The 57671-nt window shown below is 59.2% G+C and carries 50 protein-coding genes and 4 pseudogenes (1 of these 54 only partly in view); 29 read left to right on the top strand and 25 right to left on the bottom strand.

The features are described from left to right. Nucleotides 1–279 precede the first annotated feature (279 nt). From EFD55_RS18090 to speB, 3 genes are all read right to left on the bottom strand, one after another. Complete coding sequence (locus EFD55_RS18090; protein WP_205909795.1) at nucleotides 280–1227, bottom strand: LysR family transcriptional regulator; 948 nt, start codon at nucleotides 1225–1227, stop codon at nucleotides 280–282. Between the two features lie 159 nt (nucleotides 1228–1386). Beyond that, complete coding sequence (locus EFD55_RS18095; protein WP_165504869.1) at nucleotides 1387–2286, bottom strand: LysR family transcriptional regulator; 900 nt, start codon at nucleotides 2284–2286, stop codon at nucleotides 1387–1389. A 77-nt stretch (nucleotides 2287–2363) separates the two neighbouring features. Continuing rightward, nucleotides 2364–3410, bottom strand: a complete 1047-nt coding sequence (speB, locus tag EFD55_RS18100) for an agmatinase (RefSeq protein ID WP_125846431.1) — start codon at nucleotides 3408–3410, stop codon at nucleotides 2364–2366. A gap of 156 nt (nucleotides 3411–3566) precedes the next feature. On the opposite strand from speB, the gene EFD55_RS18105 reads away from it, so the two are divergent. The 15 genes from EFD55_RS18105 (at nucleotide 3567) to EFD55_RS18175 (ending at nucleotide 19819) form a co-directional block, all read left to right on the top strand. Beyond that, a complete protein-coding gene (locus tag EFD55_RS18105) occupies nucleotides 3567–4673 on the top strand; it encodes an ABC transporter substrate-binding protein (RefSeq protein ID WP_125846432.1) in 1107 nt (368 codons plus the stop codon). Nucleotides 4674–4747: 74 nt separating this feature from the next. Continuing rightward, the gene (locus EFD55_RS18110; RefSeq protein ID WP_125846433.1) at nucleotides 4748–5788 is read left to right on the top strand and encodes an ABC transporter ATP-binding protein; all 1041 of its coding nucleotides are present in this window, start codon (nucleotides 4748–4750) and stop codon (nucleotides 5786–5788) included. A 3-nt stretch (nucleotides 5789–5791) separates the two neighbouring features. Further along, entirely contained in the window at nucleotides 5792–6643 is an 852-nt protein-coding gene (locus tag EFD55_RS18115) for an ABC transporter permease (RefSeq protein ID WP_125846434.1), read from the top strand. Then, nucleotides 6640–7437: an ABC transporter permease gene (locus tag EFD55_RS18120; protein WP_125846435.1), complete on the top strand. Its 798-nt coding sequence runs from the start codon at nucleotides 6640–6642 to the stop codon at nucleotides 7435–7437. Before EFD55_RS18115 ends, EFD55_RS18120 begins: the two co-directional genes overlap by 4 nt. A gap of 2 nt (nucleotides 7438–7439) precedes the next feature. Beyond that, nucleotides 7440–8996: an aldehyde dehydrogenase family protein gene (locus tag EFD55_RS18125; RefSeq protein WP_205909794.1), complete on the top strand. Its 1557-nt coding sequence runs from the start codon at nucleotides 7440–7442 to the stop codon at nucleotides 8994–8996. Between the two features lie 56 nt (nucleotides 8997–9052). Continuing rightward, nucleotides 9053–10765 carry an amidohydrolase gene (locus tag EFD55_RS18130; RefSeq protein WP_125846436.1) on the top strand — a complete coding sequence of 571 codons (1713 nt, stop codon included), beginning with the start codon at nucleotides 9053–9055 and terminating at the stop codon, nucleotides 10763–10765. A gap of 15 nt (nucleotides 10766–10780) precedes the next feature. After that, nucleotides 10781–11494, top strand: coding sequence for a GntR family transcriptional regulator (locus EFD55_RS18135; protein ID WP_245438488.1), 714 nt, complete (start codon nucleotides 10781–10783; stop codon nucleotides 11492–11494). 93 nt (nucleotides 11495–11587) lie between these two features. Continuing rightward, complete coding sequence (locus EFD55_RS18140; RefSeq protein ID WP_125846437.1) at nucleotides 11588–12439, top strand: transporter substrate-binding domain-containing protein; 852 nt, start codon at nucleotides 11588–11590, stop codon at nucleotides 12437–12439. A 74-nt stretch (nucleotides 12440–12513) separates the two neighbouring features. Next, entirely contained in the window at nucleotides 12514–13227 is a 714-nt protein-coding gene (locus EFD55_RS18145) for an ABC transporter permease (RefSeq protein WP_125846438.1), read from the top strand. Then, complete coding sequence (locus tag EFD55_RS18150; RefSeq protein ID WP_125846439.1) at nucleotides 13224–13916, top strand: ABC transporter permease; 693 nt, start codon at nucleotides 13224–13226, stop codon at nucleotides 13914–13916. The genes EFD55_RS18145 and EFD55_RS18150 overlap by 4 nt, the downstream gene beginning before the upstream one ends. A 38-nt stretch (nucleotides 13917–13954) precedes the next feature. After that, entirely contained in the window at nucleotides 13955–15547 is a 1593-nt protein-coding gene (ggt, locus tag EFD55_RS18155) for a gamma-glutamyltransferase (RefSeq protein ID WP_125846440.1), read from the top strand. 50 nt (nucleotides 15548–15597) lie between these two features. After that, nucleotides 15598–16182 carry a cysteine hydrolase family protein gene (locus tag EFD55_RS18160; RefSeq protein ID WP_125846441.1) on the top strand — a complete coding sequence of 195 codons (585 nt, stop codon included), beginning with the start codon at nucleotides 15598–15600 and terminating at the stop codon, nucleotides 16180–16182. Nucleotides 16183–16247: 65 nt separating this feature from the next. Further along, the gene (locus EFD55_RS18165) at nucleotides 16248–17189 is read left to right on the top strand and encodes an aldo/keto reductase (protein ID WP_125846442.1); all 942 of its coding nucleotides are present in this window, start codon (nucleotides 16248–16250) and stop codon (nucleotides 17187–17189) included. A gap of 240 nt (nucleotides 17190–17429) precedes the next feature. After that, nucleotides 17430–18857 carry an amidase gene (locus EFD55_RS18170; RefSeq protein WP_125846443.1) on the top strand — a complete coding sequence of 476 codons (1428 nt, stop codon included), beginning with the start codon at nucleotides 17430–17432 and terminating at the stop codon, nucleotides 18855–18857. A gap of 200 nt (nucleotides 18858–19057) precedes the next feature. After that, nucleotides 19058–19819, top strand: a complete 762-nt coding sequence (locus EFD55_RS18175) for a helix-turn-helix domain-containing protein (RefSeq protein ID WP_210276253.1) — start codon at nucleotides 19058–19060, stop codon at nucleotides 19817–19819. A gap of 115 nt (nucleotides 19820–19934) precedes the next feature. Here EFD55_RS18175 and EFD55_RS18180 read toward each other — a convergent pair whose 3' ends face one another. The 7 genes from EFD55_RS18180 to EFD55_RS18210 form a co-directional block, all read right to left on the bottom strand. Then, on the bottom strand, nucleotides 19935–21368 hold the full coding sequence (locus tag EFD55_RS18180; RefSeq protein ID WP_125846445.1) for an aldehyde dehydrogenase family protein: 1434 nt from the start codon (nucleotides 21366–21368) through the stop codon (nucleotides 19935–19937). 40 nt (nucleotides 21369–21408) lie between these two features. Then, nucleotides 21409–22449 carry a histone deacetylase family protein gene (locus EFD55_RS18185; RefSeq protein ID WP_125846446.1) on the bottom strand — a complete coding sequence of 347 codons (1041 nt, stop codon included), beginning with the start codon at nucleotides 22447–22449 and terminating at the stop codon, nucleotides 21409–21411. A 49-nt stretch (nucleotides 22450–22498) separates the two neighbouring features. Beyond that, entirely contained in the window at nucleotides 22499–23305 is an 807-nt protein-coding gene (locus EFD55_RS18190) for an ABC transporter permease (RefSeq protein WP_165504868.1), read from the bottom strand. After that, nucleotides 23298–24209: an ABC transporter permease gene (locus tag EFD55_RS18195; RefSeq protein ID WP_125846448.1), complete on the bottom strand. Its 912-nt coding sequence runs from the start codon at nucleotides 24207–24209 to the stop codon at nucleotides 23298–23300. The genes EFD55_RS18190 and EFD55_RS18195 overlap by 8 nt, the downstream gene beginning before the upstream one ends. Nucleotides 24210–24221: 12 nt before the next feature. Next, a complete protein-coding gene (locus tag EFD55_RS18200; protein ID WP_125846449.1) occupies nucleotides 24222–25334 on the bottom strand; it encodes an ABC transporter ATP-binding protein in 1113 nt (370 codons plus the stop codon). Nucleotides 25335–25442: 108 nt separating this feature from the next. Beyond that, a complete protein-coding gene (locus tag EFD55_RS18205; RefSeq protein ID WP_125846576.1) occupies nucleotides 25443–26471 on the bottom strand; it encodes an ABC transporter substrate-binding protein in 1029 nt (342 codons plus the stop codon). Nucleotides 26472–26628: 157 nt separating this feature from the next. Then, the gene (locus EFD55_RS18210) at nucleotides 26629–28029 is read right to left on the bottom strand and encodes an aminotransferase (RefSeq protein WP_125846450.1); all 1401 of its coding nucleotides are present in this window, start codon (nucleotides 28027–28029) and stop codon (nucleotides 26629–26631) included. A 96-nt stretch (nucleotides 28030–28125) separates the two neighbouring features. Here EFD55_RS18210 and EFD55_RS18215 point away from each other — a divergent pair, with 96 nt between their 5' ends. Then, nucleotides 28126–28350, top strand: a complete 225-nt coding sequence (locus tag EFD55_RS18215) for a hypothetical protein (RefSeq protein WP_125846451.1) — start codon at nucleotides 28126–28128, stop codon at nucleotides 28348–28350. Here EFD55_RS18215 and EFD55_RS18220 read toward each other — a convergent pair. The 5 genes from EFD55_RS18220 to EFD55_RS18240 all read right to left on the bottom strand — a co-directional run bounded on the left by EFD55_RS18220 (nucleotide 28321) and on the right by EFD55_RS18240 (nucleotide 35714). Beyond that, nucleotides 28321–29400: a quaternary amine ABC transporter ATP-binding protein gene (locus EFD55_RS18220; protein WP_125846452.1), complete on the bottom strand. Its 1080-nt coding sequence runs from the start codon at nucleotides 29398–29400 to the stop codon at nucleotides 28321–28323. The two genes, EFD55_RS18215 and EFD55_RS18220, sit on opposite strands and share 30 nt — an antisense overlap. After that, a complete protein-coding gene (locus EFD55_RS18225) occupies nucleotides 29393–30280 on the bottom strand; it encodes an ABC transporter permease (RefSeq protein WP_125846453.1) in 888 nt (295 codons plus the stop codon). Before EFD55_RS18225 ends, EFD55_RS18220 begins: the two co-directional genes overlap by 8 nt. Nucleotides 30281–30368: 88 nt before the next feature. Beyond that, a complete protein-coding gene (locus EFD55_RS18230; RefSeq protein ID WP_125846454.1) occupies nucleotides 30369–31370 on the bottom strand; it encodes an ABC transporter substrate-binding protein in 1002 nt (333 codons plus the stop codon). A 117-nt stretch (nucleotides 31371–31487) separates the two neighbouring features. Next, nucleotides 31488–34001 carry a CoA transferase gene (locus tag EFD55_RS18235; RefSeq protein WP_125846455.1) on the bottom strand — a complete coding sequence of 838 codons (2514 nt, stop codon included), beginning with the start codon at nucleotides 33999–34001 and terminating at the stop codon, nucleotides 31488–31490. A 24-nt stretch (nucleotides 34002–34025) separates the two neighbouring features. Continuing rightward, nucleotides 34026–35714, bottom strand: a complete 1689-nt coding sequence (locus tag EFD55_RS18240) for a GMC family oxidoreductase (RefSeq protein WP_125846456.1) — start codon at nucleotides 35712–35714, stop codon at nucleotides 34026–34028. 130 nt (nucleotides 35715–35844) lie between these two features. On the opposite strand from EFD55_RS18240, the gene EFD55_RS18245 reads away from it, so the two are divergent. The 6 genes and pseudogenes from EFD55_RS18245 (at nucleotide 35845) to EFD55_RS18275 (ending at nucleotide 42223) form a co-directional block, all read left to right on the top strand. After that, the gene (locus EFD55_RS18245; protein ID WP_245438490.1) at nucleotides 35845–36801 is read left to right on the top strand and encodes a LysR family transcriptional regulator; all 957 of its coding nucleotides are present in this window, start codon (nucleotides 35845–35847) and stop codon (nucleotides 36799–36801) included. A 603-nt stretch (nucleotides 36802–37404) separates the two neighbouring features. Further along, nucleotides 37405–37842 (top strand): Rossmann-fold NAD(P)-binding domain-containing protein, encoded by a 438-nt coding sequence (locus EFD55_RS18255; protein ID WP_245438492.1) that lies wholly within the window; start codon nucleotides 37405–37407, stop codon nucleotides 37840–37842. Nucleotides 37843–38439: 597 nt separating this feature from the next. Beyond that, nucleotides 38440–39909, top strand: a complete 1470-nt coding sequence (gene zwf / locus EFD55_RS18260) for a glucose-6-phosphate dehydrogenase (RefSeq protein WP_125846578.1) — start codon at nucleotides 38440–38442, stop codon at nucleotides 39907–39909. A 114-nt stretch (nucleotides 39910–40023) separates the two neighbouring features. Then, a complete protein-coding gene (locus tag EFD55_RS18265; RefSeq protein ID WP_125846458.1) occupies nucleotides 40024–40695 on the top strand; it encodes a DUF938 domain-containing protein in 672 nt (223 codons plus the stop codon). A gap of 182 nt (nucleotides 40696–40877) precedes the next feature. Next, nucleotides 40878–41386: pseudogene (locus EFD55_RS18270) on the top strand (ATP dependent DNA ligase); the annotation flags it as partial. A gap of 63 nt (nucleotides 41387–41449) precedes the next feature. Continuing rightward, nucleotides 41450–42223 (top strand): SOS response-associated peptidase family protein, encoded by a 774-nt coding sequence (locus EFD55_RS18275; protein WP_125846459.1) that lies wholly within the window; start codon nucleotides 41450–41452, stop codon nucleotides 42221–42223. Nucleotides 42224–42517: 294 nt separating this feature from the next. On the opposite strand, the gene EFD55_RS18280 is transcribed toward EFD55_RS18275, so the two are convergent. Then, nucleotides 42518–42844 (bottom strand): hypothetical protein, encoded by a 327-nt coding sequence (locus EFD55_RS18280; protein WP_125846460.1) that lies wholly within the window; start codon nucleotides 42842–42844, stop codon nucleotides 42518–42520. A 537-nt stretch (nucleotides 42845–43381) separates the two neighbouring features. Between EFD55_RS18280 and EFD55_RS18285 the strand changes: the two genes are divergently transcribed. Next, on the top strand, nucleotides 43382–43708 hold the full coding sequence (locus EFD55_RS18285; RefSeq protein ID WP_125846461.1) for an NIPSNAP family protein: 327 nt from the start codon (nucleotides 43382–43384) through the stop codon (nucleotides 43706–43708). Between the two features lie 214 nt (nucleotides 43709–43922). Here the strand turns inward: EFD55_RS18285 and EFD55_RS18290 are convergent. The 3 genes and pseudogenes from EFD55_RS18290 to EFD55_RS34330 all read right to left on the bottom strand — a co-directional run. Then, nucleotides 43923–44183: pseudogene (locus EFD55_RS18290) on the bottom strand (NADP-dependent oxidoreductase); the annotation flags it as partial. After that, nucleotides 44165–44638: a peptidylprolyl isomerase gene (locus EFD55_RS18295; RefSeq protein ID WP_125846462.1), complete on the bottom strand. Its 474-nt coding sequence runs from the start codon at nucleotides 44636–44638 to the stop codon at nucleotides 44165–44167. The pseudogene EFD55_RS18290 and the gene EFD55_RS18295, both read right to left, overlap by 19 nt. A 362-nt stretch (nucleotides 44639–45000) precedes the next feature. Beyond that, nucleotides 45001–45237, bottom strand: coding sequence for a hypothetical protein (locus EFD55_RS34330; protein ID WP_125846463.1), 237 nt, complete (start codon nucleotides 45235–45237; stop codon nucleotides 45001–45003). A 731-nt stretch (nucleotides 45238–45968) separates the two neighbouring features. On the opposite strand from EFD55_RS34330, the gene EFD55_RS33210 reads away from it, so the two are divergent. The 6 genes and pseudogenes from EFD55_RS33210 (at nucleotide 45969) to EFD55_RS18325 (ending at nucleotide 50574) form a co-directional block, all read left to right on the top strand. Continuing rightward, nucleotides 45969–46145 (top strand): hypothetical protein, encoded by a 177-nt coding sequence (locus EFD55_RS33210; RefSeq protein ID WP_165504867.1) that lies wholly within the window; start codon nucleotides 45969–45971, stop codon nucleotides 46143–46145. Nucleotides 46146–46600: 455 nt separating this feature from the next. After that, entirely contained in the window at nucleotides 46601–46912 is a 312-nt protein-coding gene (locus EFD55_RS18305; RefSeq protein ID WP_245438493.1) for a hypothetical protein, read from the top strand. 291 nt (nucleotides 46913–47203) lie between these two features. Beyond that, nucleotides 47204–47641, top strand: a pseudogene (locus tag EFD55_RS18310) (ArdC-like ssDNA-binding domain-containing protein); the annotation flags it as partial. A gap of 149 nt (nucleotides 47642–47790) precedes the next feature. Further along, the gene (locus tag EFD55_RS33470) at nucleotides 47791–47976 is read left to right on the top strand and encodes a zinc-binding dehydrogenase (RefSeq protein WP_205909793.1); all 186 of its coding nucleotides are present in this window, start codon (nucleotides 47791–47793) and stop codon (nucleotides 47974–47976) included. A 445-nt stretch (nucleotides 47977–48421) separates the two neighbouring features. Then, entirely contained in the window at nucleotides 48422–48694 is a 273-nt protein-coding gene (locus tag EFD55_RS18320) for a hypothetical protein (protein WP_125846466.1), read from the top strand. A 107-nt stretch (nucleotides 48695–48801) separates the two neighbouring features. Further along, nucleotides 48802–50574 (top strand): adenylate/guanylate cyclase domain-containing protein, encoded by a 1773-nt coding sequence (locus EFD55_RS18325; protein WP_125846467.1) that lies wholly within the window; start codon nucleotides 48802–48804, stop codon nucleotides 50572–50574. A 511-nt stretch (nucleotides 50575–51085) separates the two neighbouring features. On the opposite strand, the pseudogene EFD55_RS33795 reads toward EFD55_RS18325, so the two are convergent. The 6 genes and pseudogenes from EFD55_RS33795 to EFD55_RS18350 all read right to left on the bottom strand — a co-directional run. Next, a pseudogene (locus tag EFD55_RS33795) lies at nucleotides 51086–51181 on the bottom strand (ATPase); the annotation flags it as partial. A gap of 142 nt (nucleotides 51182–51323) precedes the next feature. Continuing rightward, nucleotides 51324–51803, bottom strand: a complete 480-nt coding sequence (locus tag EFD55_RS34335) for an RDD family protein (protein WP_376774099.1) — start codon at nucleotides 51801–51803, stop codon at nucleotides 51324–51326. A 5-nt stretch (nucleotides 51804–51808) separates the two neighbouring features. Beyond that, nucleotides 51809–52150 (bottom strand): hypothetical protein, encoded by a 342-nt coding sequence (locus EFD55_RS18335; protein ID WP_125846468.1) that lies wholly within the window; start codon nucleotides 52148–52150, stop codon nucleotides 51809–51811. Nucleotides 52151–52342: 192 nt separating this feature from the next. Then, nucleotides 52343–53818: an HlyD family type I secretion periplasmic adaptor subunit gene (locus EFD55_RS18340; protein ID WP_125846469.1), complete on the bottom strand. Its 1476-nt coding sequence runs from the start codon at nucleotides 53816–53818 to the stop codon at nucleotides 52343–52345. Then, a complete protein-coding gene (locus EFD55_RS18345; RefSeq protein WP_125846470.1) occupies nucleotides 53815–56019 on the bottom strand; it encodes a type I secretion system permease/ATPase in 2205 nt (734 codons plus the stop codon). Before EFD55_RS18345 ends, EFD55_RS18340 begins: the two co-directional genes overlap by 4 nt. 66 nt (nucleotides 56020–56085) lie before the next feature. Then, on the bottom strand, nucleotides 56086–57671 hold the 3' portion of the coding sequence (locus tag EFD55_RS18350) for a beta strand repeat-containing protein (protein ID WP_125846471.1). Its footprint extends 4846 nt past the window's final position; the window shows 1586 of its 6432 coding nt (coding positions 4847–6432); its start codon lies beyond the right edge, outside the window; its stop codon occupies nucleotides 56086–56088.

Below are 57671 nucleotides of genomic sequence, written 5' to 3' on the forward strand. Positions count from 1 at the left end.
CTGAAGTTATCTACGGTAACAGCCCGGGGATTTTGTTCGTGATTTCCCGAAGTGAAGGGCTACACCTCATCAACCAAACTCCCCTGCCCCGCGGCCTTTATTTGTCATCGCTCCGCTCCTACGCGTATCTAGCTTGTCGGCAGACTTCGCGCCCGTCCGGTGTCAGACTCGTCCTCAAAGCGGTGCCGCCTAGGCACTGCGGGCCCAGCCGCTCGATCGGTCTCATGTCGTCAAGAATTTCCCGCCAGAAACCGCCTTTGCCATCGTTTGAAACTGGCGCTAAGCGGCTCGGATCGCTGCGGCATTCACCGTGGTCTTGATAACATCGACAAAGGCCCGAAGAGTTGGACGGCTTTTCCAGTCCTCCAGCGTCGCAACCTGGAACTTCGCCTTGTAGGAAAACAGGTTCGGCCGGATCAGTCTCATCCGTCCGGCGCGCACGAATTGCGCGGCATAATGTTCGGGAAGATAGCCGAGATAGCAGCCAGAGAGGATCAGGAGAGCTTCAGCCTCCATGCTGGATACTGTCGCGTGCGGACTGCTGATTGCGAAGATTTTGATGTCGCGGGCACCCCAATAGTTGCGCCCGATGATCCGGTGCGTCCGCGCCTCGTCGATGCCAATTTTCTCATCAGGCATGGAAAACAGCGGGTGACCCTCCCCGCAGTAAAAATTCTGCGTCTCGTCATAGAGGTCAATGTAGGCCAGGCCCAGCGCCATACGCGGAAAACTGCCGACGACGAGATCGAGCTTTCGCGATACGGCGTCGCGCAACAATTCACCCGGCGATTTCATCTCAATGAAGAGGTGGAGGGCCGGCGCGATTTCGGCGAGCTTTGCGATGGTCCGCACGAGGGGCGATACCGGATCGGTGATCGTGTTGTCGACCAGGCCGATGGCAAGATTACCACTGAGATTGGAGCGCAATCCGGACACCTTCCGGCTGAATTGGTCGAGCGAACCGAAGAGCCGCTGGCATTCGTCGAAGATCAAACGGCCGCTTTCGGTGAGTTCGAAACCGCCGCGACCCCGCTTGCAGAGAGTGACGCCGAGCCTCTCCTCCAACGCCGTTATCTTTCCCGATATGGTGGAAAGGGAGAGGTTGAGATCGGCCTGTGCCGCCGATAGGCCTCCGGCTTCCACGACCCGGATGAATATTCGGATAAGACGGATGTCGGCATTGTCGACCGAAATCAGATTGCGGGTGTTACCTTCGCACTTTTGCATCTGCCGTCCCCACTCGTCGTCGGCGCGCCCCACCGGTGAGCAGAGCAGAGTATCCGGGGAAGACTTCGTCTCGCCCAGAGCCTCCATCCGCCCGGGCGCCAGACTAGATCGGCGGCAGCGCCGCTAAAAATATCGTTCAATGAACCGATACATTGACTTTTACAAATGTAAGCCGTGCGCCCGGACGATTGCCTCGGCGACAAAGCTGACATTTGCAGCCTGCTCGCTCGTTCGTATGGCAAGGTCGATGTCGGCGAAATAGTCCTCATCTGCTATGGGCAGCCGGCGCAGGCGCCCCTGCCCTTCGAAGAGGCTCGCATAGTGGACCGGCAGAACGCCCAGATAGGCGCCTGACAACACCATCAACATCTCCGCTTCGATGTCGAAGGCCATGCGGTTCAGGATGGAATTGTGGAGGCGTTGGTTCGCGACGCCGTTCCAGTAACCGCGGTGGACCCAAGGATATTTGTAGCAATCCGCACTCGTGATCGCGTCGTCCGTCGCATCGAACAGCGGATGGCCAGATCCGCAGAAAACCGCGTGCTCCTCGCGATACAGGGTCCGGTAAGAAAGGCCTGACACCTTAATGTCGGAACCGCCGATGCCCACGTCCAGCTCGTTTGCGGCGACCGCTCTTGTGATGTGGTTCGGCTGCATGATTTTGAGGTTCAGTTCGATTTCAGGCGCAGCTCTCGAGAGTTCGGCGATCGCGCCGGAAAGACGCAGACGCGGGTCCGTCGCCAGGCAGTCCACAATGCCGAGGCTCACCTTTCCTGCAAGAGCGCTTCGCAGGCATGACAAACGCGCCGAACTCGCGTCCAGCATCTCTCCCATTTCCACGCTGATGTCATAAACCCGCCGTCCCTCGTCCGTCAGGGAGAACCCGCGGCGTCCCCGCTCGCATAACTTCACTCCCAGGCGCTGCTCAAGCGCAGTCAGATGATTGGAGATTGTCGGCTGACTGAGCGAGAGCTCCATCTGGGCCGCAGAGATACCGCCATTGCGCACGACACTTTCGAACACACGAAACAAGTGAAGGTCGGAACCAGATATCTTCATGACAACAGATTGCACCAAACGCACGGAAGCGCAAACCCCCGACCTGCCCTGATGCGTGTGCATCCGTGTCGCTAAGCTCAATCGACCTGACCGCTGTTGACCATCAGACAGAGGATCGTGTGCAGAACCTGCGCGGCGATCTGCGCCGTGTTGGTCGTCGCATCATATTGTGGGGCGACTTCGACCACGTCGCCACCGATGATGTTCAGGCCGTTCAGCCCGCGCAGGATCTGAAGGACTTCCCTCGGATGGAGGCCGCCCACTTCCGGCGTTCCCGTGCCCGGTGCAAAGCCCGGGTCAACGCTATCGATGTCGAAGGAGACATAAGTTGGGCCGTCGCCGACGACCTCGCGCGCCCGTTCGATCAGACGGGGCAGATTGGCCTGGCCGACCTCTTCGGCGTGCACCACCGTCATGCCGCTCTCGTAAGAAAATTCCCACAGATATTCGGCGGGGCCGCGGATCCCGATCTGAATCGTGCGGCGCGGGTCAAGGACTCCATCAAGCACCGCCAGGCGGAACGGCCCACCGTGCTGGAACTTCGTTCCTTCGTAAGGACCTGCCGTATCGCAATGTGCGTCGATGTGAATGAGACCCACAGGTTCCTGTTCACCAAGCGCTTTGAGGATCGACGACGTGATGGAATGGTCGCCGCCTACGCTAAGAGGCCGCACGCCTGCTCCGGCTAGCCTGCGGTAGAATGTCTCGATTTCTCTGTGGCACTGGGCAAGATCGAAGCGACTGAGCATCGGGACATCGCCGATATCAGCGATCTTCGCGTTGCTCATCGGCGACGTCCGCAGGACATGGTCGTAAGGACCGATACGTTCGATGGTGCGCAAGGCGCGCGGGCCGAAACGGCTGCCATTGCGATTGGTCACTCCGAGATCCATGGGCACGCCGACCAGTGCGATATCCAGTCCGCCGAAATGCTCGTCGTCTTGAGCCTCCGGCAAACTGGGCGCGTCGAGGAGCGTCGGAACGCCGGCGAATGGCCACTTGCGCTTGTCGCCGCCCTTGAATTGCGATTGTGCCACCTCCCGAAAATGCGGTTCGAAAATATCGCCGCCAGAGGCGTTGCCATATTTGGCTCGAAGTGCGTCGAGATGCGCCTGGTCCACCATTGAAAAAAATCTCCTCATGACACGACCGACCATAGTGGACCTCCGCCTCGAAATAGTTCGGGTTTTCCCGAAGTGTCCGCGCGGAAATTGTCATGTATTTGCGCAAGTCGATCGGTGACATTCCCTCGATAAATCCAAGAAATGCAGGGGAACGTCATGCCGATTGAAAGCACATCAAACACATCCGTGAGACGTCGCAGCATGCTGAAGGGTCTGTCGGGGCTCGCTCTGGCACCCATTGTCAGCGGGTTTCCGAGTATCGCACGGGCGCAGGAAAAAAAGCTGCGCGTGGGTCTTTATGGCGGCTACTTCAAGGACACGTTTGACGCCGAAATTTTTCCGGACTTCACTGCCGCCACCGGCATCGCGGTCGAGAGTGTGGGCGAGCCGACGGGCGAGGTCTGGCTGATCCAGCTTGAGCAGGCGGCCAAGGCCGGCAAGTCGCCGGTCGACATCTCGATGATGGCGGGCGTTCCCGTCATCCGCGGTTCGAATTCCGGACTCTGGGCGCCGCTTGACCCGAAGAAGATCCCCAACATCAAATACATCAAGCCGGAACTGGTGCGCGAGAATGCCAACGGCGAGATCGTCGCGATCGGCGCCACGAGCTGGTATGTCACGCTGGTTTCCAACACAGATGTCTATCCGGAAGCCCCAAAGTCCTGGAAGGACATTTGGGACCCGAAATATAAGGATAGCCTTGGTCTTCTCGCCAATGTCGGCAACTCATATCTCCTGGAAGTCACGGCCAAAGTCTATTTCGGCGGCATCAAGCATCTCGACACCGACGACGGCATCCGCGAGGTGGCAGCCAAGGTCGGCGAGCTGAAGCCGAATGTGCGCCTCTGGTACCGGGACGAAGCGCAGTTCGAACAGGCGCTGAAATCAGGTGAAATCCCCATGGGCCAGTATTTCCACGACGTGACGAGATTGGCGGTGCGGGACGGCTTCCACGTTCGGTCCACCATGCCCATCGAAGGCGGCATCTATGACTACGGCACGTGGGCGGTGACGAAGGCTGCTGCTTCGTCGCTCGATCTCGCCTATGTCTACATGGACTACATGTCGCAGCCCTCGACCCAGGCGAAGCTTGCCCGTAAACTCGGCTGCGCGCCGGTCGTCGAGCGGTCAACGATGGATCTAACGGACGAGGAATTCGATTCCGTCTCCTCCGATATCGATCCGATAAGGCCGCATTACGAGATGCAGGCGCTGAAGACAGAATTCATCAATCAGGTCTGGACAGAGATGCAGCAGGGCTGACCGCCGCGCTGCGTTTTGGCCGCGAGCAATCGTAAAGCAGGTGGCGCTTTCAGCGTGCCCTGCCGGAGGAAGATATGTCCGGACTGGCTATCCGCGAAATCAACAAGGCCTATGGCCCCATCAACGCCTTAAGCAACATTTCCCTCGATGTGGAGAACGGGAAATTTCTATGCCTTCTGGGGCCGTCCGGTTGCGGCAAATCCACGTTGCTGCGGATAATCGCGGGCCTCGAGGATGCCTCGCGGGGACAGATCCTTCTCGACGGGCGCGACATTACCAACGAGCCTGCCCATATGCGCAATTTCGGCATGGTGTTTCAGTCGCTTGCACTTTTCCCGCATCTCTCCGTCAGTGAGAACATAGCCTTCGCCCTGCGCATCCGCGGCGCGTCGAAGCACGTGCAGAAAATGGAGGTGGAAAGGCTTCTCTCACTCGTTCACCTGCCGGGCGTCGCCGACCGGTCCATCACGCAGCTTTCGGGTGGCCAGCGCCAGCGTGTAGCAATCGCCCGCGCCCTGGCACTCAAACCGAAACTGTTCCTCCTCGACGAGCCAATGTCGGCGCTGGATGCCAAGCTGCGCGAGGCGATGCAGGTCGAGCTCAAGCGCCTGCAGCAGGAGCTCGGCATCACAACCTTTCTGGTCACGCATGACCAGAAGGAGGCGATGACGACCGCCGACCTGGTGGTGCTGATGTCCGGCGGCATAATCCAGCAGGTTGCCCCGCCGCTGGAGATCTACCGCAACCCGGCCAACGCCTTCGTTGCCGATTTCATCGGTGCGGCGAACCTGATGGAGGGCCGTGTCGTCTCGCCCGGGCGCGTCGGCGTTCCCGGGGGCACAGTCGCGATTAACGAGGCGCCGACATCGGGCGCCTTCACCTTCTCCGTCCGCCCCGAAGATCTCGAGCTTCATGACGAGGCCAGCCACAGCAGCTTCTTCGGTCACATTGCCTTCACCCGCCATCTGGGGTCCGGCATCGAGGTCAACGTTACCGTCGAGGGCATGGAAAAGGACGTGGTCGTCGCCCTCCCCTCTCGGCACGAGAGCGGCCTGACGGTGGGTCGGCCCGTGCACGTTCATGTCAACGGCGCGACCTGCGTCGTCCTGAGGTGATCGATGAACGCCTCAAGCCCACGGTCCATCCCAGGATATCTCCCGATCATTGTACCAGCAACGCTTCTGGTCGTGTTCTTCGTCGTGCCTTTCGGCACGATGGTCCTGACCTCGTTCCATGAGAATTCAAGCTTTGGCGCCTCTGCATCAGCGTTCACGCTTGCGAACTACAAGCGCCTGCTCAGCCCCTTCTTCATGGGGTTGCTCGTTGCGACCTTCGGCTTGGCCTTCGGCGTTGCCGCCATCGCGATCGTGATCGCCTTTCCCTTCTCCTACCTGTTGGTCAATGCGCCGCGGGCGACGCAGATCTGCTGGCTGATCTTCCTGCTTTCCATCCTGTCGCTGTCGGAATCGATTATTGGTTTTGCGTGGTCGACACTTTTGTCACGCACTGCGGGGATCAGCAATTTTCTGGTCTTCATCGGATTCATCGATAAGCCGGCTTCCTATACACCAGGCCTTCCGGCGCTCGTGGCTGGTGTCGTCTACACCGCTTTCCCCTATGCCGTTATCGTGCTCTATCCGATCCTGTCGCGAGTCGATCCGCATATCGAGGAAGCCGCACGAACGCTCGGCATGTCGCCACTCGGGACCTTTTTCGGCGTCGTGCTGCCCATGCAACGCAACACCATCGTCACGACCTTTCTCATGCTGCTCGTCTTCACGCTCGGCACCTATCTAATGCCCCAGATCCTGGGCCGTCCCCAGCACTGGACCTTGTCGGTCGCCATCAGCGACCAGGCGCTTGTGCAGTCGAATATCCCCTTCGCCGCAGCGCTTGCGGTGTTCCTGGTGATCGTGACGTTTCTGATCGTGATCACCGTCGTGCAATTCGGTCGCAAGGAGCGCGCATGATAAGCCAGGTCTCCCTTCGCCGCATTGCCTTCAGCCTGCTCGGCATCATAATGGCAGCGCCACTGCTCGTCGTGTTTGGCGTCTCCGTCAACGAGAAGAAGTCGCTCACCTTTCCGCCGCAGGGGTTCAATCTGGGCTGGTATGGAGATCTCTTCCATTCGGCCGACTGGTCAGGCGCCGTACTTAACAGCGCGATCATCGCGCTATTCTCCGCAGCCTTCGCGGTCGCGATCGCCTTTCCGATCGCCTGGTTCCACTGGCGCTACCGGCTGGGCTGGGTAAAGGTCGTCACCACGATCGGCCTCGCTCCCTTTCTTCTGCCGCCGGTGATCACGGCGCTTGGCTTCCTGTCCTTCTGGACCCAAACCGGCTTCTATGGGCAATATTTTACCGTCATCGTCAGTCACGGCATCTTTCTCGTGTCCCTGCCGCTCGTGTCCCTGACGCTCGGTTTCAGCACCCTGGACGCAAGCCTGCCGGAAGCCGCCGCGACCATGGGTGCCGACAACCGCGTAATTCTGCGCACCATCGTCTTGCCCTTGATCCGACCCTACCTGATCTCCGGCTTCGCCTTCGCCTTTGTCGTCTCCCTGAACGAATATCTGATCGCCTACATGACGGTCGGTGCCGTTCTGGAGACATTGCCGATGCGGATCTTCAACTCGCTCCGCTACGGCTACACGCCCGTTATGGCTTCCGCCTCGATCTTCTTCGTCATCCTGACCATCGTCATTTTCTCGCTGGTCGCGCGTTTTGGAGACTTGCCGAAATTTCTGGGCGCCTATCGCAATTGAGGGTGGACGAACAGCAAACTATTGCCGGCACACACCAATTTAGACTCATTGAAATGGAGACCAGAGCCGTGACCACGACATTTTCCCGCCCGCAGCACCTGAACGTGCCGGCTGATTTGCTGGACCGGCCGAAGGCCGTGTTCGTCAATGGCCGCTGGCAGGTCGGCCGGGCTGCTGCGCCGATGATATCCATCGACCCCTCCACCGCCAAGGCCTTTTCAAGTTTCCTTCCGGCCTCTCCCGATCAAGTGGGCGAGGCGACGGAAGCGGCGGAAAGGGCCTTTGCCGACTGGAGACGGACGAGCGGCGGCGAGCGATCCCGCTTCCTGTCGGCCATTGCGGCGGGACTTAGGGACCGGAAGGCGGACTTGGTCGCCCTACAGATGCTCAACAACGGAAAGCCCCGCTACGAGGCCGAAATCGATGTCGACGATGCTGCGGCAACATTCGACTATTATGCAGGTGTTGCCAAAGACCTCGACGCGGAGCAGGGTCGGTCGGTGGCGCTTGGCGATGACACGCTGGCGGGCGCTACCCATTTCGAACCGCTTGGGCCAGTCGGCCTGATCGTCGCCTGGAATTTCCCGATGGTGACGACCGCCTGGAAGCTGGCGCCGGCGCTTGCGGCAGGTTGCACCGCTGTTATCAAACCTTCCGAATTCACGACGCTTGCCGAATTGGTCTACGCCGATCTCGCCGGACAGATTGGCCTTCCTGCAGGGGTGCTGAACATCATCCCTGGCGGCGGGGAGATCGGCGCGGCGCTTTGCGCCGATCGGCGCATCCGCAAGATCTCGTTCACAGGATCGAACGCGACCGGCAGTCGGGTCATGGCCGCGGCCGCCAGCCGCATCGTTCCGGTGTCGCTGGAGCTTGGCGGAAAGTCCCCGATCATCATTCTCGAAGATGCAGACATTGCCCAGGCGGTGGAGATTGCAGCTGCCGGCATTTTCTTCAATTGCGGACAAATGTGCTCGGCAACCTCAAGGCTGCTGGTGGCCGAAGGGATCGCCGAGGACTTCACGACAGCGCTTCTTGGCAAAGCAGACCAGCTTATAGTAGCGGGTCACGAAGATCCGGGCGCGCAAATTGGACCGCTGACGACCCCTGAACAGTTTGCCAAGGTGAAGGCCGTTCTGGAGAAGGCGCGCGCCGACGGGCTGGACTGCATCGCGGGCGGCAGCGCCGTCCCTGGCCGGCAGGGCTTCTTCATCGAACCCTCCATCTACCGCAACGTACCTACTGATCATCCGTTGTGGAGAGAAGAGATTTTCGGGCCTGTCCTCGCGATTCGTAGTTTCACCAGCACCGACGAGGCAGTCGCCCTGGCGAATGACACCGATTTCGGACTGGCCGCCACCGTCGTCGGAACCGACGGCGACGCGGCGGCTGCAGTGGCACGCAACCTCGACGCCGGCCATGTCTGGGTAAACACATCCCAGATGATCTTCCCCAACACTGCCTGGGGTGGCTTTAAAGCGAGCGGTATCGGTCGTGAACTGGGTCCCTGGGGGTTATCGGCCTATCGGGGCGTCAAACACATTACCCGCGCCGCGTGAGCGCGGTTGGGGATCAGAAAGCGCCGATCCTTTGCGCACCCTTTAGAGGAAACATCATGACCGCGTCAGCAGAGATGATTATCACCAATGGCCGCGTTCTCTCCATGAACCCGGACCAACCCGAGGCAGAAGCGATTGCGATCGCCGGCGGCCGCATTCTGGCCGTGGGCAATGCCAGCGAGATCGAGGCCTATCGCACCTCAGCAACGCTAATGATCGATGCAGGTGGCACAACGGTCACGCCCGGCATGAACGAAAGCCATATCCACTTGTTCGGAGGATCGAGCGAACTCGACCAGCTCACGCTGTTCAACGTCAAGGGATATGACGCCATGAAGGCTTCGATATTGGCTTACGCAGCATCGAAGCCGGCCGAGCCCCTGCTTCTCGCCAACGGGTGCGACTACACTATTCTCGCCGACAACCGCGGTGTGGACCGCCACGTTCTCGACTCGATTCTGGCGGACCGGCCGCTGGCCGTCATGTCGCCGGACCATCACACCATCTGGGCGAACACGATCGCGCTGACAAAGGCAGGCATTCTGGAGGGCCGCACCCTCCCGCCGGGCAACGAGATCGTGATGGGCGAGGACGGTCTCGCGACCGGCGAACTGCGGGAGCACTACGCCTTCGACGATGTCATCGCTCTTGGGGCAAACGGGGGCCGCGATCTTCTTGGCCTCAGTACCGGCGACGAACCGGATCCGGCACCCAGCGCTGCCGACCGCGCCTACGACCGTGCCCTCATGAAGCGCGGCCTTCAGCATCTCGTCGCCCACGGCATCACGAGCTTCCAGAACATGGACGGCAATCGTTACCAACTGGAGCTCCTGTCGGAAATCCAGGCCGAGGGCGGGCTGATCTGCCGTGGACGTGTTCCCTTTCATTATACCGGCGGCGACATCGTTACGCAGATGGACAAGGCCGCACAGATGCAGGGCGACTTCAATGGCGAATGGCTAAATTCCGGCACCGTCAAGATGTTCATGGACGGCGTTCTCGATTCCCACACGGCCGTCATGTACGACGATTATGCCGACCGGCCCGGCTGGAAAGGTGAGCCGCGTTTCGACCAAGTGACTTTCGACCGTGTCTGCATGGAGGCGGACAAGCGCGGGCTGCAGATTGCCGTCCACGCCATCGGTGACGGCGCCGTCGCCAACGTGATCGACGGATACGCGGCGGCCGAAGCCAGCAACGGCCAACGCGACAGCCGCCACCGGATCGAGCACATCGAAGTGGTGCGCGCCGACGATCTTACCCGCATGGCGAAGATGAAGATCGTCGCCTCCATGCAACCCACCGTCCCACCTGGCCAGGTGGGCCTGCCACTCGAACCGACGCTGTCGCGGATAGGCCGCGAGAACTGGGCGCGCTCGTACGCTTGGCGCGCCATTCGCGACGCCGGCATCGACCTGATCTTCTCGACCGACTGGCCGGTTTCTCCAGTGTCGCCGATGCTGTCAATTCATTCCGCCATGACGCGTAAGCCCTGGACCGACGATCAGCCGGACAATCGGCAGACTCTTATGGAGGCGCTGGACGCCTATACTGTCCGGGGTGCCTATGCCGAATTCGCCGAATCCTGGAAGGGCCAGCTGAAGCCTGGCTTCGTCGCCGACCTTGTCGTCTGGGATCACGATCTTCAAGCCATTGAGCCCGACGAAATGGCCAATGTCGCGCCGCGCTACACGATCTGTGGGGGGCGGCTCACCTACGGGCCTGAACCAAAGATGCAGGTCGAGACCGAACTCGGTCAGGAAGCTTGACGAAGGGGAAGGCTCATGATTGTATCATTGGATACAAAAATCCGGAGCGATCCTTCGATGTCTTCCTCTATTGCCTCATTTGGACAGCATAGCTCAACTGCAGAGGAAGAAGCGTATCGACATATTCAGCAGGCCCTTCGGATCGGCCGCTACAAACCGGGTGAACGCTTGATTCCTGAGGACATCGCAGCCGAGATCGGCATGAGCCGCATGCCGGTGCGGGAGGCGTTCCGGCGCCTTGCGTCCGACGGGTTGGTGGTTCTGCGTCCCAACCGCGGCTGCATCGTCGCCGGGCTCACGGTTGATGAACTCTACGAGATTTTTGAAATGCGGTCCGTGCTGGAGGGGCTTGCCGTCAGATTGGCAATGCCGCGGATCGACGAGGACGGACTCGATGACTTAGAGCGCCTGCTTGACCGCATGGAGCGCGCTGGCCAGAGCGGAAGCAATGATTGGGTGGTCCGGCACCAGGAATTTCATGGCAGGATATGTGCGCTGAGCCAGAGGCCTAAGCTCATCCACCAGATCTCGGCGCTGCACGCGGTGATCGAACCCTATATGCGCATCTGGTTCGACTATATCGAGAAGCCGCTTTCCGCCCGGGAAGAGCATGCCGCACTGATTGCGGCTTTGCGGTCCGGCGACGCGGGCCACGCCGAACAGGTGATGCGGGATCATATTCTCGGCACGGCACCAATGCTGGCCGAGTTCGTAACTCCAAGCCGGTGATGAACGCCGACCGGAGAGAATGCCCTAGACCGGCATCAGATCGGGCGTGGGCGACGGGAACAGCTAGATAAGAGTTTAAAAAGGGGAACTGACATGAAAATTCATCGACTGGCCGCGGTCGCGGCTGTACTTGGTATGCTCGGATTTGGCCAGAGTGCCCTCGCACAGGACGCTCCAAAGGCCATAACCATCGCGACCGAGGGTGCCTATGCGCCCTGGAACTTTACCAATTCCGACGGCAAACTGGACGGGCTCGAAATCGAACTGGCCAATGATCTCTGCGCGCGCATGAAGATCACATGCACGATCATCGCGCAGAACTGGGACGGGCTTATTCCGTCGCTCAAGGTCGGCAAGTTCGATGTGATCATGGCGGGCATGTTCATCACGCCAAAGCGGCTCGAGACCATAGACTTCACCCAACCCTACGCAGTCGACCCGGGTGGGTTCGCGGTCGCCAAGGACAGCGAGCTCGGCAAGCTCGGCGTTTCCGCGGAAAAGTTCAATCTGGACGACGAGGCCGCATCCATGGCCGCGATCGAGAAGCTGAAGCCGCTGCTGAAGGGTAAGGTGGTCGGCGTACAGTCGGCTACTATGATGCGGGAGTTCGTAAAGAAATATTTCGGCGATACCGTGGAAATCCGTGAATACAAGACGACTGAGCAACATGACCTCGACCTCGCCGCGGGGCGGATCGACGCTATTTTTGCGCAGCAGACGGCGCTCACCGCGACACTCTCAAAACCTGAATTTGCCGATTACACCCTGGCTGGGCCCGGCTTTGTAGGCGGCATGTTCGGACTCGGAACAGGCGCTGGCCTGCGCAAGGAAGATACAAAGCTCAAGGAGATGCTGAATACCGCGATAGACGAGGCGATCGCCGACGGCACCATCAAGCGCATCTCGGAGAAATGGGTAAAGACGGATGTGACGCCGGTCAAGTAGGCGCGGGCGGACCTGCCCGACGAAGCGGCGCGAGCCGTTTGCGCCGGGCAGCGCGCTGAAAGGCTACGACTCACATGATCAACCTTGTGCATCTCTTGGGCTTGGAAGAGGGAGGCTGGGGAGTCGCTCTGCTTCTCGCATCCAGTGTTACGCTTGCGCTATCCGTTCTCGGCTTTCTCCTCGGCGCGGTGTTTGGTGCCGCGGCAGCTGCAGGCCGGCTCTCTTCCCGTGGCATCCCCGCTTGGCTCGCCCATGTCTACGGCACCGTATTCCGTGGTGTGCCAGACTTGCTGACGATATACCTGCTCTACTACGGCGGCAGTATTGCGCTGACGCAGATTGGCAAGTTTTTTGGCGCCGCCGGTTTCGTCGGGCTCCCGGCTTTTGCAACGGGTGTCCTGGCGATCGGCGTCATATCGGGCGCCTATCAGGGGGAGGTTTATCGCGGCGCCTACCAGGCCGTGGACCGCGGCCAGTTCGACGCCTGCAAGGCGCTCGGCCTGTCCCGATCTCAATCGCTGCGCCTCGTCATCGTACCGCAACTGATGCGCCACGCCCTGCCGGGGCTCGGCAATGTCTGGCAGCTGGTGCTCAAGGACTCCGCGCTGATCTCCGTTATCGGCCTCGTAGAACTGATGCGCCAAGCCCAGATCGGAGCAGGTTCGACGCGAGAACCTTTCATCTTCTATGTTGCCGCCGCCGCGCTCTACTTCGTTATCGCCGCCGTGACCGCTTCCGTCTTCCGCTATGGCGAGGCGAGGGCCTGGAGAGGCATGGTCCACGCATGATCGACTTCACCTTCTTTCTCGAGATCATTCCCGTCCTACTTGCCGGCCTGCCGTTGACCCTGCAGCTTACCGCAGCCTCGATGGGCATCGGTTTCCTACTGGCCCTGCTGCTTGCGCTTGCCCAACAGGGAAATCGCCGGATCGTGGTCTGGCCCATCCGTACCTTCGTCGCAGTCTTTCGCGGAACACCCCTGCTGGTGCAGATCTTCCTCATCTATTATGGTCTCGGTCAGTTCCGGCCGTGGCTTCAATTAATCGGAGCCTGGCCGCTGTTCCGCGAGCCTTACTGGTGCGCCATCATCGCGCTCAGTCTCAATGAAGCCGCCTATGGAAGCGAGATCCTGCGCGGCGCAATAAAAGCTGTGCCGCGCGGCTTGGTCGAGGCAGCTACAGCTTCGGGCATGTCGAAGCTTCTGACGCTGCGCCTGATTGTTCTGCCTCTGGCCCTGCGCCAGGCGATCCCGAATTACAGCAACGAGATCATTCTCATGGTCAAGGGCACGTCGCTGGCCTCGATCATCACCCTCATGGAGGTCACCGGCATCGCTCAAGACCTGATCTCGCAAACCTATCGGGCCGTCGAGGTCTTCGTCGCCGCCGGCGCCATCTATCTCACCCTCAACTTTGCAATCATCTCGGCGCTGAATGCGCTCGAAGCCTGGCTCACGCCCTATCGGGCGCGGGCCTGAGACATACCTTGCTGCCAATGACCAGGAGAATGAACCAAATGCGCAACTTCGAGAAGCCGACACGATCCGTTGCCGTGTCGCGCCACGCGATGGCGGCGACCTCGCACCCTTCAGCGACGCTTGCGGCGCTGCAGGTCATGGAAGGCGGCGGCAATGCCATGGATGCCGCCATTACCGCGTGCGCAGTGCAATGCGTCGTCGAACCGGGCTCGACGGGCATCGGCGGCGACTGTTTTGCACTTTATGCGCCCGGCGGGTCAGACAAGGTCATTGCCTACAATGGCTCGGGCCGCACTCCGGCCGCGCTGACGGCCGACTGGTTTGACGAGCGAGGGCTGACGGAGGTGCCACGCCAGTCGCCCGCTGCGGTCACTATCCCCGGGGCGATCGACGCGTGGACACGCCTGCATGCCGATCACGGCCAACTCCCTTTCGCTGACGTGCTGGCGCCGGCAATCCGCCTTGCCGAAGGTGGTTATGCGATCACGCCACGCGTCCATCGCGATTGGTCGTTGGAAGAAAAACTGCTTGCCGCCGACGCGACGGCAGCGCGGATCTTCCTTCCTGGCGGGCGGACGCCAAAGATCGGCGAGGTGCATCGGCAGCCGGAGCTGGCGGAAACCCTGAAGCGCGTCGCCGCCGAGGGGCGCGACGGCTTCTATGGTGGTCCCGTCGCCGAGGACATAGTCGCCCATCTGCGTTCCCTGGGCGGGCTTCACACGATGGAAGACTTCGCCAACGCCCGCGGTGAGTATGTAGCCCCTGTCACCACCGACTTTCGCGGCTATACGATTCACGAATGCCCGCCCAACGGCCAGGGCATCATCGCGCTCCTGATCCTCAACATCCTGAGCCGCTTCGACGCTCACGGCGACCCGCAATCGCCGGACCGGCTGCATATCGAGATCGAGGCAACACGCCTGGCCTATGCCGCCCGTGATGCCTGGATCGCCGATCCGGACAAGGCGGAAGTACCAGTCGATGAGTTGCTGTCGGATGCGTTGGCCGACAGGCTCGCGGCGATGATCGACTTGAGGAAAGCGCTGACCGACCTGCCGCCGTTCGAAATGCCGCTTCATCGCGACACCGTCTATATCTCGGTCGTCGACCGTGACCGCAATGCCGTGAGCTTCATCAATTCGATCTTCGACAGTTTCGGCACAGGCCTCGTGGCGCCACGTTCTGGCGTTATTCTGCATAATCGCGGCCAGAGCTTCTCGCTCAAACCCGGCCATCCGAACCGTGTTGGCCCGTCGAAGCGGCCGCTGCACACGATCATCCCGGGTATGGTGACCCGCAACGGCCGGGTGGAGATGCCCTTCGGCGTGATGGGCGGCTATTATCAGGCGCTTGGCCATGCGCATCTGATCTCCAAGGTTCTCGATTACGGGATGGATATGCAGGAGGCGATCGATATGCCGCGCGTAATGCCCACGTCCGAAGGAACGAGAGTGGAGGCCGAGCACACGCTTGACGGCGCGACAAAAGCCGAACTCGAACGGCGGGGCTTCACCTTCTCTCCCGCAGCGGACCCGATCGGCGGCGCACAGGCAATCCGCATCGACTGGGATAACGGCACACTCACCGGCGCATCGGAACCACGGAAAGACGGAATTGCGCTGGGAATCTGAGGATTTTGGCCTCCACAATTATGTTGCACCAGCTCAGCGGAAGGAACGATATGACGCGCGCAATCCTCGTGATCGACGTTCAAAAAGCCTATGCCGATCCGGCTTCGCCCTTGCATTGCGTCGGCAATGCCGACGTGATCGCCAACATCAACGCTATCGTGACCGCGGCGGAAACGGCGGGCGACGTCGTGGTTCACATCCGCCATGTCCATCGCGCGGATGGCTCGGATGCCGGCCGAATGTTCGATTTCAGCGGCGAGGTGGGCGAACTAGGATTTGTCGCGGGCACCGAAGAAGTCGATGATGACCCGAGACTCAGGCTTCCCGCCGGCGCCCTGATGATCAGCAAGCAGCGCTATTCCAGCTTCGTGGGCACAGGTCTCGACCGGATGCTGCGGGAAAGGTCGATACACCGGATCGTTGTGACCGGATTCATGACCAATTTCTGCTGTGAGGCAACCGCGAGGCATGGGCATGATCTCGACTACTTCGTTGATTTCCCCGTCGACGCGACCGGGTGCCCCGACCTGTCCGAAACGGTAACGCAGGACACGATCAGGGCAGGCACGTCCGCGACCCTGGCCGCTGGCTTCGCAAGAGTCGTGACGACAGCCGAATGGCTGGCAGTATCCTGAGCCCGATGAGTGGACACTAGCACCTCCGGCCCGGTCCCACACTTTGAACGGATAGTCGAAAGACAATGATCAAACGCAAACTAGGCCATTCCGGCCTCTCCATCGCTCCCTTGGTACTGGGCGGCAATGTCTTCGGCTGGAACGTCGACGAACAGACGGGGTTCCGCCTGCTCGACGCTTTCGTCGATCACGGCTTCAACGCCATCGATACGGCCGATGTCTATTCCAACTGGGCGCCCGGCAATCTGGGGGGCGAATCCGAATCGATGATCGGCCGCTGGCTCAAGGCACGCCCGGGCATGCGCGAGCGGGTGGTGATCTTCACGAAGGTGGGTTCCGATATGGGCGGCAACGGCCGGAAGGGCCTGTCGCGTCGGTGGGTCCTTGAGGCCGTCGAGCACTCCCTCCACAGGCTCGGAACTGATGTTATTGACCTCTATTTCGCACATCAGCCGGATCCCGAGACGCCCCAGGAAGAGACACTCTCGGCCTTCGACGGGCTGCTTCAGGCCGGCAAGATCCGATCGATCGGCGCGTCTAATTTCGACGCGGACCAGATGCAGGCGGCCTTTGCCCTCGCCGTAGACGGCTTGCCTCGCTACACAGTCCTCCAGCCCGAATACAATCTGTACGATCGTTCGGGCTTTGAAGGGCCGATGCAGGAACTCTGCGTGCAGCAAGGCATCGCCGCGGTCACCTATTTCAGCCTCGCCTCCGGCTTTCTCTCTGGAAAATATCGCAACAGGGCGGACCTATCGCGTTCGGTCCGTGGGGAGGATGTCGAGAAGTATCTTACGCCCCGCGGTTTCGCCCTTCTCGACGCTCTTCAAGCAGTGGCGGATAGGTACGACGCAAGCCTCAGCGAGATCGCGCTCGCATGGCTGATGGCCCAGCCGGCGGTGGCTGCACCCATCGCCTCAGCAACGAAGCCCGAGCACGTCGACAGTTTCGCCCGGGCCGCCGCGCTTCAGTTGACCGCCGAGGATCTTACGCAACTCGCCGTCTGATGTACCAATCGCAGCTGGCGAGAATTACGTCCAACCAGAAGGCCCGAGATCCAGCTGTCCTACCGGTTGTCTGACCCCGCAGGGAACGATGAACATTCCTTTTGAGGGCCTAAAAAATAGGCGCCACTAGGAAACAGGGGAGGATAGAGACCGGTAGGTCGACCATGCTACCAGAGCAATTTATTGATCAGCCTGTTTGGCGCAAGCTGCGATCAGAAAGCCATCGCGTGGAGCATAAGAATGAGCGATTTGGAACTCTGCTATTTGCCGGCCACCGAAGCTCTCGCGGCGTTTCGAAACGGAAGTTTGTCACCGGTCGAGCTTCTGAACGCACAATTGGCGCGCATTGCTGAGATCGGCTCCGACATTAATGCATTTTCATTCCTCTATGCGGACGACGCGATTGCCGCGGCAAGAGAGGCTGAGCGGCGATACCGCCGCGGCGAAAAGGTGCGGCCACTGGAGGGTATTCCGGTGGCCATCAAAGATGAGAGCCTGATTGCTGGCAAGATCACGACATTTGGTTCGTTGATCTTCAAAGAGGAGGTCGCTTCTGTAACATCGCCGGTGAACGAGCATCTTATCAATGCCGGGGCGGTCATCATGGGCCGCACCACAACGCCCGAGTTTTCATGCGCCGGCTTTACCCATTCGCGCCTATGGGGCGTTACACGCAATCCCTGGAACCGTGAATTCACCACCGGCGGCTCGTCCGGCGGTTCCGCGGCGGCACTGGCAGCGGGGTTCACGACCCTCGCTTCCGGTTCAGACATCGGTGGGTCTATTCGCATTCCTGCGTCGGCTTGCGGGTTGGTCGGCTACAAGCCGCCATATGGTCGGAATGCCGATCTCGCTCCCTTCGGCTTCGATTTTTACAACCATCCCGGTCCGCTTGCTCGCAGCGTTGCCGACTGCATTCTGATGCAAAACGTTATGAGTGGGCCCCACCCCCTCGACGTGGTCTCTCTCCGGCCGAAAATCGAAATAGCGAACCAATTTGCGGACCTGAAATCGAAGCGGATCGCCTACTCTATCGATCTCGGCTTCAAACAGGTGAGCGAGGATGTGCGGAAGAATACCCTAGACGCAATTGGCCGTCTCAGAGACATGGGCGCCGAAGTCGTCGAGGTCGATCTCGGCTGGACCCTGAGCGCGGAGGACGCGGCGCGAGATTATCTCGCGTCGATCTTTGGGACATGGGTCGCGCAATATCTCGACACGCATGGCGACGAGCTAAGCGGCTATACCCGCTCCTTCGCACAAAGCGCTCGTGCTAAGGGGATGAGAGAGTACCTCAGATCTCTCGAGCTCGCCGGCGAGATGTACGGGACTTTTGGCCCGATGATGGAGAACTTTGACGCCTTCATTTGCCCAACCCTGGCGCTCCCAGCCGTGAGTGCGGATTTCGAACCTTCGAACGGACTTCAGATCAACGGTCAGGATGTCGAGCCGATGCTCGGCTGGCTGATGACCCATCCCTTCAACACGCTCAGCCGTTGCCCGGTCGTCAGCGTACCCTCGGGGCGCGCTCCAAGCGGAGTGCCTACCGGAATTCAGATCGTTGGCAAGACCTATTGCGATCAGGACGTATTGAGCATTGCGCTTGCCTATGAAGCCGAAATTGGAGCATGGTACGGGAGCGACCAGCGACGTCCGATGTTGGGCTAGTCGCATTTCTGGTTGTGATTGCTACGCGGCTCTGCTGCGACCGGCCAAAGCAGTTCGTAGCGAAATGCCATTCCGGGATTCGTTTACTACACGGCCGAGCTGGTGCAGTATCGCAATGCTAAAGCTTCTTTCACGCATAGGCTTGACCGGCTTTTTCAAAGTGTAACTGGAGGTATGCGGGACGTGTATTTTGAGACATCTTGCGCGAGACCATCAGTGTCAGCACGGAGCAAGCGTTTTCCGCGCCCGAAGGAAGCGTGATCTTTTATTACTACCCGAAACTCGACGAAAGTGAGCTGGCTTGCGGCGAGAAAGCGCTCGGCGTCTCGGGCTTCGCTCTAAATTGGACCAATCGCATCGGCTTCATGGATGCTGGTAGTGATTTGCTGATGCTCGTTCTGAGACGCGACGCGATATGCGATGAAGACTACAAAAGCAAAGCGCACCTTGTCGAAGCTCCATTGGAACCTGCGGCATTTCTCGCAGATTGGCTGCTATCGCTGCTCAAAGCCGCGAGCCAACAAACATACCCTTACGCCAGGGAAAACGTCGATGACGTGCTCGCGGACGTGATCACGGATCGTTTCGAGTTTCTTTTCCAGAAAAGCGTCGTTTGCGAAACACCGCAAATAGCTGAGGCCGAAAAAATCTATAAGAAAATGCGCGACAGGATTTTCGATGGGCCGGACAGGCCGCATACGGTAAGATCGCTGTCGCGTGACCTCGGTGTATCGGCCTTCGATCTCAGGGCGTCCTGCCAGAGTTTCTCGCAGATCCCCCTCGAGAGGATGCTGACTTTGCTTCGGCTTAATGGGGCGCGTCGCGACCTGCTGCGCGCCCGTTGCGCGCCGCGGAAGGTTTCGGACATTGCCATGGACTGGGGCTTCTTTCACTGGAGCCGCTTTGCGTTCCGCTACAGGTCGCTTTTCGGCGAGACGCCGTCTGAAACGCTGAGGGGTTAAATTCACCGGGTTACTCAAGAAGCCGCGGCACTTGCTCCGCTCCTCGCCGCGCAAGTGCGCACGGGACATCTCCGCGTGGCGAGTACACCGGATTTCAATTGTCAGAGGGAGGCGCTCACGCCCCCCAACCCACTATCCCCTTGACCTCCATAAAGTCGCGAATTCCCCAATGGCTGTATTCGCGGCCGTTTCCGGATTGCTTGTAACCACCGAAGGGCGCATGGGTGTCCCACGGCGCATAGTTGACGTAAACTGCCCCCGCCCGCAGTTTCCGGGCGACCGCTCTCGCCCTCTCCAGATTGCCGCCCTGCACGTAGGCGGCCAGACCATAGATCGAGTCGTTTGCAATCCCTACTGCGTCCGCCTCCGTGTCATAGGGAATGATCGAGAGGACCGGACCAAAAATTTCCTCTCGGGCAATCGTCATCTCCGGCGTCACACCGCCAAAGATCGTGGGCTTTGCGTAATAGCCAATATCCAGCCCCTCCGGCTTACCCAGTCCGCCTGCAACCAGAATGGCGCCTTCTTCTACGCCGACACCAATCAACCCCTGAATCTTGTCGAATTGCTGCTGGCTGATCACCGGCCCCATATCAGTATTTTCAGATAAGGGATCTCCGACGCGCGTGGCGGCCGCGGCCCGTTTCGCGATCTCAAGCGCCTCGGCATGGCGCTTGGCCGGGACCAGAAGGCGAGTCGGCGCATCGCAGGATTGGCCCGAATTGCTGAAACACGCTTCGACGCCCTTGATGACCGCGTCCTCCAGGTCAGCGTCAGCCAGCACGATATTGGCTGACTTCCCGCCCAGTTCCTGAGCCACACGCTTGACCGTCTCCGCAGCCGTCTTGGCGACAATGATGCCTGCACGGGTCGATCCCGTGAAAGACACCATATCGACCCGAGGATGACCTGCGAGATACTGTCCGACGACAGGCCCCGTGCCATTGATCAGGTTGAAGACGCCTTTGGGTACTCCAGCTTCTTCAAGCACTTCCGCGAAGATCATCGCGCTGAGAGGCGCCAGTTCGGATGGCTTCAGCACGACTGTGCAGCCCGCTGCGAGAGCCGGCGCAACTTTGCAAACGATTTGGTTTAGCGGCCAATTCCACGGCGTGATAAGCGCGCAAACGCCGATAGGCTCCCAAGTGATCATCGAGCTTCCGTTGTGCTCGTCGAAGCTGAATGCTTCAAGAGCCTCGATTGTCGATTCCAAATGAATCTGTCCCGCCCAGGCTTGCGCCTCGCGCGAAAATTTCAAAGGTGCACCGAGTTCGGTGCTGACGGCCTGCGCGATATCTTCGTAGCGATCATTGTAGCATCGTAGAACATTGCGCAGGAGTTCCAACCTCTCGCTCTTGCTTGTCTGCGAGAAAGTCGGGAAGGCCTCGAAGGCCGCTTGCACGGCCAAGTCGGCGTCTTCGATGGTGCCGATCGCGATCTGCATGAACGGATGTTCGTTTGCAGGATTGATCACGTCCATTCGGTCAGCGCCGCTCGGCATCACCCATCGACCGTCGATATAGAATTTCAGTGCGTTGTCGGACTGCATGATTCCTCCAGTAACATTGTTGTTCGTTGCAGCCAGTGCCTCAACGGCGCCTGGCCTCCTCGTAGCCAGAAAGAACCCCGACGACGTTTACGCCGATGTCTTCGACGGCATAGCCGCCCTCCAGGACGAACAGGGTTTTCGTCCCAATGCCGGCCAGGTGGGCGCCAATAAGAGGAAAATGGCTGTGCGAAAGCCGGAAGCGACTGATCGGATCGCCCTCGAAGGTGTCAACGCCAAGGGAGATGACGACTACGTCAGGGCCACGCTGCCGAATGCTGCCAAGCGCGAATTCTAGTGCCCTCTCCCATTGCGCCCAGTCGGTGCCATCTGGGAGCGGTATGTTGAGGTTGCACCCTTCTCCGTGGCCAGAACCGCGTTCGTCCGCATAGCCAGCGAAGAACGGATAATCATTGCGGGGATCGGCGTGAAGGCTGATAACCTGAACGTCACCGCGCTCGTAGAAGATCTCTTGTGTGCCGTTTCCGTGGTGATAGTCGATGTCGAGGATTGTCACTCGCGAAGCGCCAGCGTCCAGCAGGCGTTGCGCGGCGATGGCGGCATTGTTGAGGAAACAGTAGCCGCCATTGAAATCGGTTCCGGCGTGATGGCCGGGGGGACGGCAAAGGGCAAAACAAGCCTGTTCTCCCTCGATGATCAAATCCGCTGCAGTGAGGGCACTGTCGTGCGAAGCCTTGACGGCTTCCCAGGTGCCTTCGACAAAGCCCGTACTGGCATCGATCGAATATAGTCCAAGCAACGCGTCGATTGAGTCGGGCGCAACATCCTTATACCTGCCTCTCGCGGGCCAAGCGTAGGGAAGAGCTGTACCCGTGCGTCCGGCTTCCCGCCAAAACCGCCACGCCGACGCCAGAAAATCGACATACGCAGTCGAGTGGATCCGTTTGGCGGTCTCGAGGGATTGCGGCCGGGGGGCGAGGACGGGTCCGAGGCCCACCTCCTCGATCCGGCTCAATATGAACGTTGCGCGCGAGGTATTCTCATAACCTTCAACAACAGCGCCGTTGTAAAATTCGAACTGGCCCTGGTGTTCCTGTTGCCGCGGCGAGAAAATCGTTTTCATCGAGCATTACCCACGATTCAAAGATCCGGACGGATCTGAGATTAAGAATTCAGTTGATCTTCGTTCGCTGATTGACGGCGTAGATGCAGATGACAAGCGCCACGGAGATCACGAAGAACACGGCTGCTATCGCATTCACCTCGGGTGTAATTGTGCGACGCACCTGGCCCAGCATGTATGTCGGCAGTGTATCCTGGCCGGCAGTCTTTACGAATTCGGTGATCACGACGTCATCCAGCGAAGTGACGAAGGCGAGGATAAAACCCGCGAGGACGCCCGGAAAAAACAGGGGCATCGTGACGAAGCGAAACGCGTTCCAAGGCGATGCGTACAGGTCTCCCGCAGCACGCTCAAGGCTGATATCCATCGTTTGAAGTCGGGCACGAATCGGAAGATAGGCGAACGGTACGCAGAATGCCGTATGCGCCACGATCAAATATGTCAGACCCGTATAGCCGGTCCAGCCTCGAAGTGTTGCGCTTACAACCAGGAGCGCCACGGCAGTCACAATCTCAGGCACCATCAATGGAACCGAGATGACACCGTAGGTGAACGTCCACCCCCGAAACCTTGGACCTCGGGTCATCGCCAAGGCAGCCAGCGTGGCCGCCGCTGTCGCCAGGACGGCGGATATGGCGGCAAGTTTCAGAGACAGGATAGAAGCCGCGATGACTTGTTGATTGTTTGCCGCGCTTTGAAACCAACGAAGCGAGAAGCCTTCCCATTTCGCCGCACTGGTCCCGGCGTTGAAAGCAAGAACGAGGGCCACGGCCAATGGTGCGTATAGAAAAATGAACGTGGTGACGGCCACGGCACTGAAGCCACGCTGATGGGTTACGGGGAAATTTTTAGCCATGTTCGTGTCCGTGGGTGTCGCCATGACGGATATAGACGAGCAGCGCCACCATCACGATGCCCATAAGGGTCAGCGAAAGAGCGGAGCCGAACGGCCAGTCCCGCCCCTGGCCGAACTGCAATTCGATATAGTTGCCGATCATGAGTTTTCTGCCGCCACCGAGCAGGATGGGGGTGACATAGGTACCGATTGCAGGGATGAAAACGAGAATGGATCCAGCAACGATGCCGGGCTGGGCAAGTGGTACGATGATTTCCCAAAGCACCTTGAATGGACGGGCGTAAAGGTCGGACGCTGCCTCGAGCAGGTTTCGATCCAGCCGTTCCAGACTTGCATAAACAGGCAGGATCATCAGAGGAAGATAGACGTAGAACAGGCCGAGGCAAATCGCGAAATTCGTGAACAGCATCTGGATCGGTTCAGAGATCAATCCTGCCTTGAGCAGAAGGGTATTGATGATTCCTTCGTTCCGGATGAGATCTTGTATAGCGAACGTGCGGATAAGGAGATTTGTCCAGAAGGGAACGGTGACAAGTAAAAGCCAGACTTCCCGGTTGAGCGGATTGCGGGTCGCAATGAAATAAGCTGTCGGAAATCCTACGAGCAGGCACAGAAAAGTGGTCGCTAGCGACAAGAGAAGCGAGCGCAGCAGAATCTCGAGGTTCGTCCCAGACAGCGTCAGCGTGTCGTCGAAAAGATCACGGTCGAAGAGCACGCGCGTCCAAGCTTCGAAAGATGGCGTGAAATTCACGCCGCCCGTCGGACCAGGGGTCAGGAATGAGTAAATCACGATTACCAGAAGCGGTGCGATCGCACCGATAATGACGACCAGCATCGCAGGACTAATCAAAAGCCATCGCCTTCGGCTCTCTGTTTTCAACCGTGCGGATTCGAGGCTAGCCATCTGTACGTCTCCTCAGCCGGGCAACACCTGTGCCGTGTTCGGTGTGAACTTCACCGAGACCAAATCCCCGATGGCAACGGACGGATTTTCGTCCGGCGTGTTGTATTTGCGGACCAACAGAAGACCCGAGCCATTACTCAGTTCGACAGTGTATTGCGTCTCGGGACCGCAGAAACTTACCGTCTTCACAGACCCGGTAAGTTGGCTGGCCGGTTCCTGGGACAATGGAAATATTCGCAAATGCTCCGGCCGGACGACGATGTTTACCAGGGCACCGTGGGCAACCGTGTCCTTCATTGGAATAGCTACGGCACCGATCCCCTGAAGATCGATCATCGTCCCGCGAGCGTCCGGATTGAGCCCTCTTCCCTGGAGGAAGTTCGTTTCACCGACAAAATTCGCCACGAAACGATTTGCCGGCCTGTTATAGACTTCGTGCGGGGTTCCGACCTGCATTATTTCACCTGAGGACAGCACCGCGACACGATCAGACATCGTCAAAGCCTCCTCCTGATCATGCGTTACGAAAATGAAGGTGATGCCCGTCGCGGCCTGGAGCGCTTTGAGCTCCATCTGCATTTCCTTGCGAAGCTTGTAATCCAAGGCCGAAAGTGACTCGTCGAGAAGCAAAACCTTTGGCTCGGATGCGAGCGCGCGGGCCAGTGCGACCCGCTGCTGTTGACCACCCGATATCTGTCCCGTGCGCCGACCGGACAGATTTTCCAGTCGCACCAGTTTCAACATTTCATCAACGCGGGCAGCGATTTCATGGCGGGGCCGTTTGAGCATTCGCAGGCCAAAGCCGATATTCTGCGCCACCGTCATGTGTGGGAAAAGCGCGTAATTCTGGAAGACGGTGTTGATGGGACGTTGGAACGGTGGCACCGACGCAATATCCTCGCCATCGAGAAGGATGGTGCCGGTTGTCGGATATTCGAAGCCGCCTATCAGGCGCAACAGAGTGGTTTTTCCGCAACCCGATGGCCCGAGCAATGTGAAAAACTCGTTCTTGAAGATGTCAAGCGTGGTGCTCTTGACTGCTGTGACGGTGCCATTTCCAGAACCGTAGGTCTTGGTTACCTTTTTCAGTCGAATAGCTACGCCCGGTGTAATCTCACCTGTCATATTGTCCTCAACATAAATTGCGCAGCGAGGGCCGACGCGGCAGCTAGAACAAGCGCTGGCGTCGAACCGTGTGAAGGAGATCGGTGGCGGGCCGCCATGCTCGCCGACCTATTTCTGGACGTCCTGCCAGATGCGGCTGTAGAGCTGCGAGATCTTCGGATCGCAAAGCGTCAGAAGCTCGCCCTTTGATTTCATGTCGTCGGGAATGAAGAGTTCCGGCGCACCCTTCATATCGTCCGAGTAGTATTTCTCGGCACCGATGATGGCCGCTCCATATTTGGCATAGACCGAATTCAATGCTGCGTTTTCGGGCGCCATGATGAAGTTTTGAAAAAGCTTGGCGTTCTCCAGATTTGGAGCATCCTTTAGGACCACCACATTGTCAGAGCCATAGGTGAAGCCTTCTCTGGGAAGGCCATAAGCGATGCTGTGGTTTACAGTACGCCGCTTCAACGCGGAACCACTCCAGTCGAGGGAGGCCGAGACATCTCCGGTGGCCATTCTCTGTATGCCGGCATAGTCGATTGACAGCCAGCTCTTCTTGGCCTCGACTAGGCGGTCACGGACCCGGGTGAGCAAAGCCTTGTCGCTTGTGCACCATGTGCCGCCTTCGAACTTGATCGCGGCGAACATGATATCATTCATCTCGGGAACGATATTGATCTTTCCCTTCAGTTCGTTCGGCGGATCCAGAATCACCTTCCAGGTATTTATGTCGCCTTTGAAGGCCGTGGTATTGACGCTTACGCCGCTCGTATACCAAAGCCATGGCACGGAATATTTTCGGCCTGGGTCGAAAGCGGGATCCCGCCACGTCTCTTCGAGGTTCTTGGCATTTTCCATCTGCCCTGGATTTGTTTCGGCAAGCAGCCCTTCCTGAATATAGGTGGGGACGAAGCTTTGCGACGGAACCACGACATCAAATCCGGAGGCCCCTTGGCGCACCTTTGCAAGTGCCGTGTCGTTGGAATCGAAATCCGTCAATGTCACATGGATGTTGTATGTTTTTGAGAATTTTTCAATCAGTTCGGGGCTGGTGTATTCGCCCCAGTTGTAGATGTTGAGATTGCCTTCAGCCAGGGCGACGGTGGCGCTCAGGCCAAGAATGAATGCGGCGGATGTGACGGTGAATCTCATTTTCCCCTCGCTTGTTTTCTGGCTGGATAATCCAGTGTTCCGACATTTCGAAACCTGCAGACTCCCCAAGAATGCTCAGTTCCGGCTTCAAAATTGTGCTGGCTGCTTACCTCTCGTCTAGCCATCCCCTCTGCTTAAAAGGGAGGCAGCCAACGGGTCATGCCGGCCGCCAAAGTTTCTCGCGGATCAGGTCCTGCGCCGTTGCTTCAATCCCCTTGCGAAGAGCATCGGTCATCATGTCGATTTGCGAGCGGTTGATGGTAAGCGGCGGAGACATGACGCACATGTTGATGAGGGGTCTGACAAGCAGCCCATTCTCCTGGCAATGAAAGTCGATCCGCTTGCCGACGGTCAGATCGAGATCGAAAGGATTCTCGGCTTTGGCGTCGGCAACACATTCAATCCCCGCCATAAGGCCGGCACCCCGAACCTCCCCGACGAGCGGGAGTTCCTCCAGCGTTCGCAACTGCTCCTGAAAATAGGGACCGATTTCACGCGCGTGCTCGAGGAGGCCGTCTTCCAGCAACTCGATATTGCGGATTGCCACCGCGCAGCCGATGGGGTGGCTGGAATAGGTCAGACCATGCACAAAATTGGCGTTGGGATGGTTTGAGCGGCGAAGTTCTGCGAACAAACGCTCTGACACCATGACGCCACCGAGGGGAAAATATCCCGAGGTGACACCCTTCGCGAAGGTTATCATGTCTGGCTGGATTCCGAACACATCCTCCGATGCGAAAATGTGGCCGAGCCGTCCGAAGGCGGTGACGACCTCGTCGGCGATAAAGAGGATGTCATTTTCTGCGCAGAGCGCGCGCATGCGCTTGAGATAGTTCGGCGGCGACATCAAGACTCCGCCGCTTGCCTGAATCGGTTCGGCAACAAAAGCGGCGATTCGCCCAGCGCCCTCATGCGCAATGAGCTTGCGAAACTCATCGACGAGGAAATCTTCAAAGGCCTCCACTGACAGGTTGGCCGGTCGGTGGAAGGGATTGGGGCAAGTCAACTTTCTTACGAGCTCGCTCGCGCCATCCATCCAGTCGTGATCCCGTGGGCGGCCGTTCAGCGATGCGGTCAAGTAGGTCGAACCATGGTAGCTTCCTTGACGGGAGACCAGCAATTTCTTCTGCGGCTGTCCGCGTACGTTGTTGTAGAACTGCACGAGCCGTATGGCCGTCTCGACCGCGGAAGAACCGCCTGTTGTAAGAAACACATGATTGAGATCGCCCGGCGCCCGCTCCGCAAGGATTTGCGCAAGCTTCTCCGCGGGCGCATTGCTTGTATACCATGGTGTCGAGTAGGTCAGGGACATCGCCTGGTCGTGCAATGTATCGGCCAGGGCCTGGTTGCGATGCCCGACATTGACGCACCACATACCTGCCGGTCCGTCGATCAATTTTCTGCCGCTCTGGTCAAAGACAAAGATATCTTCGGAAGACGTGATGAGCTCGCGAGCTTCAGCACCGATACTTCCAGCTACCGGGGCGGCCTGAATAAGATGAAACCGGTCGTTACGGAGAGCATCGGTCTCCAGTTGCGAGAGAGCTGGTTCAACCATAAAAATTCTCCACGTCTTTAATGCTAAACTGTAGGACAATCGAACATGAAACACAGTGTCGCTCTAGCCACCGCGCGGGGTGAGGCTGCCTAAATAATGGACATTACCCTCTTGGCCGACGCGGAAGCGTTCCGCCGAGAGGCCCAACCTTTTGCGACTGGTGCGGTCAGCTTTGAAGCTGCCAAAGCGGGCATTCCCAATAGGTCTCGAGGAGGCTTTCCCGCCACCGCGAAGCTGGTGCTGATCGAGCGGTTCGTTGAACTATTCCCATTCCTGGATTTCCTTTTTTGCCTAGGCAACTTTCTTGGCGTCGGACGTTGAGCAGGCCACTTGCGCATTGACCATGGCATGAACCGCCTGGGGAAGCGTCAGCACACCTATGGCCTGACCGTCGGCATCGACGACGGCGATCTCGCTTGCCCCGGCCAGCGTCATCGCTCTTGCCGCCTCCTCCAGCGTCGCGCCGGCCGGCACCGAAATATTCAGCTCACCGGCCGAAGCATTCAGCGGGGTGGCGACTGTCTTGACTTTGATGACGCGCGCGCGGTTCACTTCCCGGACGAAACTGGCGATGTAATCGTCGGCCGGGTTCATCACGATGTCCTGCCCGGTGCCCTGCTGCACGACTTCCCCATCCCGCAATATCGCGATGCGGTCCCCGAGCCTCAGCGCCTCGTCTAGGTCATGGGTAATGAACACGATCGTCTTCTTGATCTCCTTCTGCAGGTCGAGGAGCACGGTCTGCATGTCGACGCGAATGAGCGGGTCCAGCGCGGAAAACGCCTCGTCCATAAGCAGGATCGGCGCATCGTTCGCCAGCGCACGGGCAAGACCGACACGCTGTTGCATGCCGCCCGACAACTGATTGGGATATTTGCTCTCGAATCCCTTAAGACCGACACGTTCGATCCATCGCATGGCGCAGTCGACCTGCTTATCGCGGGGAGAACCTTGTATCTCCAGGCCGTAAAGCGCGTTTTCGAGAACGTTACGATGCGGAAGAAGCGCAAACTTCTGGAAAACCATGGCGGTCTTGTGCCGACGGAATTCGCGCAACTGCGCGGCATCCATCTTGACCACATCCTCGTCGCCAATGACAAGCTCGCCTGACGTTGGGTCAATGAGACGGTTGATGTGGCGGATAAGCGTGGACTTGCCCGATCCGGAAAGCCCCATAATCACTTGGATGCCGCCAGCGGGCATCGAGATGTTGATATCTCTTAACCCAAGAACGTGTCCATGCTTCTCGTTCAGTTCCGCCTTCGTGACGCCTTGCTCGACAAGCTTTACACAATCCGCGCCGTTGGGGCCGAAGATTTTGTAGAGCTTTTTGATTTCGATGCCGAAGCCGTCAATTTTCTTGTTACCCATGAACCACCTCCCGGTGCTTTTGAAGGCGTGCGCCGAAGGCCTGGCTGACACGGTCGAAGATGATCGCGATGCCGACGATGGCGAGACCATTGAAGATGCCCAGCGTGAAATACTGGTTGGAGATCGCCTTCAGTACCGGCTGGCCGAGGCCCTGCACGCCGATCATCGAGGCGATGACCACCATGGCGAGCGCCATCATGATGGTCTGGTTGATGCCAGCCATGATGGTGGGCAGCGCGAGCGGCATCTGCACGCTCTTCAGCTTCTGCCAGTTCGACGACCCGAAGGCGTCTGCCGCTTCCAGCACGTCCTTGTCGACGAGACGGATGCCGAGATTGGTGAGACGGATCATCGGCGGGATGGCGTAGATGACGACGGCGATGAGGCCGGGCACCTTGCCGATGCCGAGCAGCATGACGACCGGGATCAGATAGACGAAGCTCGGCATGGTTTGCATGACGTCGAGGACCGGATTAATGACGTTCTGCACCCGGTCAGAACGTGACATGGCGATACCGATGGGGATACCGACGACGATCGACAGGACTGTGCAGACGAAGATCATCGAGACCGTCTTCATCGTGTCGTCCCACATGTCGAAGTAGCCGATGAGCAGCAGCGTCACGACCGTTCCCGAGACAATCTTCCAGTTGCGGCTGGCGAACCACGCGACGAGCGCGATGAGAATAAGCACGATCGGCCAGGGCGTCTTCGTCATGAAACGCTCCGACCAGATCAGAAAGTGCTGTATCGGCTCGAAAATCAATTCAAGACCATCGCCATAGGCGCGAGTAAAACTGCGGAATCCTTCGTCGATCACCTTCTTGAGATCGCGTAAAGCCGCATCATCCATGTGCGGAAAGCTGAACAGCCAATCCAAAATCCATCCTCCTCGATAACGGCAAGCGCATTCTTGGACGCGCTGTTCGTTGCCGGCGCGATACGCGCCAGCAACGTCTTGAATGAGATCAAAGCGCCGCCTTGATCTTCTCGGCTGCTTCAGGCGATACCCATTCCTCCCACATGGCCTTGTTCTCTTCCAGGAAGTGCTTTGCACCGTCGTCGCCGCTTGCCTGATTGTCGGTCATCCAGGCCATCAGCTTGTTGACCGTGTCGTTCGACCAGGCGCGTTTGTTGAGGTAGCCCATGACGTCCTCACCGGCGCGCTCGGAGAATGGCTTGGTCACGAGCGTCTGGACGGTGTCCTTCGGCCATTCATTCTTTTTCGAGTCCGGGCAATCCGCGACGGTGTTGCAGCGCTTCCACTCGGCTGCGTCATAGGGCACGCCATGCTCGAGCTTCACCATCTCGTATTTGCCGAGAAGCGCGGTTGGAGCCCAGTAGTAGCCGACCCAGCCTTCCTTGCGCTCGTAGGCCTTGGCAATAGAGCCGTCTAGGCCAGCAGCCGAGCCTGTGTCGACCAGCGTGAAGTTCGCAGCTTCGCCGCCATAGGCCTTATAGAGCTGCGAGGTCACGACCGTGCCACCCCACCCCTGCGGACCATTGTGGATCGCACCTTTCGATATGTCTTCGGGATCCGGGAACAGCTCCGGATGCTTGAGGACATCATCGATCGTCTTGATGTCCGGGTGAGCGTCAGCAAGGTATTTCGGCATCCACCAGCCCTGCACCGCACCGTCGGTCAGCACGGTCGATGCAACGACGAGCTTCCCGTTTGCAACGCCGGCGTTGACGACATCAGGCAGAAGATCGACCCATCCTTCGGGCGCGATGTCGGGCTGCCCCTTCTCGGTCATTGACGTGATCGTCGGGACCGTATCGCCCTGTATGATTTCGGCGTTGCAACCGTAACCCTCGGTCAGAATAAACTTGTCCAGACTGGCGAGCACTTCCGCGCTCTGCCAGTTCATGCTGGCGATGGTGACGTCGCCGCAATCAGCAGCCTGCGCCGAATTGCCAAAGGTCAGCATTGCTGCCGCAAGGCATGTCGAGGCGAAGAGTTCTTTCATGGCACTTCCTCCCTATGTGCGATGTTGAAATTCCAAGCCCGTCAACGCCATCGCATATCTCGGCGGGCCGCGAGCGGCTCCGGTACCCTCCTCAGAATCCGAAGCCCCCGTTTCCTGCTAGCTTGGCAGGTACTCCGCGCTCCATGTCTCGCTGACCGTGCCGGAAGCGATCAGTCGGTCGATCTCAGCATCGGTGTAGTTCAGAGATCGGAGAACGGCGCGTGTGGACGCTCCGTACTTCTCTGCCGGCGCGACAGCAGTGACCTTGCCGACTGCCGGACGGATGGCGAAGGGATCGAGCTGTGTGACGGTATGTCCGCTCGAATGGTCCGGGAAGATCGAGAAAGAATAGCTGCCGCGGTCGACCCCCGGCGTGCCGTCGAAAATGCGGGCGCTCCGCCTCCGGATCGCCTCGATGTTCTCGCAAAGAGATACGCCGATATCGGCTTCCTGTAGCCGCTGCTGCCAGATCTCTGCGGGTGCGGTCATAAAGACTGTCGCGAGATAGGCCTCACGATCGGCTGTCGCCATCTCGACAATCCCCCTCAGACCGGCAACCTTGCCGAAACGCGGAAGATCGGCTTCCGAGGCACACAAAAGAAGGTGATCTCCCGATGCCGTTTCGTAGAGGCGCGACAGGGCATGATAACCCTTCGTTTCGCGGCCGGACGGCTCATCGAAGGGGCCGCGCCCCGCATAGTCGTAGCAGAACGGTATCTGCGCGAGGCCCGTCAGCGCTGACAGCGAGGTGCGCGGTCGACCGATGACCCCGGTTTTGGACTTCTGGTACAGGGCGGCCGCGACGCCAAGGGCCGCACCAAAGCCGCACATGACATCGATGGTGCCGACATGGGCATGCTCCTCCGGCGTTTCCATCGAGCCGCCGAAGCGCAGCATGATGCCAGTCGCCGACTGCACAAGGTCGTCATAGCCGAGATAGTCGGTGCGCGGGCCGGTGCGCACGCCGCCAAAGCAATCGAGTTGGCAGAAGATCGCCTGCGGATTCAATTCCTTCAGGCTCTCCGCATCGAGCCCCATCGCATTGACTTGGCGGTCGGTGGCGTTCCAGACCACGACGTCGACGGAACGCACCAGTTCCTCGAAGACGACACGGCCATCGGGCGAACCGATATTCAGCAGCACGGACTGCTTGCCGCGCATGTGCGACATGCCGAAAATCACGGTGTTCCAGCAGTCATAGAGCGGCTTGGCCGGATCGATCTTGATCACGTCCGCGCCGAAGCGGGCGAGATAGGCAACCGAGTGCGGGCCGGCGATCACATTGCAGAGATCGAGGACCCTGACGCCATCCAGCCAGCCGCCGGGGGCTTCAACGCCGGGGGCCGGCAAGGAAGGATACTCGATGCTCGCAAGCATCGCCAGCGCTTCCTTGACCGTTCCCCAACGCCGCGGGCGCGGCGTCAGCATGGCTTCGGCGCTTTCTTGCAGCCAGGCCATCGGCCCCGGCTGGGTCATACGGCCCAGGACCGGATCATCCACCTCGATCATCAGGCCGGCGGCCCTGGCGTGATCGTCGGCGATCCATTCCTTCAGCCAGCGTTGCGGCGCACCTGGAAACAGCCCTTCCCCGAAGACGCGTTCCCATTCGGCCGCCGTCTTACTGAGGAAGACTTCCTTCATGCGGGCCGCGATCTTGTCGGCCCAAAATTTCGGGAGTGGATAGACGCCAAGGGAAACGTCCGACGACCATTCCCAGACCGGCAGATAGGTGTCTTCCTCCTCGCGCAGTCCCTCGGCCACCAGCTCATCGTAGAGGCCGAGCGTTTGCAGGCAACGCTTTGCATGGTTCTTGTGGCTGGGGCAGACGACGTAGAACATCCGGCCGTCGGCGCACATATAGCTGCGATAGAAGGGATCGAGGAATTCCTGTAAGTCATCATAGGACATATCCATCGGCAGGCCTTCCTTGCGCCGCCGTTCGATCTCCCGCTCGCGCTGGGTCTGGTAGCGCAGTGGATAGTCCTCGATGAGGATCGAGTTGTAGGAGAGGCCCTCCATGACGGCGCTTGCCAGCGGCACCTCGATGTGATCGCCATGCCCGGTGTGCTCGCGCGCTTGAAGCGCCAGCACCGTTGCGGACGCCGCAAGCATTGTGCCGTAGGCGGAAGAAAGCGGCAGCGGAGAAAAAGAGGGGTTGATGCCCATGAGGACGCGATTGAGGCCCATATCCGTGAAGACGCCGGAGGACGCCGCAATTACCGCCTCGAAGGCCCGCCAATCCCGGCGAAGCTGGTCGTCGGAGGCGAAGCCGGGGATCGACAGGGTGATCAGTTCAGGCCGCGCTTTACGCAACGCCGAAAAATCGATCCCAAGCCGGGCGAGCACGCCGGGGCGGAAATTCTCGACGACAATATCGGCCTCCGCCACCAGCGCTTTTGCCTCATCCAACCCCTCCTCCGTTTTGAGATCGAGGGTGACGATCAGCTTGTTGCGGTTAAGGATGGCATTGGCGGGATTGTCCCAGAGCGGTCCGCCGGGCGGATCGACATGCACGACGGTCGCGCCAAGATCACCAAGAATCATGGCCACGGCCGGGCCGGCGATATATTGCCCGAAATCAACCACCCGAACGCCGGAAAGCGGAAGCGCGGAACGCGCGATCGATGTCATTGCTCTCATCTCCCCAAGAGTTTTCTATGCGCGCCGATCGGCGACGATCCAGCCGGCCGCCTTTTCGGCGATCATCAGCGTCGGCGCGTTGGTGTTACCGCTGGTGATCTTCGGCATGATACCCGCATCGACGACGCGCAGGCCCTCAATGCCCCGCACCCTGAGACGGCTATCCACCACTGCCATCGGATCGTCATCGTGGCCCATCTTCGTCGTCCCGACAGGATGAAAAATGGTGTTGGCGATATCGCCCGCCAACCTGGCCAGTTCCTCGTCGCTCTGGAACTGCAAGCCGGGCTTCCATTCCTCAGGCTGGTATTTGGCCAATGCCGGCTGCGACACGATACTGCGCACTTGCCGCAAGCTCTCGGCAGCGATGCGGCGGTCCTCTTCCGTGCTCAGATAGTTCGGCGCAATCGCCGGGGCGTCGACGGCCTTATCGGAGCGAATGCGCACGCTTCCGACGCTGGTCGGGTTGAGATTGCACACACTCGCGGTGAAGGCGGGTACGTTGTGCAACGGTTCTCCGAAGGAGTCGAGGCTCAGCGGCTGGACGTGATATTCAAGATTAGCGTGCGCCTGGCTGTCGTCCGACCGGGTGAAAGCGCCGAGCTGCGAGGGCGACATGCTCATGGGGCCGCTGCGTTTCAGCACATATTCGAGCCCGATCATCGCCTTGCCGAGCAGGCTGTTGGCGAGCGTGTTCAGCGTCTTGGCATTGCCGACCTTGAAGACCGCGCGAATCTGCAGATGGTCCTGAAGATTTTCCCCGACGCCCGGCAGGTCGTGGGCGACCTCGACACCATGGCGCTTCAGGAGAGAGCCCGGCCCGATGCCCGACAATTGCAGGATCTGCGGCGAGCCGATGGCGCCGGCCGACAGGATGACCTCCCTGCGCGCTCTGACCTCTGCCCTTTGCCCCTGCCGCTGGACAACGAGGCCGGCACAACGCTTGCGGCCGGACGCCTCGGCTTCAAGGATCAGCCGTTCGACATGGGCCTGAGTCCAGACCGTCAGGTTCGGGCGGTTTTTCGCCGGGCGCAGGAAAGCCTTCGACGTGTTCCAGCGCCAGCCGGATCGCTGGTTGACTTCGAAATAGCCTACGCCCTCGTTGTCGCCGCTGTTGAAATCGTCGGAGCGCGGAATACCGGCCTCGACGGCGGCCTCGGCGAACGATTCGAGGATGTCCCATTTGAGCCGCTGCTTCTCTATCCGCCATTCGCCACCGTGGGCGTGCATGTCGGAGAAGCGGCTGTTGCCGCCTGTCTTTGGGTCCGCGCCGTTGTCCAGCCGATAATGATCCTCATGCGCCTTGAAATCGGGCAAGCAGTTCTGCCAGGACCAGGCGTTATCGCCGGTCGCCGCCGCCCAGCCGTCGAAGTCGCGCGCCTGGCCGCGCATATAGATCATGCCGTTGATCGAGGAGCAGCCGCCGAGCGTCTTGCCGCGCGGATAGCGCAGCGACCGGCCGTTCAATCCGGCATCCGGTTCCGTCTTGTACAGCCAGTCGGTGCGCGGGTTGCCGATGCAATAGAGATAGCCGACCGGGATGTGAATCCAGTGATAGTCGTCCTTTCGGCCAGCTTCTAGCAGAAGCACGCGCATCGCTGGATCGCGGCTGAGGCGATTGGCGAGCAGACAGCCTGCGGAGCCTCCACCGACGATGATATAGTCAAAACTATCGGCGGCGCGGTAAGAAGCGCGGCTGGTCATCGGCTTGCTCGCGCGCTGCGATGCAACACCGCACAATCATAAGCTTCGACGATTTGCCGTAGCATTTTAGCCTCCTCCTCATCTCTATTTTCAGGAATAGCGGAGGAGCGGCCCGGAAATCCAATGACAAATGGCGCAGGGCATTATAAGTAAAATTAATATGCTTCAGTCAATCGACCTAAGAAAATTGAAGGCATTCGTCACCGTCGCGCGCGAGGGCAACGTCACGCGCGCCGCGGAGCAACTGCACATCACCCAACCGGCGGTCACTCTGCAACTGAAGCGCCTTGCCGCCGATACCGGGCTCACCTTGTTCCGGCGGACGTCCACGGGGCTGGAACTGACGCAGGAAGGAGCTCTGCTGGCAGCCAAGGCGGAGCAGGTGCTGACGGCATTGACGGATTTTGGGCAGACGGCCGGACATTTGGCGACACGCGTACGGGGGAAATTGCGGATCGGCACGATCATCGACCCGGAGTTCACCCGGTTGGGGGCGTTTCTGAAGGCGCTGATCGAGAGCGGGCCGGGCATAGAAACCACACTGCGCCATGGCATGAGCGGCGACGTTCCGGAGGGGCTGAGGCGAAATGAACTCGATGCCGGTTTCTATCTCGGCGACCCAAGAGATTATGATCCTTCCGCCGAGATTACCGGAGAAAGTGCCGCACCGCTTTTTCATGCCCGCGAGCTGGCGCAATTAACCTATCGCGTCGTCGCGCCACCATCGCTCGCCGGTCTCGTGCGCGGCGCGGATTGGTCACAGCTCGCATCGCTTCCTTGGATCGGCACACCGCAGGCCTCGGTCCACAATCGATTGCTGTCGCGCCTATTTACCGATTTAGGCGTCCGGCAAAATATAGTCGCCCAAGTGGATCAGGAGACGTCCATGGTTGCCATGGTACGGACAGGGGTGGGATTGAGCCTTTGCCGAGAGTCGATTGCCCTTCATGAACAACAGGCACACGGCCTTGTCATCGCTGAGAATGTTAAAATCTCCACGACGCTGAGTTTCCTCTGCTTGGAGGCTCGTATCGGCGACCCCTCCATAATGGCTGCTTTCGATGCAATAAGGCGGGTTTGGATATAGTCGGGGCGGTCTGTGTGAAGGCAGTGGTTCGCCGAGACATGGTTTTGAGGGAAGCCTGCGTTACGACAACGCGTTGCCCGATAGCGCTTGTCTACCGTGAAAGACGCAAATTGCCCGTGCGACGCCAGCAAAAGGAGAAGCCACTGCGAGGTTTATCGCTTCAGTCGGCGTGGTCCGTCCGTCGGGGGCTTAGCCCAATTAAGAAAGCCGAGCGCAATTGTTGGAAAAGGCCAGTTCGCAGGATCGCGGCAGCTATTCAGCTAGCCGCGTGTTGCAACAAGCCGTCCAACGCGCTCGTGAAGAACAGGCCCCTTCTATCACTCTGCACTTTGGCCACGGACACGATTTGGTAGTCCGAAGCGGACAATCAATTCGGTACGCAGGGACGGCAGGTTTGCGCACCATGTCGGACACTCAGGCCGCTGTTGAATTTCTGAAAGCTGCCGTTCGCTTAATCAGATAGGGCGGGGTAGCGGACATTCTGGTCCAACGGTTCCTCCGTATGCTTTACGGAACCGCCTCGGTCTTGTAGCGCGCCACCAGCGCTTCAGTTTGTTTGATAAGGTCCCGGGCAACAGACGCGCCGTCGTCTGGGCCGTTTCCATGGACCGCTCGGGACGCAGTCGTCGTCGACTTGAAAATTTCGAGGTCAATGCGCTGGGAAGTCTCGAGACGGCCGTGACGCTGACAACGCCTGAAGACATCGGGAAGCTGACCACGGAAATCGTGTTCGCCGAACCGCGGATCCGCAACAAGATCGTGTTCCTGGCGGGCGACACCGTGACTTACGACGAGGTTGCTGACAAGCTGGAGGCGGGTCTCGGGCGGCCCTACCGCCGCTCTGAATGGAGCGTGCCCTTCCTGATGGAAGAACTGGCGAAAGATCCGCAGAACATGATGCGCAAGTACCGCGCTGCATTTGCCTTGGGTCGGGGCGTCGCGTGGGACAAGGCCGGGACGTTCAACACGCGGCAGTCCATTCCGGTCACGGACATCGATGCGTGGATCCATGCAAACCTAGATGCCTCTGGTCGGGGGTAGTCCTCGAACCGCCTGGGGTTCGCGATTTCGAGCGGGTGGGTGGGACGACAAATGGATGTCGTACCCATCCACTGTCCGACCCCACGCCGCGATGCTCGCCACGTACTGATAAGCGACCTCCGCAGACCCGCTAGCGTTCGCTGCGGGCACTTGGATAACCTGAAAACGCGGCTTGCCTCTCAGGCACCGAAATGTCCGTTTCCGAAAGTTGTCTCAGTCAGCCGCTATGACCAAAACTGGTTCGGTAGCCGAACAGCAGCTGATTGCAAATCCTAGCCGAAACCCACCAGGCTGGTAACGGCCCCAGAGCCGACTTTCAATCCCTCGCCTTGATAGGGTTCGAACTCGTGGCAATCCCGTTGTCCTTAATACGCGGCAAGGTTCGACGGTTAACCGCCCTGCGCGACCGAAGTCGCTAAGACACGGCAGTTCGGGATGGTATTGCCGCCCCCTTGCTCCGCTGCTCGATCCATGCCTCTATTTAACCTTCGAGGGGTGAGCTTCAATGTCATGGCATCACGCACGAACATAGCCGCTTCGCGGCAGCGCGGAGCTGGGGTGGACTTCTATCCCCAAGGGACAACGGAAGACTTGAGGATGAGTGTTTTGCGCAAGAATTCAACTCGGGTCGGCCCCGGCTATCCACAGGTCGTTGTGCTCGTCGGCGCAACGGGCGATCTCTCAAGGCGCAAGCTACTGACCGGGCTGTTCCACCTCACCAATGCGGGCTTCATCCCAGGGTGCCGCATTATCGGCGTCTCGCTCGACGACATCGATGCCGATGCCTTCCGCACCATCGCCCGTGACTCGCTGGACAAGTTCTTGACTCGCAAGTTCTCGCAGTCCGAATGGGAAGCGTTTGCCGCATCGCTCGACTACGTCCCGCTCGCTGCCGGCGCCAATGCTCTCAAGGAAGCGGTCGACAGGGCCGAGAAAGCACTGGGCGTCGAGACGCGGCGCGTGCATTATTTATCGGTGCCACCAAGCGCCGCACTTCTGGCCGTGCAACTCCTCGCCCAGGCTGAGCTGACTGAACGCTCCCGTATCATCATGGAAAAGCCCTTCGGCACGGACCTTGCCAGTGCCGTTGCACTGAACAAGAAGCTGCACGAAGTGTTCGACGAGAAGCAGATATTCCGCATCGACCATTTTCTCGGCAAGGAGCCGGCGCAAAACATCCTGGCCTTCCGATTTGCCAATGGCCTGTTCGAACCAATCTGGAACCGCAACTTCATCGACCATGTGCAGATCGACGTTCCGGAGACGCTCGGCCTTTCCACCCGCGCCGCCTTTTACGAGACCACCGGCGCCTATCGTGACATGGTGGTGACCCACCTCTTCCAGATCCTCGGCTTCATGGCGATGGAGCCGCCCACTGCCCTTGAGCCTGCGCCAATCTCGGAGGAGAAGAACAAGGTGTTCCGCTCCATGTTGCCGATTGAGCCGCGCGACGTGGTGCGCGGCCAATATATCGGCTACCGCAATGAGCCTGGCGTCGATCCCGAAAGCGACACTGACACCTTCATCGCCCTAAAATGCGCCATCGACAACTGGCGCTGGGCTGGCGTGCCCTTCTACCTGCGTACCGGCAAGCGCATGGCCGAGGGGCAGCGCATTATTTCGATCGCATTCCGCGAGCCCCCGAAATCGATGTTCCCTGCCGGCTCTGGCGTGGGGGCACAGGGCCCTGACCACCTCACCTTCGACCTTGCTGATGCCTCCAAGGTCTCGCTTTCCTTCTATGGCAAGCGCCCTGGACCGGGCTTCCGGCTCGACAAGCTCTCCCTGCAATTCGCCATGAGCGAAACCGGCCTGATTGGCGAAGTTCTGGAGGCCTATGAGCGTCTGATCCTCGACGCCATGCGCGGTGACCACACGTTGTTCACCACGGCCGAGGGTATTGAGCGGCTCTGGGAGGTTTCTCAACCTCTCCTCGATAACCCGCCGCCCGTACGCCTCTACGACCAGGGCGGCTGGGGGCCGAAGTCGATCCACCAACTCATTGCCCCGCACGCTTGGCGCCTACCGTTCGAGCGCGCCTGGAGGGATGCGGCAAAGCGTGATTGACGGTCAGTAGTTGGATCGCGCCGACGACCCCTTCGTAAGTCCGAAATCCTTGGTTTCAGCCCCATCATTTCAGCTATAAGGTGGGAGACATCGCCCAAAGGGGATTCAAGGCCAATGCCCCCAGAGAAGAAGGACCGTTCGCCTGTTGCTCTGGAACAGCGCGACGTAAGCGCCGACCAGCGCATGTTCTCGCCTTCCGTTGCGCGAAATTCGGCGCCGATCCTCGCGGTCCTAAAACGTGTCCTTCCAACACATGGCGCCGTGCTGGAGATTGGATGCGGGACCGGCGAGCACGCCGTGTATTTTGCGGGAGCAATGCCCAACCTCACCTGGCAGCCGAGCGATCCGGATGCCGACGCCCGCACCAGCACGTCCAGCTGGATCAAATTCGCAGGGCTGAAGAATGTGCTGGCACCGCGGGATATTGATGTGTGCTCAGGACAATGGGGCGTTGAACAAACGGGGCATTTTGACGCCATCGTGTCTATCAATATGATCCATATCGCGCCATGGGCGACAAGCTTAGGATTGTTTGCAGGAGCTGGCCGTTTGCTTCGCGCTGGTGGGCTTCTTCTTCTCTACGGCCCATTCATGCGCGACGGGGCACACAACGCCCCTTCGAACGCTGCTTTCGACGCGGCTCTAAAGGAACGCAACCCATCCTGGGGTGTGCGTGATATCACTGATCTTGAACACGTGGGTGAGGCCGCGGGACTTAATCTCCGCGAGACGATCGAGATGCCTACCAACAATATGTTGCTGGTCTTCTCCAGCGGTAGTGCCTGAACGAGCGGGCGCGAAAGAGACGTGGGCCTATAACAGCATTTGGGCCCTTTGCTATCGTTCGAGGTCGATCCGCGGAACGTGCGGTATGCGCTAAACGATCGACCTCACTCCACTTGATAGTGGTCATGGCAACGTGCAATCGTCCTTTGACGATTACCTTGGAGAATTGTCCCCCTGACCAGGTCGGCGCCATCAGGCCATCAGAAACACTCGATGGCGAACCGGCCGTTCTGCTGGAGCATGTCTGCCGTCTCGGCCTGGAAGGGATCGTCGGCAAGCACCTTGATCAACCCTATCGCTCAGGTCGCACCGGAGATTGGGTGAAAGTCAAATGCGTCCAGAGCGAGGCTTTCTTCATCGTCGGTTATGAGAAGTCGGCAGCGTCGCCTGCCGGCTTCGGCTCGTTGGTGCTTGCCGCCTACCGCGATACCGATCTCGTCCACGTCGGGTCGGCACCGGCTTCAAGGAAGCCGAGGCGATCCGACTGCGGAAGATGCTGGACACGTTGCGATGGAAGCGAAAGCAGCCGCCCCTGCACTATTCCGAAAGTGCCGACATTGTCTGGGTCGAGCCGACCCTGATCGCCGAGATCGAGTTTCGCGCCTGGACGTCGGACGGAAAATTGCGCCATCCATCCTACAAGGGCCTGCGCGAACGGCAGGACAATGCCGACGTCTTCCGGCTCGACTAGCGAAATCAGCGCCATGCGCTAGATTGTCCGCCATTCGAGCTCAAGCGGAGTAGATGGCCTGCAATGTGCAATCTTTATCGCATGGAAGATAAGGACTGGGTCGCAAAGTGGGCCCGGGACGCTGAAAGCCTGATCAACCTGATGCCTGCCTACCAGATGAACCCCGATCAGATGGGGCCGATCGTCCGCAACACCGCCGACGGCAAGAAGCAGCTGGTCCATGCGCGCTGGGGACTGCCCTCCCCGCGCTTCACCCTTGAGAAGGCGGCCAAAGCCAAGGCCGAGAAACTTGCTGCCAAAGGTAAGCCCTTCGATCTCGAAGAGCTGATCCGCATGGAGGCCGACCGCGGCACGACCAACGTGCGCAAGCTCAGTTTTCCGCACTGGAAACGATGGTTTGGCGTCGAACACAGGTGCCTCGTTCCGGTCACCAGTTTCGCGGAACCGGATCCGGCCAGCCGGCAAGATGGCGGCAACGTTCCGAATGCCTGGTTCGCCCGCGATGAGCAGAAGTCACTGATGTTCTTTGCCGGTCTGCATGTGCCGCAATGGCAGAGTGTCCGAAAGGTCAGGGACGGCCTGACCACCGATGATCTCTACGGGTTCTTGACCACAGATCCTAACGACCTGGTGAAGCCGATCCATGAGAAGGCCATGCCAGTCCTGTTGCTGGCAAAGGAAGAGACCGACATCTGGATGCGGGCGCCATGGGAAGAGGCCAAGGAGCTGGCCCGTCCATTACCCAATGATGCGCTGATCATTTCCTCGCGCGAGCCGTACGGATCGACGATTGTCTCGAAGTCCGGAGAGCTGGTGGAACACGGCAGTCTGCTTTGACGCCTGGACCTAGAGCTTGAATGTATCGGAAAACGAAAAAGCCTGCCGCGGGAGGAGGTACGGCAGGCTTCTTGAAAAATTGAACAACGGCTGGGAGGAGGAGTGCCGCTGTTCCGTCAGGCGCCCCTTGGGAGGAGGAGTGGGTCGCCTAACACACGAAGCTCTGCGGGAGGAGGTGCATTGCTTCGTTGACTTAAAGATATCGGAGACTGCCTCGACCGCCAGCGCTCAAACCGCAGTGCAGCCATGCGTATGTTGCAATGCAATATAGACCTTGTGCTCATTTTTCCGCCACTATGATGGAGACGGAGCCTTCTTTATGCTTGGTTCGAAACCGAGAACGAAATCGATCACCTTGGCGGAGGACATTTCGCACGGCTTTAGAATCGGCCCAGGTCCAGGCAATCGATAGAGGTTGAAGCTGACGATAGCGCCTCGGCTAAGCTCCTCGCCATAAAGCCAGGTCCGTTTGCCATCCTCCGACCGCTTGACGGTCACGCCCCACGGTCGATTACTAAAATGCCCATCGACATAGCCTTCCGGCAATTTCGCAAGCGCGTCTTCGAATGCCGCCTGAACCGATGGAGGTGTTTTGCCGCCGGCGGTCATGGCGCCAGACATTCGTCGCAGATCCCGCAGCCATCGTCATCCATGCTCGAGGCCGGACGTAACCTTCGACAGCAAGGACATGCCATTGCATCCGACGCACACTTCTCATCGCGGTCCGGCGGAAGAATTTCGATGCATACTTTCGGCATATCGGCCGCGCTTCGATCCATGGCCACGCTCCGGTGTTGGGGTACACTAGAGATAGTGAGCCTCGAAGGCTGCACAAGCCGGGAGAGATCGCTGTCGGAGATTGGCCAGTGCGGAACCTGGGCGGCCCGTCTCAAATTAACTGCCAAGAGCTGTTCTAACCGGCGCATTCTCACGATTAGCTGGCAAACACGGCCACTGTGCTCAACGTTCGTAACATGATGGCCAATCGGCGCCTAAACGCAGGCGATCGGCTTGACAGGGGATTAGCGGTTCGGACATACCCGCAGGGGCCGTTCTAATAGTGAAAATGACGTTGCTACAGGTTCGGAGGACATCGTGGGCGCAGGGAGCAAGTGCCAAAACACATGTTCTTCTCAAGGGACATAAGGAAGCAAGACTGTGATCTACGAGCTCAGAATTTACGACTGTCTGCCCGGCCGATTGCCCGCGCTGCTCAACCGCTTTGCCGAACATACGCTGGCACTATGGGACAAGCACGGGATTAAGCAGGCAGGTTTCTTCACCACAATCGTGGGCGAGAGCAGCCAGCGTCTCACCTATCTCATCGCCTGGGAATCGCTAGCCGATCGCGAGGTGAAATGGAAAGCTTTCACCACTGATCCTGCATGGCTTAAAGTCCGCGACGAGTCAGAGCGCGACGGGCAGATCCTCTCCAATATCTCTAACCAGTTGTTGTCACCGACTGCCTTTTCGGCAGTAAAGTAAGACACCACGGATCCCCGCTTGCGGCCAGTCGGAATTCTACCCGGTCTGGTCATCTGCGGAAGCGATGACGAACGGCAGCTCTTAGGATATCGCCAACACTGCCCGAACGGCCGGAATGAAGGCGCATAAGCGAATCTAAGGCGCTAGGTATACGAAGCTTGTGTGCAATGCGCACCCCTAAAGGAACCCCTTCCAAGGAGTGCGCATGGCATGCTCACGGGAAAACGCGGATGACCGTCTTTCCCGCGCGCCGCTCCGTCGAATTGAAGGTGGCGACCGCATTGTCCAGGCTTGAAATCTTGCCGATGTTCGTCCGCAGTCTTCCGTCCCGGACCCGCTGAACGATCTCGGATATCTGGGCACGATCAACCTCGACGACGAAGTCGACCACCAGGCCATCCGCAGGTCGAATATCCGTCGGTCCGACGGCTGTCACAAGCGTTCCCCCGGCCCGGATCAGCGCTGCGGACCGTCGGCCCCAGCCCGTGTGCTGTCGACGAAGACTTGCGTGAACGATAACCGGGCCTCACGTCGGAATTCGCTTTCATGTGCCCGGTAGAATTGCTTGAGTTCCTCGTCACTTGGCTCCGCCGATCCTGAGGTATCCTCGATCAGAAAGGTCACTTTCTGCGCGAGGCGACGCCTTACCACGGCGTCGTCCTTGTCGAGCCCGAGCTCGTGCGCCTCGCGCGCGAGAACTTCTTCTTTGATAAGGTCTCTGACCAGCCCGCGAACCTCGTCAGGCGACGGGCTTCTTTGCCATTGCCGCGTCCAAGTTTCAGTTGCCCAACGCACATCCGCCTGGCTGATCCGCACCTTACGCTGACTGGTCGTCGTCTCCGTCGGTGCGCGATCAATCAGCGCGTAGGCTGCAAACAACGCAGCGCCCACGAGAAGAAAGTGAACAAGAGGCTCCCTCAGCAGCGCCAATCAGGCCTGCAGCCATGCTGACAGGGGGAATTTAGCACTGACGACGGAGTGACAGAAGTAAATTACCGTATCACCGGGGTAGCAAGGAGTGGGAAGGTTCCCTTTTCCGTCAGAAAGCATCAAACTCGATGGCCCATATGGCATGCGTAGCCTTTAGCGGAAGTCGATGCGCACCAAGCTTGGTTACGTCGCAGGAATAGTTGCAGCGCTTTGCTTTAGCTCGCCAACAATAGCCGCGGACCTCCTATCGGCCACAGCGTCACGGATCCGGGAGCGCAAGCCGGGCGCCCGGGATGCTTTTGCCTGTGTGATCGCAATCCTTGATCGATCGATGACCGCATCAATGGCGTCGAAACCGACAACTAGCGACGACCGACGCGGTTAACTGGACCACCTTTATTTACAGCAGTTCCGTGCGTCACTGTACCACGCGCTGCACGAGCAACCGGGCGCGGCCTCAGCACCACGCCCGGCCTTACGACGCAGCCCGCCGGATAACTGATATATTGACAGTAGACAACAGCATTTGCGGTATCCATTGGCGGCGCCGTAAATCCAATCGTTAGAAATGCAAGTGACGCGGCGGCAATTCTTTTCATATTCTCCTCCTATATCCTCGATACTTCCCCAGAAGCACTGCGGTTGCTCTCACTCCCAAGGATAGGCCTGTGGCCTGATCAATGACATTGAACAGCCATAGTGCGTACGAATGCTTTGATAATGCGGAGCGTCAGAACCGGTCATGGCGGGCCCTCACACAAACGGCCTTATCATAACATTCGAACCAATACTTGGCACGTAACATCACGTTGAATCGGTTCCGTGCTGCGATGCCAAGGACGGAGAGTGATTAGCCTGCGGCTCCTGATCAGCGTCGCCGACGGCGTTGAATGTCTCGTTTGGGCCGATTGCTGCTTTCAAGCTCTTGTAAGAAGCCGGCACCGTCACGTTAGAGGATCGATCTCAATAGATCGCGAGCTAACCTGGACAGCGCCTTTGACCCCTCACGCGTCTCCAAGCTAGCGATGTTCGCACACCGCTGATGTTTTAACGCCTTGCTGGCCAACCTAAGATAATCCTGGTCGGATCGCGGCGACAGTTCCCGGTTCCGCGTTTTAGTCTCGACACGCGTGGGTAACCGTTGGATCGAAACCACCTTGCCCCCAGGCCTCCGGTATCCAAACGTTAGCCATTCGGCCGGTGGACCCAAATCGGACCGGGCACTGCCAATATCGAATAGCTGTGCCAATGCGAAGAGCGTGGCAGACCGCCATATCAATGATAAGCCGGTCAACGGCACCTCCCGGTTCATCAGGACGGGGGTCGGGCCATGGGGAAGCTGGAAGCTGAGGAAAGTGATCTCAGGCTTCCCCCTGTTTGCACAATCGCTCCAGAGAAAGCAGATCGCTTTTTCGACTTCAGCGAGGTCTATCGCTCCCCTCCCCTCCTCGGCATCAACGATCGCCTCCATTGTCGCGATCAGCACGTCGGCATGATCGAGTTCTGATCTCGTTGGTGGCTCTCGAGATATAGCCGCTAGACAGTGGGGGCAGATGAATTCAACCAAACCGTCCCGGCATTCAAATCGAAAATCGCAACGCGAGAAGCACTTTAAACAGCTGTAGCGCAAACGAATTCGGTGAACCGGGCAAGCCACGCTCTCGGCACGAGACCAGCTCCGGCGCAGCCACTGATCGGCCATTTCGCCTGTCATCCTCCAGGCAAGAAGGGCAAACACCTCGCATGCGAGGTTGTTCGATGTAGCCTAGCGGAACAGCATGCCGGGAAAGTGCGAGCGCCTCGATAATCTCGGGGCGAATCCGGCACGCGCGCGCCCACACCTGAAGATGTCCGTGGGTCGGTCGAAGATCTGAATTCTCATGCCCTTTGGTGTCGAGCTCAAGCCAAGCGTCTATGTCGGCGATCGCCAGGCTATAGCGAGAGGCTAAAGCCATATTCGACATGCTGGAAACCATTCAGGCGACGTTTCAAAGCTCCAAGCTGGAACGGGCAAACTATGCCCAGCCCGATGATCCTCCAATCCTAGACAATGACAAGGAAGTCGACTTTTACGGTACCATTTTCAGACGCTCCGACGCCAACCGGCGTGTTATCGCCATTGATCCTGAAAGTGCTTCAAACCAGCTGGCGGCAATTGCAAAGGCCAGCTCTCGCGGGCAATTCGTTATCGCCTATCCGGCTTTGAATAGAGTCTTCTTGGGACAACGACATACGCTACGAAAATGCCCACTCGGGATCACTCACGCCCACTAGCCCTTCATTTTGGCGGTCTTGAAATAGGCCCATAACGGATCGCCCACGAAACTGTCGAGGGCACCGCAGGCCTCCTCCAGTGACAGACTTCCATAATTTCCTGAGCACTGCCTGAATACTGGCCGGCCGCGTCCTCCAGCAGCACGCGATGTCCCCAGATACCCGGTTCTCGGTCGGCGGCGATTGTGGTGCGCAACTCGTAAACTCCGCTCATAGCGGTCGCACGGTAAAAGACATAGCGCATGAGGGGGTAGTACACGGTATGCCGACTGCCGCCGAGGACAGTTCGGGATGATCTTGCGGGACTGTAGCGCCTCGATCGCGGCATCCGCAGCGAGTTCGAGTAGAAACGTGCTGCTGCTCTGGTCGGAGTGCATGGCACGCGGTTTTTCGTCATCGACATGGATGACGTTTCGCCAGGCATTGGAACTTGGCGCTTGCGTCCGCAAGGGCGAGACGGGCTCGATGGTCGTTTATGCCAACCGTATCAGCAAGATCGAAACTGACGGCGAGGGGCGGGAGGTCGAACGCGATATTCCCTTCCTCAAGGCCTACACCGTCTTCAATGTCGAGCAGATCGACGGCCTTCCTAAAAGCTATGCAGTTCCGAGTGAGGACAATACCGTGCGGCCCGTTGACAGGATCGCGCACGCCGATGCCTTCTTCGCGGCGACCGGCGCCCTCATCCGTCATGGTGGCGACAAGGCTTTCTACGCGCCGGCGCCGGACTATATGGCTTCACTTCATTTCTGCAGAAGGGCCAACTGGCAGAGGGCTTACGTTATCGTCTTCGCGGGATATTGCGACCCGCGTGGTACGCGGTCCGCGCTTTCGTTTCCCCAGGCCGACGACGCATACTCCCTTACAGCATACAATATTTGAAACGGTGGAAGCTCGCTTGGTTCCGCGATGATCTCGGCGCCTTACTCGAGCTGCTTCGCGACGGGAAGATCAAGCCGATGGTGGCCGAACGGATGCCCTTGACCGAGGCTCGTCGCGCCCAGGAGCTGCTCGGTCAGGGAGGCGTCAAAGGCAAGCTCGTGCTGATGGCAGCTTCCAGATAACTGTCAACGCGGTCTGAGTTACCGAAATGGCAAACGGAAATCAGCTCCGCCACGGGACCGATGGCCGACCGTCCGCTGCTTGGACACCCAACAGGAAATGTGGACATCCGAGTTCTTGCCGCCAAGGTCTAGGATCGGCCTTTGCAGCCACCCACCGTTGCTGGCGCCATAGCTTGAATTGACCCTCTTCGATCATTCCCGGTCCTGTGCAACTGCGCGTGGCCTTCTTGGGCAAGGGTCCTTCCGGCAGTTGGCCGACGTTCCCGAGACGGCAGCAACTGAGTGACGACCCAGGCGATCTTTATCATCTGTGTCTGAGCCCCTTGCTCCACCATTCCCGCGCCCTGACGCGACAATTTACAGCCCGACAAAAAGAGCGCAACGTAGCATTGCGAGACCCGCGGCCTTGGATCCGGCCGTCGACGTCGTCGCAGGGAGGCATGCTATGCCGACAATTATTGGCTATCACGACATCACAAAGGGCGCGCAACACTGGCTTACCTCACCGAAGCGCAAGGAGCTTTTCGGTCCGCTCGGGGTGACCAACATCCGAACGTTTGTTGACCCTCAAGATCCGACTCGCGTGGCGGTGATGATGGACGTTCCGGATATTGATGCCTTGCAGGCGGCGATGCAGAGCAAGGCGGCGGCCGATGCCATGGCTTTCGACGGGGTGGTGCCGGAATCTCTGGTGATCCTCGTCGAGTCGAAGGGGTAATCGCTCCGCCGATAAAAGCCCCTTCGTAGGGCCTGTTCAAACTTCGCTGGCGCGGAACTGAGACGGTCCGCCGAGATCCGCCATGACTCTCGAATAGGAATTGGTACATGGCCGAAAGAGTCCAATCCGACCGACGACTTGCGGCAATCCTCGCCGCGGACGTCGTTGGCTATTCGCGAATGATGGGCGCGGACGAGGCGGGTACGCTGGCTGCCCTCAAACGCCATCGAGAGGCATTGTTCAATCCCGCCGTCACCGAGCATAACGGCCGGGTCGTGAAGCTCATCGGCGACGGCACGCTGGTGGAGTTTTCCAGCGTGGTTGACGCCGTCAAATGCGCGATCGCCATCCAGCGCGCCGTCAAGGAGCAGGACGAGCCGAGCGGCAAGGGCGTCACGCTCAGGATCGGGGTCAACCTTGGCGACGTCATCATCGACGGAGACGACATCTACGGTGACGGCGTCAACGTTGCTGCGCGCCTTGAAAGCATCGCCGAGCCTGGGGGGGTATGCATCGCCTCGATCGTTAATGAGAGCGTCGGCAGACGAGTCGACGTTGCGTTCAAGGACGGCGGCGAGGTGACAGTGAAGAACATCGACCGACCGATCCGGGTGTGGAGATGGCACCCTAACAGCGATTCGGTCGCAAGAGAGCTGCGACAGTTGGCTGGTGAACCGGCTGCGGCGCGTCGCGAGCAGGCTTCGATCGCCGTGCTGCCGTTCGACAATATGTCCGGGGAACCCCAGCAGGAGTATTTCTCCGACGGCATAAGCGAGGACATCATCACCGATCTTTCCAAGATCGCCGGGCTCCTGGTCATCGCCCGAAACTCCAGCTTCACCTATAAGGGCAAGAGTGTGGACATCCGTACAGTGGGGCGCGAACTCGGCGTGACGGCTGTGCTGGAGGGTTCAATCCGCCGCGCCGGCAACCGGGTGCGGATCACTGCACAGCTCATCGACGCTGCTAGCGGCACGCATTTGTGGGCGGATCGCTACGATCGCGAGCTCACCGACATTTTCGCGCTCCAGGACGAGGTTACGCGCCGCATCGTCGAGGCACTTAGGGTGACCCTGACACCAGCGGAATCGGCGCGCATTGCGCAAACGCCGACAGAAAGCATGGAGGCGCACGATCTGTTCCTGCGCGGGCGAGAGGCCTTGTTGGGTACGCAGAGCACCAAGGAAATGTTCGAGCTTGCCGTTGGCTGCTTCACCCGGGCGATCGAGCTCGATGCCGATTATGCCGAGCCTTACGCTGGCCTTGCTCATGCCTACAATCGCGACTTTCAGAACAACTACAGCGGAAGGACCGACAGCAAGCAACTTTCAGCCCACTTCGTCAAGCTGGCGCTTGAAAAGGGGCCTGACCTTCCTTACGCGCACTATATAGCTGCGTTGGTGAAATTCTGGGAACGCGACCTGGCCGGGTGTACTAACGAAGCAGAGAAGTCACTGGCGCTCAACCCAAATTTTGTGCTCGCCATGGGCATGCGCGCGTTCGCAAAGATCTATGGTGGTGTGCCGCTCGACGCGATTCCAGACATTGAGCGCGCCATGCGTCTCGATCCGTTAGTTGGCCACTTGTACTGGCATTTCATCGGTTCGGCCCACCTTGTTGCCGGGCAGTACGAGAAGGCCGTCGAAGCCTTCCGTCAGCGCATCCGACTGGTATCCGACACTGACTTGTCGCGGGGCTTCCTGATTGCAGCGCTCGGTCACCTCGGCGAGATCGAGGAGGCGCGGCGGGTCTGGGCGGAGCTAAAGAAGGTCAACCCGAAATACTCGTTCGCTGGCCACATGGGACGTCTGCCGTTCACTAATCCCGCCGATGCGGACAGGATCAGGGACGGTTTCGCCAAGGTCGGACTCCCTGACTGAAGGCGAAGCCCGAGTGAAGGAGAGCCGCGGGGCTTCACGGAGGTCGGACCACATTGGGGTTTGCGAATCTGGCGGATCCAGGTCCGCCCAAGTGGGAACGCTGTTTCCGCCGCCTGGCAACCCAGCCATTTTCGAATCCTTCATACAAGGACTTAGTCCTTGGTCGAAACCTCATTGCAAAGCTACTTCGTACTCGTCACCGCCCTGCACCTTCTTGAGGAGCGCGACTCCTCCTGACACGCCGAGGGCGCTCAACCCATCATCGGGAGCGCCCTCGTTCGCCTACGACGTCTGGTGCAGTCGAAAGGATACGAACCATCGACCCTCACGTCGCGCGCAAGGCACTCAAAATTCGAGGTCTCAGGCGTAAGCAGATTTATGGAACCAATTAGGAGATCACGGCAGACGGCCTTCGGCGGAGGGATACAGAGAGAAAGCCGGACATCGTTAAACGCGGGCCGCTTGCATTCGAAACCGGCAAGACATTGCAGAAAATTCGTAACGAATGCCGTCAGCCGTTCAGGCAGGCGGCGAGGCCGTCCAACGTCTGCAGCCCGTATTCCACTGCGCCGAAACCGAAGACCACCTGAGGCCGAGCGGCACTGGGAGCTGGCGCAAGGCCAGCACGGAAGGGAAATATCCGACAGTGGTGATCGGCATCAGACCGAGCACGCCGCTGAATGTGTCTGTCATTTCGGCCGGCGCCGTTTCCTGCCGCGTCGAATACGACATGCGGACACCCGGAGGCTTCAACTCCGGAAAGGATTGCACGGTGCCATAGCGAGCTGATCGACCATGAAGAAGCTCTTTGCCACGGCTTTGCAGATATCCTTCAGCTCAAGCGACTGCGCCATCCTCGTCATTGCTCCAAGGGTTCCGGCAAACCGGTCATAGAACATCTGGCCTCGCCACCTGATCAACGGCAGGAGCCACCACACGAGCGCGGATATCAGAATGACCACGCCAGCTAATACGGAAATCGTGGTTGCCGCGATGCCGTCACGCGCCGCGTGGAGCATGGCATCAAGACCTTGATGGGCGACGGTCACGGCGACGATCGAGTCGATTCCCACAAAGGCAATGAACGGCAAGATCTTCAGCAGTTCCCTTTTAAGGGCCCTGCTCAAACGCAGCGCTTCGCCCCCGGTCGTAGTCACTCGTATCGACAAGATCTTTTTGCCAAGCGTTCTTCGACCGTTTGCACTGAAGTACGCGAAAGCGAACCACACAAGAACTAAACCGACCAGCGGGCCGAGGGAGTCCGCGACCCTTCGATCGGGTCACCGTTCTGGTCGAGCGCCACCGAGATCGTCTGCCATGACACCGGTCCGCCGTCGGGATTACCAGCGATCGCCGTCGTCTGAAAGAACGGGCTCTCTTGCCCCAGAAACTCAGTGATTTGGCAGATTTGATTGACCCTTGTCTCGCCGGGTTTCAGGGGCCATTCGCGCTCGACCCTTTCCACCAAAGGGCCAGAGGTGACTTCTCCGCACTGCGTGCTCTGAAAGAGCGGCATCCCGAAATTCAAGGGAATGACGAGCGCGAGCACCGCCAGCACAATTTCAAGAATTGTCATGTCGACCAGATAGGCAAAGGCCCGCCTCCAAAAGAGCCGAGGCTGCACAATTCTCTGAGCATGAGTGATATTAACGTCCACGTGACCCCCGCGCCAAACAATGCGATATGATCGAAGAAGCGAGCGCGCTCGCGATAAATCTGAGAAATCCCTGTGACGGCGGCCGAGTGCCGCCAATAGTGCTGCTTCTGCTCACCTCTCCTGCATGGCTTGCGATCCGATTTCAGCGAGCGGCGAGTAGAGATATTCCAGAATGCGCCGACTGCCGGTCTTGACCTCGACAGTGACGGACATGCCGGGAGACAGCGCGACGCGCGTCCCTTCGATGTTGATGCTTATCTCAGCCGGCTTGATAACGACGGGGAAGACCAGGTTCTGCACGCGTTGGGCGTTGCCGATCGGGATGACGCTCTGCAGTTCCTTTGCCGGCTGGCCTTCGAGCTGCTGCGCATCGGGTTCTGGAATGGCGTCGGTTGCGACGCGGGTGACGGTACCGTTCAGGATGCCATAGCGGGTAAATGGAAAGGCTTCGACCTTGATAATGGCGTGCTGTCCGGGCGACACGAAGCCGATATCGCGGTTCGGCAGATAAGCTTCGATCTCGAGAGACGAGTCGTCCGGCACGATGCGCATCAGTTCGGCACCCGCAGTCACGACCTGGCCGACCGTGGAGATGGCCGATGTCTGAACGATGCCGTTAATCGGGCTTTTGATCGTCATCGAGTCCAGCCGCTTGGCCGCCTTGACCAGTTGCTGCTCCTTCTCGTCGATGTCGCGTGATGCTTCCGCCTGCTTCTCAGCATTGTCGGCGACGAAGGTTTTGATCGCTTTCATCCCTTCGCTCGTCGCTGCGACGATCGCGGTCTCCGCCTCCGCCCGCTGACCCACCTGTTCGGCGAGCGTTGCCTCTTCCTTCTGCTTGGTCTCGACGGCATCGATGACGCCGGATCTCGAGCCGGCGCTGAGATCGACAAGGTTGGACCGCATTGTCACACGATCCGTAAGTGTCGCGACCAGCGCCTGCTGGGCCGTGACCATCTCGGTGTATCGCTTCAGTGCGGCGAATTGCTGGTTTCGCTGCGCCGCAAGACTGTCGAGGGTCGATGCAAGCTGCTCAAGATCGGAATTGTAGAGCAGCGTTTCACGTGTTCGGATCTCGGCCGGTATCGAACCATCGAATTCCGGCGTGAGCTCGATTCTGCGTTCTCCGCTCCAGAGATCAGCATGCTGCCAGGCATTGACCTGCGCCAATGCGGCGGCGCGCCGGGTCACCTCGGCCCGCAGCGCGGCGAGGCTGGTGGAGAGCGCGGTGACTTCGGCGCGTGCATCGGTCGGGTCAAGCTCGACGAGTATGTCTCCGGCTTCCACCTTGGCGCCGTTCGAGACAGGAACGGCGATCGTTTTGCCGACTTCGATCGACTGGATCACCTTGACGCGTCCGGTCGGTTGGATCTTTCCCTGGGCTGTTGCGACGATATCGAATTTGCCGACATAGCTCCAGATCAGCGCGCCGGCAGTGAGCAAGCAGATGAACCAGATGAACGCGGTGCGGATCGGCGATGCCGGTGTTTCCAAGATTTCGAGCGCTGCCGGCAGAAATTCGTTGTCCACCCGCAATCGCTTCGGAGGTTTTGGCGGAAGCCGGGGAGGCTGAACGTTCTGGTTCATGACTGCACCGGCCCCGTCTGCAGCTGCCAGAGATGGGCATAGAGGCCGTTCGGGCGGGAAAGCAGCGTTTCGTGTGTTCCCTCCTCGACGATGCGTCCGTCCTTCATGCCGATGATGCGGTTGCAGTGCCTGACCGTCGCCAGGCGATGGGCGATGATGATGACGGTACGGCCGCGGACGATCTCGCGCATGTTGGCAAGGATGATGCGCTCGCTCTCATAGTCGAGGGCGCTGGTGGCTTCATCGAGGATCAGGATCGGCGGATTGGTGGCGAGCGCACGGGCAATGGCGAGCCGCTGTCTTTGTCCGCCGGAGAGATTGGCGCCACGCTCCTCGATCAGCGTATCGTAGCCGCGCGGCAGCTTGGCGATGAACTCGTCGGCGCCTGACAATCGCGCCATCTGAATGGCGGCGGCCCGCGACATGGCCGGGTTGACCATGCAGATATTGTCGTGGATCGTCCGGTTGAACAGCATGTTCTCCTGAAGCACGACACCGATATTCGACCGCAGCCACGCCGGATCGACCTGGGCGATATCCTGGCCGTCGACGAAGACCTGGCCGCTGTTCGGGATATAGAAGCGCTGCACCAGCTTGGTCAGCGTCGACTTGCCGGAGCCGGAAGGGCCGACGATGCCGATGACTTCGCCCGGCCGGATCGAAAAGCTGATGTCCTTCAACACATCCTGACCATCGGGGGAGTAACGGAAGTTCACCGATTTGAAGCCAATCGCTCCCTTCGGCGGCGGCAGGCTGACGGCGACGCTCGGGCGTGGCTCCTGCGGGGCGTTCAGAATATCCGAGAGCCTGGCGACGGAAACCTGCACCTGCTGGAAATCTTGCCATAGCTGCGACAGGCGCAGGATCGGCTGCGAGACCTGGCCGGCGATCATGTTGAAGGCGACCAGCGCCCCGACGGTCAATTCGCCATCGATGACTGCCTGTGCGCCGAAGAGAAGCAGAGCGGCCGAGGTGATCTTGTTGACATACTGGATGGCATTCTGGCCCTTCGCCGCGAGCATGGTCGCGAGGAAAGACGAACGCACATAGGCGGCCAGCCGCTCTTCCCACTGCGAGGAGACCACCGGCTCGACCGCCGACGCCTTCAGCGTCTGGATGCCGACGACGGTCTCGACGAGCAATTGCTGGCTGAAGGCGCCGCGCTCGAACTTCTCGTCGATCCGCTCCTTGAGGAAGGGACGGATGAGAAAGCCGATCGCCATGTAAAAGGGAATGGAGGCGACGACGATCCAGGCGAGCTTCGAGGAATAAGAAAACAGCACGAAGATGAAGACGACGGTGAAGATCAGGTCCAGGCCGGAGAACAGGCCCTGACCGGTCAGGAAATTGCGGATGGTTTCGAGCTCACGGATCCTCGCGACCGTCTGGCCGGTGGCGCGTGTTTCGAAATAGCTGAGCGGCAGGTTCAACAGATGGCGAAACAGGCGGCGGCCGAGTTCGACATCGATGCGGTTGGTCGTGTGCGACAGAGCATAGGTTCTCAGATATTGCAGCACGACATCGAAGAGCCCGACGGCGGCAAGGCCGACGACGAGCACGATCAGCGTCGAATAGCTGCGGTGCGCCAGCACCTTGTCAACGACGACCTGGAAGAACAATGGCGTCACCAGCGCGAAGATCTGGATGACGAGGGAGGCGATCAGCACATGGCCGAAGGCCCGCCGGTAGCGCCAGATCGCCGGCAGGAACCAGCGGAAGCCGAAATTCTGCTGTGAGGCGCCGGGACCGGCAAAACGGCGCTGGACGAGGATGAACTCTCCCGCAGTCAACGAGAGAAGTTCTTCTGCTTCGACGTTGCGCGCCGAAAAGTCGATCGGGTTGATCAGTCGATAGCGCCCCTCGGCGGCCACGCCGGCAAAGACCGCGAAGGTGCCGTCCTTCAGTGAGGCAAGTGCGGGCGCAGGAAGGGTTGTTAGCCGTTTGGCATGATGAGCACGGACCGTGCGCGCTTTCAGGCCGACGATCTTGGCTGCCCGCAGCAGGTCGTCGCGTGTGGCCGGCATCGTCAGCGCCAGCTCACGGATCAACGTTTCCGGGCGTGACGCGATCCTGAAAAAACCGGCAATCGCGCAAAGGGCCGCCAACCCGCTATCCGCGATTGCTGCTTCGGGTGCGGCACTCAGTTCGCCGCCGTTTTCCGCCGCCGCATCACGGTCGGGTGCTGTCTGAATGTCTACCATGTGCGGGATCAACGAAAGGCGGATATGCCGGCGCCACGGGGCGCCGGCAGGAGGCAAGAGACGTCGTTACGCAACATTAGCGTCCCGGCTGGACCGCGAGGCAAGAATGGCGTCGCCGACCAGATATTGGTTGGTGCCGTCGACGGTTTGATAGGAGCTGGTGCCCGTGATCATAGACCCATCGGCAAAGGATTGCGCTCCATCGCTGCTCGCTATCAGGTTGATCAGTCGGATGCCGGCGTCCGTCATCGTCTGCAACTCGCCGGCATCGCTAACGCCGTTCTGGTTGAGATCGCGCCAGACCCGGAACTCGCTCCAACGATCATCGTTCAGGTCAAGGACGTTGTCATGGTTCGTATCGAAGGCGAGCCGCAGGCCATCGAGGTCGGTTGTTGCCCCGTCGTTCCAAAGGCTGAAGGCCAGCTCCCGCGCCTGGTCGATATGCCCATCGGCGCCGGCCGTTCCGCCCGCCCCAAGATCGATCGCGAGGAAGCCATCCTGAGGACCAACCCAGGCTGTTTCATCTGCCAGGCCGTCGCCATCCCAGTCGAAGCCGACCGATGACCCGAGCGAGTCCAACGGACGAAGATCAACATGGTTGTCGCCATTCAGGTCTAGGAGGATCGGCGAATTGGCATAATGTATTGGGCCGGGCCGTCCTTGGGCATCGTAGGATCTCCACCAATCCAGCGTACCACCCCGGTCGGAATGATACTCGTATTCGATGCGAGTGCCGTTATCAAAATACTTGTCCTCGCTGGTTCGAACCCCGTTTCGGTCATAGTTCACCTCATCCCTGAGCCAGTCGTACCGGTACTGATAGTCGAAAGTGACCCATGTCCACTTTCTTGTGTCGTCCCTTTGATAGAACGTTTTCATCAGGACGTCTGCGGTCGCAGATGTGTAGTAGTCGGTTTTGTAGCTCCAGTTCTCGCGGCCGCTGACGTCATAAGTCGTCTTACGCGTTTCCCCGCTATCCAAGGTCGTTTCTTCGTAGGTCTTCTGGTCGGCGCTATTCTTGTCCGTGCGAGAAAAGAACCACGGCTGCGAACCCGATCGATCCCATGAATTAAAGCTTTTCTCGCTGTTGTCGTAATAGACGTTCTTTACGGTGAGATGGTCATCTGTGAGTTGAGTGGTGGAATTGTAAGTAGACTCAATGCGATCCCATCCCACGGTCTTACCAGGATCGTAATTGAAGACATCAGTCGTACCATTGTAGTAATATTGATACTGCGATGACAGCCCTGCGGCGATGTAATTCTGCCGAATTGTCGACCAAGACTGCGTGCCAGCGACATCATAGGTGTAAACTTCGCGCGTCCCATCATCGTTGTAGTTGGTCTGCCCGGTCAAACGATTCGATGTGTCGTACCACTTTTCGTAGCGATCCCATGTGGCATTCGAGACATCGTACGTGATTTCCACCCGCGTGCCATCGCGGTTGAACTGTTTTTCGAGCGTCTTTTTGCCGGCGGCATCATATTGCTGTTCGATCCGCGTCCATTGTTTCGCATTGAGCGGGTCATAGAAAGTCGCGCTGGTCAGCAAGCCGGCCCTGGTCGCGTTGCTGACGCTCAGTTGCTGGCCGCTCGGCCCATCATAGGTCGTCGCCACTGAGCTTCCGTCAGCGGCAACGACAGTGTCAGCAG

The sequence above is a fragment of the Rhizobium pisi genome (genome assembly GCF_003938655.1).
Taxonomy (GTDB): Bacteria; Pseudomonadota; Alphaproteobacteria; order Rhizobiales; family Rhizobiaceae; genus Rhizobium; species Rhizobium pisi.

What these genes read in the sequence shown, in the direction of transcription:
- EFD55_RS18090 (WP_205909795.1), bottom strand. Translation starts at nt 1,227, where the DNA reads ATGCAAAAGTGCGAAGGTAACACCCGCAATCTGATTTCGGTCGACAAT.
- EFD55_RS18095 (WP_165504869.1), bottom strand. Translation starts at nt 2,286, where the DNA reads ATGAAGATATCTGGTTCCGACCTTCACTTGTTTCGTGTGTTCGAAAGT.
- speB (WP_125846431.1), bottom strand. Translation starts at nt 3,410, where the DNA reads ATGGTGGACCAGGCGCATCTCGACGCACTTCGAGCCAAATATGGCAAC.
- EFD55_RS18105 (WP_125846432.1), top strand. Translation starts at nt 3,567, where the DNA reads ATGCCGATTGAAAGCACATCAAACACATCCGTGAGACGTCGCAGCATG.
- EFD55_RS18110 (WP_125846433.1), top strand. Translation starts at nt 4,748, where the DNA reads ATGTCCGGACTGGCTATCCGCGAAATCAACAAGGCCTATGGCCCCATC.
- EFD55_RS18115 (WP_125846434.1), top strand. Translation starts at nt 5,792, where the DNA reads ATGAACGCCTCAAGCCCACGGTCCATCCCAGGATATCTCCCGATCATT.
- EFD55_RS18120 (WP_125846435.1), top strand. Translation starts at nt 6,640, where the DNA reads ATGATAAGCCAGGTCTCCCTTCGCCGCATTGCCTTCAGCCTGCTCGGC.
- EFD55_RS18130 (WP_125846436.1), top strand. Translation starts at nt 9,053, where the DNA reads ATGACCGCGTCAGCAGAGATGATTATCACCAATGGCCGCGTTCTCTCC.
- EFD55_RS18135 (WP_245438488.1), top strand. Translation starts at nt 10,781, where the DNA reads ATGATTGTATCATTGGATACAAAAATCCGGAGCGATCCTTCGATGTCT.
- EFD55_RS18140 (WP_125846437.1), top strand. Translation starts at nt 11,588, where the DNA reads ATGAAAATTCATCGACTGGCCGCGGTCGCGGCTGTACTTGGTATGCTC.
- EFD55_RS18145 (WP_125846438.1), top strand. Translation starts at nt 12,514, where the DNA reads ATGATCAACCTTGTGCATCTCTTGGGCTTGGAAGAGGGAGGCTGGGGA.
- EFD55_RS18150 (WP_125846439.1), top strand. Translation starts at nt 13,224, where the DNA reads ATGATCGACTTCACCTTCTTTCTCGAGATCATTCCCGTCCTACTTGCC.
- ggt (WP_125846440.1), top strand. Translation starts at nt 13,955, where the DNA reads ATGCGCAACTTCGAGAAGCCGACACGATCCGTTGCCGTGTCGCGCCAC.
- EFD55_RS18160 (WP_125846441.1), top strand. Translation starts at nt 15,598, where the DNA reads ATGACGCGCGCAATCCTCGTGATCGACGTTCAAAAAGCCTATGCCGAT.
- EFD55_RS18165 (WP_125846442.1), top strand. Translation starts at nt 16,248, where the DNA reads ATGATCAAACGCAAACTAGGCCATTCCGGCCTCTCCATCGCTCCCTTG.
- EFD55_RS18170 (WP_125846443.1), top strand. Translation starts at nt 17,430, where the DNA reads ATGAGCGATTTGGAACTCTGCTATTTGCCGGCCACCGAAGCTCTCGCG.
- EFD55_RS18180 (WP_125846445.1), bottom strand. Translation starts at nt 21,368, where the DNA reads ATGCAGTCCGACAACGCACTGAAATTCTATATCGACGGTCGATGGGTG.
- EFD55_RS18185 (WP_125846446.1), bottom strand. Translation starts at nt 22,449, where the DNA reads ATGAAAACGATTTTCTCGCCGCGGCAACAGGAACACCAGGGCCAGTTC.
- EFD55_RS18190 (WP_165504868.1), bottom strand. Translation starts at nt 23,305, where the DNA reads ATGGCTAAAAATTTCCCCGTAACCCATCAGCGTGGCTTCAGTGCCGTG.
- EFD55_RS18195 (WP_125846448.1), bottom strand. Translation starts at nt 24,209, where the DNA reads ATGGCTAGCCTCGAATCCGCACGGTTGAAAACAGAGAGCCGAAGGCGA.
- EFD55_RS18200 (WP_125846449.1), bottom strand. Translation starts at nt 25,334, where the DNA reads ATGACAGGTGAGATTACACCGGGCGTAGCTATTCGACTGAAAAAGGTA.
- EFD55_RS18205 (WP_125846576.1), bottom strand. Translation starts at nt 26,471, where the DNA reads ATGAGATTCACCGTCACATCCGCCGCATTCATTCTTGGCCTGAGCGCC.
- EFD55_RS18210 (WP_125846450.1), bottom strand. Translation starts at nt 28,029, where the DNA reads ATGGTTGAACCAGCTCTCTCGCAACTGGAGACCGATGCTCTCCGTAAC.
- EFD55_RS18215 (WP_125846451.1), top strand. Translation starts at nt 28,126, where the DNA reads ATGGACATTACCCTCTTGGCCGACGCGGAAGCGTTCCGCCGAGAGGCC.
- EFD55_RS18220 (WP_125846452.1), bottom strand. Translation starts at nt 29,400, where the DNA reads ATGGGTAACAAGAAAATTGACGGCTTCGGCATCGAAATCAAAAAGCTC.
- EFD55_RS18230 (WP_125846454.1), bottom strand. Translation starts at nt 31,370, where the DNA reads ATGAAAGAACTCTTCGCCTCGACATGCCTTGCGGCAGCAATGCTGACC.
- EFD55_RS18235 (WP_125846455.1), bottom strand. Translation starts at nt 34,001, where the DNA reads ATGACATCGATCGCGCGTTCCGCGCTTCCGCTTTCCGGCGTTCGGGTG.
- EFD55_RS18240 (WP_125846456.1), bottom strand. Translation starts at nt 35,714, where the DNA reads ATGACCAGCCGCGCTTCTTACCGCGCCGCCGATAGTTTTGACTATATC.
- EFD55_RS18245 (WP_245438490.1), top strand. Translation starts at nt 35,845, where the DNA reads ATGGCGCAGGGCATTATAAGTAAAATTAATATGCTTCAGTCAATCGAC.
- EFD55_RS18255 (WP_245438492.1), top strand. Translation starts at nt 37,405, where the DNA reads ATGGACCGCTCGGGACGCAGTCGTCGTCGACTTGAAAATTTCGAGGTC.
- zwf (WP_125846578.1), top strand. Translation starts at nt 38,440, where the DNA reads ATGAGTGTTTTGCGCAAGAATTCAACTCGGGTCGGCCCCGGCTATCCA.
- EFD55_RS18265 (WP_125846458.1), top strand. Translation starts at nt 40,024, where the DNA reads ATGCCCCCAGAGAAGAAGGACCGTTCGCCTGTTGCTCTGGAACAGCGC.
- EFD55_RS18275 (WP_125846459.1), top strand. Translation starts at nt 41,450, where the DNA reads ATGTGCAATCTTTATCGCATGGAAGATAAGGACTGGGTCGCAAAGTGG.
- EFD55_RS18280 (WP_125846460.1), bottom strand. Translation starts at nt 42,844, where the DNA reads ATGTCTGGCGCCATGACCGCCGGCGGCAAAACACCTCCATCGGTTCAG.
- EFD55_RS34330 (WP_125846463.1), bottom strand. Translation starts at nt 45,237, where the DNA reads ATGAAAAGAATTGCCGCCGCGTCACTTGCATTTCTAACGATTGGATTT.
- EFD55_RS33210 (WP_165504867.1), top strand. Translation starts at nt 45,969, where the DNA reads ATGGGGAAGCTGGAAGCTGAGGAAAGTGATCTCAGGCTTCCCCCTGTT.
- EFD55_RS18305 (WP_245438493.1), top strand. Translation starts at nt 46,601, where the DNA reads ATGCTGGAAACCATTCAGGCGACGTTTCAAAGCTCCAAGCTGGAACGG.
- EFD55_RS18320 (WP_125846466.1), top strand. Translation starts at nt 48,422, where the DNA reads ATGCCGACAATTATTGGCTATCACGACATCACAAAGGGCGCGCAACAC.
- EFD55_RS18325 (WP_125846467.1), top strand. Translation starts at nt 48,802, where the DNA reads ATGGCCGAAAGAGTCCAATCCGACCGACGACTTGCGGCAATCCTCGCC.
- EFD55_RS18335 (WP_125846468.1), bottom strand. Translation starts at nt 52,150, where the DNA reads ATGACAATTCTTGAAATTGTGCTGGCGGTGCTCGCGCTCGTCATTCCC.
- EFD55_RS18340 (WP_125846469.1), bottom strand. Translation starts at nt 53,818, where the DNA reads ATGAACCAGAACGTTCAGCCTCCCCGGCTTCCGCCAAAACCTCCGAAG.
- EFD55_RS18345 (WP_125846470.1), bottom strand. Translation starts at nt 56,019, where the DNA reads ATGGTAGACATTCAGACAGCACCCGACCGTGATGCGGCGGCGGAAAAC.